The 57,671-nt window shown below is 39.1% G+C and carries 50 protein-coding genes, 1 tRNA gene and 1 pseudogene (2 of these 52 cut by a window edge); 26 read left to right on the forward strand and 26 right to left on the reverse strand.

The features are described from left to right. Together INP93_RS07910 and glnS are read right to left on the reverse strand one after the other, a co-directional pair. A protein-coding gene (locus INP93_RS07910) for a YcgN family cysteine cluster protein (RefSeq protein ID WP_065244775.1) crosses the window boundary here: on the reverse strand, positions 1-359 show its 5' portion. 82 nt of this gene lie to the left of the window's left edge; 359 of the gene's 441 nt are visible here — the first part of the coding sequence; its start codon is at positions 357-359; its stop codon lies beyond the left edge, outside the window. Between the two features lie 66 nt (positions 360-425). After that, positions 426-2,099: a glutamine--tRNA ligase gene (glnS, locus tag INP93_RS07915; RefSeq protein ID WP_049365844.1), complete on the reverse strand. Its 1,674-nt coding sequence runs from the start codon at positions 2,097-2,099 to the stop codon at positions 426-428. A 221-nt stretch (positions 2,100-2,320) separates the two neighbouring features. Between glnS and INP93_RS07920 the strand changes: the two genes are divergently transcribed. The 4 genes from INP93_RS07920 (at position 2,321) to INP93_RS07935 (ending at position 7,587) form a co-directional block, all read left to right on the forward strand. Further along, positions 2,321-3,502, forward strand: a complete 1,182-nt coding sequence (locus INP93_RS07920; protein WP_197544604.1) for an efflux RND transporter periplasmic adaptor subunit — start codon at positions 2,321-2,323, stop codon at positions 3,500-3,502. An 18-nt stretch (positions 3,503-3,520) separates the two neighbouring features. Further along, a complete protein-coding gene (locus INP93_RS07925; protein ID WP_197544605.1) occupies positions 3,521-5,452 on the forward strand; it encodes a MacB family efflux pump subunit in 1,932 nt (643 codons plus the stop codon). Positions 5,453-5,536: 84 nt separating this feature from the next. After that, on the forward strand, positions 5,537-6,904 hold the full coding sequence (gene tdeA / locus INP93_RS07930) for a toxin/drug exporter TdeA (protein ID WP_197544606.1): 1,368 nt from the start codon (positions 5,537-5,539) through the stop codon (positions 6,902-6,904). A 53-nt stretch (positions 6,905-6,957) separates the two neighbouring features. Beyond that, positions 6,958-7,587, forward strand: coding sequence for a histidine phosphatase family protein (locus INP93_RS07935; RefSeq protein WP_197544607.1), 630 nt, complete (start codon positions 6,958-6,960; stop codon positions 7,585-7,587). 73 nt (positions 7,588-7,660) lie between these two features. Here the strand turns inward: INP93_RS07935 and apbC are convergent, their stop codons facing one another. Next, positions 7,661-8,773 (reverse strand): iron-sulfur cluster carrier protein ApbC, encoded by a 1,113-nt coding sequence (apbC, locus tag INP93_RS07940; protein ID WP_197544608.1) that lies wholly within the window; start codon positions 8,771-8,773, stop codon positions 7,661-7,663. A 161-nt stretch (positions 8,774-8,934) separates the two neighbouring features. Between apbC and metG the strand changes: the two genes are divergently transcribed. Next, entirely contained in the window at positions 8,935-10,983 is a 2,049-nt protein-coding gene (metG, locus tag INP93_RS07945) for a methionine--tRNA ligase (RefSeq protein ID WP_197544609.1), read from the forward strand. Between the two features lie 104 nt (positions 10,984-11,087). Beyond that, positions 11,088-11,948, forward strand: coding sequence for an SAM-dependent methyltransferase TehB (gene tehB, locus INP93_RS07950; protein ID WP_197544610.1), 861 nt, complete (start codon positions 11,088-11,090; stop codon positions 11,946-11,948). Between the two features lie 70 nt (positions 11,949-12,018). Here the strand turns inward: tehB and dapD are convergent, their stop codons facing one another. From dapD to INP93_RS07970, 4 genes are all read right to left on the reverse strand, one after another. Further along, complete coding sequence (dapD, locus tag INP93_RS07955) at positions 12,019-12,846, reverse strand: 2,3,4,5-tetrahydropyridine-2,6-dicarboxylate N-succinyltransferase (protein WP_005695977.1); 828 nt, start codon at positions 12,844-12,846, stop codon at positions 12,019-12,021. 150 nt (positions 12,847-12,996) lie between these two features. Further along, positions 12,997-13,461: an outer membrane lipoprotein gene (locus INP93_RS07960; RefSeq protein ID WP_049365852.1), complete on the reverse strand. Its 465-nt coding sequence runs from the start codon at positions 13,459-13,461 to the stop codon at positions 12,997-12,999. 23 nt (positions 13,462-13,484) lie between these two features. Continuing rightward, on the reverse strand, positions 13,485-13,784 hold the full coding sequence (locus tag INP93_RS07965) for a hypothetical protein (RefSeq protein ID WP_005695975.1): 300 nt from the start codon (positions 13,782-13,784) through the stop codon (positions 13,485-13,487). 4 nt (positions 13,785-13,788) lie between these two features. Then, on the reverse strand, positions 13,789-14,358 hold the full coding sequence (locus tag INP93_RS07970) for a VOC family protein (RefSeq protein WP_049366949.1): 570 nt from the start codon (positions 14,356-14,358) through the stop codon (positions 13,789-13,791). 88 nt (positions 14,359-14,446) lie between these two features. On the opposite strand from INP93_RS07970, the gene argS reads away from it, so the two are divergent. Then, positions 14,447-16,180 carry an arginine--tRNA ligase gene (gene argS / locus INP93_RS07975; RefSeq protein ID WP_193451038.1) on the forward strand — a complete coding sequence of 578 codons (1,734 nt, stop codon included), beginning with the start codon at positions 14,447-14,449 and terminating at the stop codon, positions 16,178-16,180. 34 nt (positions 16,181-16,214) lie between these two features. Here the strand turns inward: argS and smrB are convergent, their stop codons facing one another. Beyond that, a complete protein-coding gene (gene smrB, locus INP93_RS07980) occupies positions 16,215-16,724 on the reverse strand; it encodes an endonuclease SmrB (protein ID WP_005695969.1) in 510 nt (169 codons plus the stop codon). A gap of 84 nt (positions 16,725-16,808) precedes the next feature. On the opposite strand from smrB, the gene prmB reads away from it, so the two are divergent. Together prmB and INP93_RS07990 are read left to right on the forward strand one after the other, a co-directional pair. Further along, the gene (gene prmB / locus INP93_RS07985; protein WP_197544611.1) at positions 16,809-17,753 is read left to right on the forward strand and encodes a 50S ribosomal protein L3 N(5)-glutamine methyltransferase; all 945 of its coding nucleotides are present in this window, start codon (positions 16,809-16,811) and stop codon (positions 17,751-17,753) included. 97 nt (positions 17,754-17,850) lie between these two features. After that, positions 17,851-18,915 carry an MFS transporter gene (locus INP93_RS07990; RefSeq protein WP_197544612.1) on the forward strand — a complete coding sequence of 355 codons (1,065 nt, stop codon included), beginning with the start codon at positions 17,851-17,853 and terminating at the stop codon, positions 18,913-18,915. Positions 18,916-18,972: 57 nt separating this feature from the next. Here the strand turns inward: INP93_RS07990 and cysB are convergent, their stop codons facing one another. From cysB to sucC, 5 genes are all read right to left on the reverse strand, one after another. Then, positions 18,973-19,944: an HTH-type transcriptional regulator CysB gene (cysB, locus tag INP93_RS07995; protein ID WP_049366941.1), complete on the reverse strand. Its 972-nt coding sequence runs from the start codon at positions 19,942-19,944 to the stop codon at positions 18,973-18,975. 12 nt (positions 19,945-19,956) lie between these two features. Next, positions 19,957-20,967 carry a 23S rRNA pseudouridine(2605) synthase RluB gene (gene rluB, locus INP93_RS08000; protein ID WP_197544613.1) on the reverse strand — a complete coding sequence of 337 codons (1,011 nt, stop codon included), beginning with the start codon at positions 20,965-20,967 and terminating at the stop codon, positions 19,957-19,959. Between the two features lie 39 nt (positions 20,968-21,006). Beyond that, positions 21,007-21,630: an L-threonylcarbamoyladenylate synthase gene (locus INP93_RS08005; protein ID WP_197544614.1), complete on the reverse strand. Its 624-nt coding sequence runs from the start codon at positions 21,628-21,630 to the stop codon at positions 21,007-21,009. Between the two features lie 122 nt (positions 21,631-21,752). Beyond that, on the reverse strand, positions 21,753-22,622 hold the full coding sequence (sucD, locus tag INP93_RS08010) for a succinate--CoA ligase subunit alpha (RefSeq protein ID WP_197544615.1): 870 nt from the start codon (positions 22,620-22,622) through the stop codon (positions 21,753-21,755). A gap of 2 nt (positions 22,623-22,624) precedes the next feature. Then, the gene (gene sucC, locus INP93_RS08015; RefSeq protein ID WP_197544616.1) at positions 22,625-23,791 is read right to left on the reverse strand and encodes an ADP-forming succinate--CoA ligase subunit beta; all 1,167 of its coding nucleotides are present in this window, start codon (positions 23,789-23,791) and stop codon (positions 22,625-22,627) included. Positions 23,792-23,935: 144 nt separating this feature from the next. On the opposite strand from sucC, the gene cytX reads away from it, so the two are divergent. Then, the gene (gene cytX / locus INP93_RS08020) at positions 23,936-25,114 is read left to right on the forward strand and encodes a putative hydroxymethylpyrimidine transporter CytX (protein ID WP_197544617.1); all 1,179 of its coding nucleotides are present in this window, start codon (positions 23,936-23,938) and stop codon (positions 25,112-25,114) included. Positions 25,115-25,216: 102 nt separating this feature from the next. Here cytX and odhB read toward each other — a convergent pair whose 3' ends face one another. The 4 genes from odhB to INP93_RS08040 form a co-directional block, all read right to left on the reverse strand. Then, complete coding sequence (odhB, locus tag INP93_RS08025) at positions 25,217-26,443, reverse strand: 2-oxoglutarate dehydrogenase complex dihydrolipoyllysine-residue succinyltransferase (protein ID WP_197544618.1); 1,227 nt, start codon at positions 26,441-26,443, stop codon at positions 25,217-25,219. A 57-nt stretch (positions 26,444-26,500) separates the two neighbouring features. Then, positions 26,501-29,308, reverse strand: coding sequence for a 2-oxoglutarate dehydrogenase E1 component (sucA, locus tag INP93_RS08030; RefSeq protein WP_197544619.1), 2,808 nt, complete (start codon positions 29,306-29,308; stop codon positions 26,501-26,503). Positions 29,309-29,458: 150 nt separating this feature from the next. Beyond that, entirely contained in the window at positions 29,459-30,130 is a 672-nt protein-coding gene (locus INP93_RS08035; protein ID WP_197544620.1) for a ComEA family DNA-binding protein, read from the reverse strand. A 124-nt stretch (positions 30,131-30,254) separates the two neighbouring features. Next, a complete protein-coding gene (locus INP93_RS08040; protein WP_005699490.1) occupies positions 30,255-30,917 on the reverse strand; it encodes a Bax inhibitor-1/YccA family protein in 663 nt (220 codons plus the stop codon). A 170-nt stretch (positions 30,918-31,087) separates the two neighbouring features. On the opposite strand from INP93_RS08040, the gene INP93_RS08045 reads away from it, so the two are divergent. Beyond that, on the forward strand, positions 31,088-31,453 hold the full coding sequence (locus tag INP93_RS08045; protein ID WP_049372534.1) for a transposase: 366 nt from the start codon (positions 31,088-31,090) through the stop codon (positions 31,451-31,453). Between the two features lie 58 nt (positions 31,454-31,511). Next, positions 31,512-31,643, forward strand: coding sequence for a hypothetical protein (locus INP93_RS09740; protein ID WP_264462701.1), 132 nt, complete (start codon positions 31,512-31,514; stop codon positions 31,641-31,643). 34 nt (positions 31,644-31,677) lie between these two features. Here INP93_RS09740 and INP93_RS08050 read toward each other — a convergent pair whose 3' ends face one another. From INP93_RS08050 to msrAB, 3 genes are read right to left on the reverse strand one after another with little or no spacing between them, the layout of a single operon-like run. Then, a complete protein-coding gene (locus INP93_RS08050) occupies positions 31,678-32,148 on the reverse strand; it encodes a redoxin family protein (RefSeq protein ID WP_049372533.1) in 471 nt (156 codons plus the stop codon). Between the two features lie 41 nt (positions 32,149-32,189). Beyond that, positions 32,190-32,831 carry a cytochrome c biogenesis protein CcdA gene (locus INP93_RS08055; protein WP_049362973.1) on the reverse strand — a complete coding sequence of 214 codons (642 nt, stop codon included), beginning with the start codon at positions 32,829-32,831 and terminating at the stop codon, positions 32,190-32,192. An 11-nt stretch (positions 32,832-32,842) separates the two neighbouring features. Next, complete coding sequence (gene msrAB / locus INP93_RS08060; protein ID WP_049372532.1) at positions 32,843-33,901, reverse strand: bifunctional peptide-methionine (S)-S-oxide reductase MsrA/peptide-methionine (R)-S-oxide reductase MsrB; 1,059 nt, start codon at positions 33,899-33,901, stop codon at positions 32,843-32,845. 217 nt (positions 33,902-34,118) lie between these two features. Between msrAB and INP93_RS08065 the strand changes: the two are divergent. From INP93_RS08065 to INP93_RS08090, 6 genes and pseudogenes are all read left to right on the forward strand, one after another. Then, a pseudogene (locus tag INP93_RS08065) lies at positions 34,119-34,337 on the forward strand (IS3 family transposase); the annotation flags it as partial. Between the two features lie 90 nt (positions 34,338-34,427). Further along, a complete protein-coding gene (sfsA, locus tag INP93_RS08070; protein WP_049372531.1) occupies positions 34,428-35,144 on the forward strand; it encodes a DNA/RNA nuclease SfsA in 717 nt (238 codons plus the stop codon). Between the two features lie 208 nt (positions 35,145-35,352). After that, on the forward strand, positions 35,353-36,540 hold the full coding sequence (gene tyrS / locus INP93_RS08075; protein WP_197544621.1) for a tyrosine--tRNA ligase: 1,188 nt from the start codon (positions 35,353-35,355) through the stop codon (positions 36,538-36,540). Between the two features lie 75 nt (positions 36,541-36,615). Beyond that, the gene (cscK, locus tag INP93_RS08080; protein ID WP_197544622.1) at positions 36,616-37,542 is read left to right on the forward strand and encodes a fructokinase; all 927 of its coding nucleotides are present in this window, start codon (positions 36,616-36,618) and stop codon (positions 37,540-37,542) included. 64 nt (positions 37,543-37,606) lie between these two features. After that, positions 37,607-39,064, forward strand: a complete 1,458-nt coding sequence (locus INP93_RS08085; RefSeq protein WP_197544623.1) for a glycoside hydrolase family 32 protein — start codon at positions 37,607-37,609, stop codon at positions 39,062-39,064. A 70-nt stretch (positions 39,065-39,134) separates the two neighbouring features. After that, the gene (locus INP93_RS08090; protein WP_197544624.1) at positions 39,135-40,307 is read left to right on the forward strand and encodes an MFS transporter; all 1,173 of its coding nucleotides are present in this window, start codon (positions 39,135-39,137) and stop codon (positions 40,305-40,307) included. A gap of 48 nt (positions 40,308-40,355) precedes the next feature. On the opposite strand, the gene pgi is transcribed toward INP93_RS08090, so the two are convergent. From pgi to pyk, 4 genes are all read right to left on the reverse strand, one after another. After that, positions 40,356-42,005 (reverse strand): glucose-6-phosphate isomerase, encoded by a 1,650-nt coding sequence (gene pgi / locus INP93_RS08095; RefSeq protein WP_197544625.1) that lies wholly within the window; start codon positions 42,003-42,005, stop codon positions 40,356-40,358. Between the two features lie 56 nt (positions 42,006-42,061). Further along, the gene (alr, locus tag INP93_RS08100; RefSeq protein ID WP_197544626.1) at positions 42,062-43,144 is read right to left on the reverse strand and encodes an alanine racemase; all 1,083 of its coding nucleotides are present in this window, start codon (positions 43,142-43,144) and stop codon (positions 42,062-42,064) included. 23 nt (positions 43,145-43,167) lie between these two features. After that, complete coding sequence (locus INP93_RS08105; RefSeq protein WP_005695940.1) at positions 43,168-44,574, reverse strand: replicative DNA helicase; 1,407 nt, start codon at positions 44,572-44,574, stop codon at positions 43,168-43,170. A gap of 149 nt (positions 44,575-44,723) precedes the next feature. Continuing rightward, positions 44,724-46,160, reverse strand: coding sequence for a pyruvate kinase (gene pyk, locus INP93_RS08110; RefSeq protein WP_049362958.1), 1,437 nt, complete (start codon positions 46,158-46,160; stop codon positions 44,724-44,726). Positions 46,161-46,390: 230 nt separating this feature from the next. Between pyk and INP93_RS08115 the strand changes: the two genes are divergently transcribed. The 7 genes from INP93_RS08115 to INP93_RS08145 all read left to right on the forward strand — a co-directional run bounded on the left by INP93_RS08115 (position 46,391) and on the right by INP93_RS08145 (position 54,756). Next, positions 46,391-46,467, forward strand: a tRNA-Val gene (locus tag INP93_RS08115). Positions 46,468-46,652: 185 nt separating this feature from the next. Then, positions 46,653-48,863, forward strand: coding sequence for a TonB-dependent siderophore receptor (locus tag INP93_RS08120; protein WP_197544627.1), 2,211 nt, complete (start codon positions 46,653-46,655; stop codon positions 48,861-48,863). Positions 48,864-48,926: 63 nt separating this feature from the next. Beyond that, the gene (locus INP93_RS08125; protein ID WP_197544628.1) at positions 48,927-50,687 is read left to right on the forward strand and encodes an ABC transporter ATP-binding protein/permease; all 1,761 of its coding nucleotides are present in this window, start codon (positions 48,927-48,929) and stop codon (positions 50,685-50,687) included. 138 nt (positions 50,688-50,825) lie between these two features. Beyond that, a complete protein-coding gene (locus tag INP93_RS08130) occupies positions 50,826-52,349 on the forward strand; it encodes a lipopolysaccharide biosynthesis protein (protein ID WP_049355769.1) in 1,524 nt (507 codons plus the stop codon). Continuing rightward, entirely contained in the window at positions 52,346-53,302 is a 957-nt protein-coding gene (locus INP93_RS08135) for a polysaccharide pyruvyl transferase family protein (protein ID WP_197544629.1), read from the forward strand. Before INP93_RS08130 ends, INP93_RS08135 begins: the two co-directional genes overlap by 4 nt. Next, the gene (locus tag INP93_RS08140) at positions 53,302-54,045 is read left to right on the forward strand and encodes a YdcF family protein (protein ID WP_049365880.1); all 744 of its coding nucleotides are present in this window, start codon (positions 53,302-53,304) and stop codon (positions 54,043-54,045) included. The genes INP93_RS08135 and INP93_RS08140 overlap by 1 nt, the downstream gene beginning before the upstream one ends. A 48-nt stretch (positions 54,046-54,093) precedes the next feature. Next, positions 54,094-54,756, forward strand: a complete 663-nt coding sequence (locus tag INP93_RS08145; protein ID WP_070775440.1) for an NAD(P)H-dependent oxidoreductase — start codon at positions 54,094-54,096, stop codon at positions 54,754-54,756. Positions 54,757-54,797: 41 nt separating this feature from the next. On the opposite strand, the gene zevB is transcribed toward INP93_RS08145, so the two are convergent. Together zevB and zevA are read right to left on the reverse strand one after the other, a co-directional pair. After that, positions 54,798-55,775: a zinc transporter permease subunit ZevB gene (gene zevB, locus INP93_RS08150; protein WP_197544630.1), complete on the reverse strand. Its 978-nt coding sequence runs from the start codon at positions 55,773-55,775 to the stop codon at positions 54,798-54,800. Positions 55,776-55,777: 2 nt separating this feature from the next. Then, a complete protein-coding gene (gene zevA / locus INP93_RS08155; RefSeq protein ID WP_197544631.1) occupies positions 55,778-56,410 on the reverse strand; it encodes a zinc transporter binding subunit ZevA in 633 nt (210 codons plus the stop codon). Between the two features lie 348 nt (positions 56,411-56,758). On the opposite strand from zevA, the gene ettA reads away from it, so the two are divergent. Further along, positions 56,759-57,671: the 5' portion of an energy-dependent translational throttle protein EttA gene (gene ettA, locus INP93_RS08160; RefSeq protein WP_007242265.1), read on the forward strand. 758 nt of this gene lie beyond the right edge of the window; only the first 913 of its 1,671 coding nucleotides appear in the window; it begins with the start codon at positions 56,759-56,761; its stop codon lies off the right edge, out of view.

Here is a 57,671-nt window from a genome sequence, read left to right on the forward strand (position 1 = left end):
TTCACTGAATTAGGATCGCCGCTGATTAAAGGATGCCATTTGGGCAAAGATTTCCCCTCATACAATAAACGATATGCACAGGTATTCGGCAACCACCCAAAATCAGGCAAATTCTTTTTGGTTAATTTGGTGCAATCACTTTCAATTTTAAAACGTTCAGGATAATTACGACACTTCCCTGTTTCCACATCTAATAGATTGCAAGCAATTCGCGTATAGTAGAGTTTTTCACGCTTGCCTCGTCCTTGAATATATTTACGATAACAGCATTTCCCGCAGCCATCACATAAGGCTTCCCATTCGGATTCCGTCATTTCAAGGAGCGATTTTTTTTGCCAAAAATGAGATTCAAATTGCATAGTGAAACCAATAAAAAAGTGCGGTCAAAATTTACGTGATTTTTGACCGCACTTTGTTGTTTAGAATTAGAAGCCTTCTTTTAAGCTTACGGTTAAGTTAAACACTAAGTGTTCTGGGCGGCTATCTTTGTTATCCGCACAGAAATAACCTTCGCGCTCAAATTGATAACCTTTTTCAGGTTCTGCATTTGCAAGGCTTTGTTCTACAAAACCGTGTTTCACCACTAAAGAGGTTGGATTTAACACGCTTTCGATTTCTTCTGCTGCACCTGGGTTTGGTACGGTGAAAAGACGCTCATATAAACGGAACTCAGCCGGATGATTATGCACTGCAGATACCCAGTGAATTACCCCTTTCACTTTGCGACCATCCGCTGGATTTTTACCTAAGGTTTCAGGATCGTAAGTACAGAAAATCGTGGTAATTTCACCATTTGCATCTTTTTCTACACGTTCAGCTTTAATCACATAAGCATTACGCAAACGCACTTCTTTACCTAATACTAAGCGTTTATATTGTTTATTTGCTTCTTCACGGAAGTCTGCGCGATCAATATAAAGCTCTTTCGTAAATGGTAATTGACGCTCACCTAATTCTGGACGATTTGGGTGATTTGGTGCCGTTAAGGTTTCTTCGCCTTCAAAGTTTTCGATCACTACGCGAACAGGATCAATCACCGCCATTGCGCGTGGTGCGTTTTCGTTTAAATCTTCACGAATGCAGGCTTCAAGTGCAGAATACTCTACAACGTTATCTTGTTTAGTCACACCGATACGACGGCAGAACTCACGTAATGAAGCCGGTGTATAACCGCGACGACGTAAACCTGAAATGGTTGGCATACGCGGATCGTTCCAACCATCTACAATGCCATCATTCACTAATTTCAATAATTTACGTTTAGATGTTAATGTACCTTCTAAATTCAAACGTGAAAATTCATATTGATGCGGTAATGGACGTTCAATACTAATATTTTCTAACACCCAGTCATATAAACGACGGTTGTCTTGGAATTCTAATGTACATAGAGAGTGTGTAATACGCTCAATCGCATCAGAGATACAGTGAGTGAAATCGTACATTGGGTAAATGCACCATTTGTCACCGGTTTGGTGATGGCTCGCAAATTTAATACGATAAAGCACGGGATCACGCATGACCATAAATGGTGAGGCCATGTCGATTTTCGCACGAAGACTTAATGTCCCTTCCGCAAACTCACCGTTTTTCATTCTTTCGAATAACGCGAGGTTTTCTTCAACACTACGATCACGGTATGGACTGTTTTTACCTGGCTCAGTTAATGTACCGCGATATTCACGCATTTCATCTGGAGAAAGTTCATCCACATACGCTAGCCCCTTTTCGATTAACTCAATCGCATAGCCATAAAGTGCATCGAAGTAATCAGACGCATAACGCGGTTCGCCTTCCCATTTAAAGCCTAACCATTCCACATCGGCTTTAATGGAATCCACATATTCCACGTCTTCTTTTACTGGGTTGGTATCGTCAAAACGTAGGTTACATAAACCGTTATATTCTTTTGCCAAGCCGAAGTTTAAGCAAATCGATTTTGCGTGGCCAATATGCAAATAGCCATTTGGCTCAGGTGGGAAACGAGTATGAACACTTTTGTGTTTACCCGAAGCTAAATCTTCATCAATAATTTGAGTAATGAAATTGTGTGTGCGGGTATTTTCCGCATTTTCTAGAGTGTGTTCTGTATTGCTCATAAATTTCTCAATAAATTGAAAACAATTTCCCCATTCTATACGAAAAGTCTGGCGTTGTGAATTTGATCACAAAACTAACCGCACTTTCATTAAATTAAGACTGAATTTTTTAGGATTTTTAGGTCTAACTTGAAGATTTTTCGTGCAAACTGAAAAGTTTACCTTTAGAATACCTCTTTACTGAACAAACGTTCATTTTTATTTAGGATAACAAAGTCTTTATGAAAAAACGCTTTTTTATTTTACTTGGATTAGCCGTTGCTGCTGGCGCAGCTTATTATTTTTTCTCAAGCAATAACAAACAAGAAACCACCTATCTGACGGAATCCGTTACCCGTGGCGATGTGGAAAAAACAGTTGTCGCCTCTGGTTCAGTTGAAAGCGTGAATGAAGTCGATGTCGGTGCCCAAGCTTCGGGTAAAATTACCAAACTCTATGTCAAATTAGGGCAAGAAATCAAAAAAGGCGAAATGATCGCAGACATTGATTCCACAACCCAAATTAATACCTTAAATACCCAAAAGGCCGCATTAGTTAGCTACCAAGCTCAATTAAAAGCGAAGAAAACCGCTTATGATGTTGCCCTTTCAAGTTATAACCGCTTATCAAAACTTTATTCGCAAAAAGCGACGTCTTTAGATAGTGTAAATACCGCAAAAAGCACCCTTGATAATGCGAAAGCTGAAATGGAAGCCATTGAAGCTAATATCAAACAAGCTGAAATTGAAGTGAATACCGCAGAAACCAATGTGGGTTACACCAAAATCACCGCACCAATGGACGGTACTGTCATTTCTGTGCCCGTTTCTGAAGGTCAAACCGTTAATGCCAACCAAACGACTCCAACGATTGTAACTATTGCTGATTTAAGCAAAATGAAAATTAAGCCTGAAATTTCAGAGGGCGATATTACTAAAGTTAAGGCAGGCCAAGAAGTCAGCTTTACTATTTTATCAGATAGCCAAACCGTGTATCACTCCGTCATTGATTCTGTTGATCCAGCCAATACTACGACAAGTGATAGCTCTTCAACATCATCTTCGACAAGTTCAAGTAGCAGCTCCACAACCAGTGCGATTTACTATTATGCCAATGTACTGATTGATAATCCTGATCGAATTTTACGCATCGGAATGACGACAGAAAACAACATCAAAATTGCCAATGCAAAAGATGTGTTATTGGTTTCCAATATGGCTATTCAAAAACGTGATGGCAAAAGCTTTGTCAATGTATTGAATGACAAAAATCAGCCTGAACAGCGTGAAGTTGAAACCGGTGTACAAAATGATTTCCAAACTGAAATCAAATCTGGTTTAAACGAAGGTGAAAAAGTTATCGTGTCACAAGTGGCCAATGGTGAAAAAGTAGGCTCTATGCCTCGTGGTCCAAGAATGTTCTAAAAGTGCGGTAGAAAATTAATGAATATTATTGAAATTAAGGATCTCAACCGTTACTTCGGTGAAGGCGAAAATCGCGTTCATATTTTAAAGAATGTCTCTTTAAATATTGAAAAAGGCGATTTTGTCGCGATTATTGGGCAATCAGGTTCCGGCAAATCGACCTTGATGAACATCATCGGGTGCTTGGATACGGCAACCAGTGGTTCTTACAAAATCAATGGTAAAGAAACCATTGAATTAAGCAAAGATCAGCTTTCAGATTTACGTAGCCAAAAATTCGGTTTTATTTTCCAACGCTATAACTTATTGTCAAGTTTAACTGCCGCTGAGAACGTCGCTTTGCCTGCAATTTATGCGGGAATGTCACAAGAAAAACGTCTTTCTCGTGCAAAACAACTTTTAGAAAAATTAGGCTTAGGCGATAAATGGCAAAATAAACCAAGCCAGCTTTCCGGTGGTCAGCAACAACGTGTGAGTATTGCGCGTGCGTTGATGAACGGTGGTGAAATTATTTTAGCTGATGAACCCACTGGCGCATTGGATTCGCAAAGCGGTCAAAATGTGATGGAAATTCTGCGTCAATTACACGCAGAAGGCCACACTATTATTATGGTAACCCACGACCGAGAAATTGCCGCCAGTGCGAATCGCGTGATTGAAATTAAAGACGGTGAAATCATTGGCGATACACAAAAAGAAGCGGTAAAAAGTGCGGTCGAAAATCAAACTAAATCTAAACCGCACTTTGGGTTTAGCAAAGATCAATTTGTAGAAGCCTTTCGTATGTCTGTGAGTGCGATTATTGCCCACAAAATGCGTTCTCTTTTAACCATGCTCGGGATTATTATCGGGATTACGTCTGTGGTTTCCGTCGTGGCATTGGGAAATGGTTCACAGCAAAAAATCTTAGAGAATATCAAAGGTATTGGTACAAATACCATGACCATTTTTAATGGTACAGGCTTTGGTGATCGTCGTGCTGAACAAATGCAGAATCTCACGATTAATGATGCCACAGCCTTAAATCAGCAAAGCTACGTACAAAGCGTCACGCCAAATAGCTCATCAAGTGGCACATTGATTTACGGCAACCAAACTTTCTCCTCGACCAGTTTAAAAGGTGTAGGCGAACAATATTTTGATGTAGATGGCTTAAAACTAAAATCCGGTAATTTATTTTCTGCTCAAGATGTTGCTGATAACAACCAAGTAGCCTTAATCGATGAAAGTGCGAAAAAGTCGATTTTCCCAGATGAAAATCCCATCGGCAAAATTGTGATGTTTAATAAACGTCCATTACGTATTATTGGCGTGGTATCTGATAAACAAATGGGTGGGGCAAGTAGTTCACTTAATCTCTATGCGCCTTACACTACCGTGATGAATCGTATTTCGGGCAGTAAAAAAATTGGTTCGATTACCGTTAAAGTGGATGATTCCGTGAATACTACTGTCGCCGAAAAAGGGATTACTGAATTACTCACCATGCGTCATGGTAAAAAAGATTTCTTCATCATGAATAGTGATACCATTAAACAAACCATTGAAAGTACAACTGGCACGATGAAATTACTCATTTCCTCTATCGCCTTTATTTCATTAATCGTTGGTGGGATTGGTGTGATGAATATTATGTTGGTTTCCGTGACAGAGCGAACCAAAGAAATTGGTGTACGCATGGCTATTGGGGCAAGGCAATTCAATATTCTGCAACAATTTTTGATTGAAGCGGTGTTGATTTGTTTAATTGGCGGCGTGACGGGTATTCTGCTTTCGGGGTTAATCGGTCTACTATTTAACGTATTTATGACTGACTTTACGATGGCATTCTCTACCGGCTCAATTGTTGCGGCAGTGGTATTCTCTACCCTGATTGGTGTGATCTTCGGTTATATGCCGGCAAAACGTGCGGCACAATTAGATCCAATTACCGCCCTTGCGAGAGAATAAAGAAATTTTGTAAAACACAAAAGAGCGGTTAAAATTCTCACTAATTTTTGACCGCACTTTAATTAAAAAGAAAGGAAAAAATCCATGTTAAAAATGAAAAAATTAACCTTTGCAATCGCGATGGCAACTGCTCTAGCAGGTTGTGCTAACATCGGCGATTCTTATAAAGCGAGCCAGCAGGATTACCAAAATTATGCGGAAATCACCAAACAATTTAATGTAAAAGAAAACTGGTGGGCGCTTTACAATGATTCACAATTAAATCGTGTGGTAGAACAAGCATTAGTTAACAACAAAGATTTAGCCAAAGCGTCTGTTGCCGTAAACCGCGCTCTATATAATGCAAACCTTGCAGGCGCGAATTTAATTCCTGCATTTAGCGGTTCAACCCAATCTTCCGCAAGTAAAAATGTGAAAACCGGTGGCAGCTCAGCAGTAAGCCATCAAGGTGCATTAAATGTGAGTTATACGTTAGATTTATGGCAACGCTTAGCGGATACTGCAGATGCCGCAGAATGGTCACACAAAGCAACGGCTGAAGATTTAGAAGCAACCAAACTTTCACTCATCAACTCTGTTGTGACAACGTATTATCAAATTGCTTATTTAAATGACGCTATCAGCACAACTGAGGAAACCATTAAATACTACAACGACATTAGCAGCATTATGCAACGTCGTTTATCGCAAGGTGTCGCTGACAGTGCTAGTGTGGATCAATCACAACAAGCTGTATTAACCGCTCGTAACAACTTGATCAACTATCAAACACAACGCAAAACAGCGGAACAAACTTTACGTAACTTACTAAACTTAAAACCGGAAGAAGCATTAAATATCAACTTCCCACACATTCTTAATGTGAAAAATGTGGGTGTGAATTTAAATGTGCCTGTTTCTGTGATTGCGAATCGTCCTGATGTGAAAGGCTATCAATATCGCTTAAGCAGTGCATTCAAAAATGCAAAAGCAACTGAAAAAGGCTGGTTCCCAGAAGTCACTTTAGGTGGAAGCTTAACATCAAGTGGTACTAAAGTCGGTAACGCATTGGACAATCCTGTGGGTACAGGCTTAATCGGCATTAGCCTACCATTCCTCAACTGGAATACGGTGAAATGGAACGTGAAAATCTCTGAAGCCGATTATGAAACCGCACGTTTAAACTACGAGCAAAGTATTACTAAAGCTTTGAATGATGTAGATACCAACTACTTCGCCTATACACAAGCGCAAAGTGCCTTTGCTAACTTACAAAAAACACACAGCTATAACCAACGTATCACCAAATACTATCGTGATCGTTACAATGCTGGTGTATCTGAATTACGTGAATGGCTTGCTGCGGCAAACACAGAGAAAAGCTCTCAACTTTCTATCTTGAATGCGAAATACAACATCATTCAAGCAGAAAATGCCGTATATAGTTCAATGGCAGGTTATTACTCTCGTTAAAATTATGATTAAGGAAGTTTCGGCTTCCTTAATGTTTTTTATGGATATGTAAAATGAAAAAACAACTGACTTTTTATTTCATTCGCCACGGTAAAACTGTTTGGAATACGGAAGGTTTAATGCAAGGTCATGGTGATTCCCCTTTAACAGAAGAAGGCGTTAATGGTGCGAAAAAAACAGGTGTGGCACTTAATCATATTCCTTTTGTCGCGGCCTACTCTAGCGTATTAAAACGTACCATCGCGACAGCCTCTCATATTATTGGTGAACGAGATATTCCCCTTTTCCATCACCAAGGTTTAAACGAACAATATTTTGGTTCTTGGGAAGGTCAACTTGTTGATACCTTAAGAGAACATCCGGAATTCCAGCAACTCATTAAAGATCCTGCCAATTACAAAGCTCAAGTAAATGGTGGAGAAACATTCGAACAGCTGGGCAAGCGTGCCATGAAAGCATTGCACGACATTATTAAGATCCACAATCAAGGCAATATTCTCATTGTGTCGCATGGCCATACTCTACGTTTATTGCTTGCCTTATTAAACGGTGCTACGTGGCAAAGTCACCGCGATGAAGATAAATCAGTATCGCTCATTAACACCTCAATTAGTGTTGTGCATTATGACGATGAGAACGGTTTTTGCGTTGAGAAAATAAATGATGCGGATCATTTGAAATAAGCAAACTTAGCTAAAAAAATAACCGCACTTTGGATGACCTAAAGTGCGGTTAATTTTTATGATGTTTTTGTGATTATTTCACTTCGCGGAATAAAATCTCGCTTGGAATTACAGAGCCTTGCCAGTAAAGCTCAGTTGACACTTTCTCCGCTAAATCTAAGAAAGATTTCGCGATTTCACTGTCTGGTGCGGCAACTACGGTTGGTTTACCCGCATCCAAATCTTGACGAACTTGGATATTCAACGGTAATTGACCTAATACTTTCACATTGTATTTTTGTGCCATTTTTTCTGCACCACCGGTACCAAAAATCGCTTCGTGATGACCACAATTGCTACAAATATGCATAGACATATTTTCCACAATACCTAACACTGGCACAGATACACGTTCAAACATCGACACGCCTTTCACCGCATCTAATAATGCAATATCTTGTGGTGTTGTGACCACTACCGCACCCGTTACAGGGATTTGTTGTGAAAGGGTTAATTGGATATCACCTGTACCAGGAGGCATATCGATTACTAAGTAATCCAAGCTGTCCCATAAGGTTTCATTTAAAAGCTGGCTTAATGCACTACTTGCCATAGGACCACGCCAAATGGTTGCATTATCTTCATCCATTAAGAAACCGATCGAGTTGGCAGATAAACCATACGCTTTAATTGGGGTGATATGTTGGTTATCCGGTGAAGTTGGGCGTTGATGCGGCGCACCTAGCATATGCGGAATAGATGGGCCGTAAATATCTGCATCTAAGATCCCCACACGAGCACCTTGAGCTTGTAAAGCAAGTGCAAGATTCACCGAAACTGATGATTTCCCTACCCCACCTTTACCTGAAGTCACTGCAATGATGTTCTTCACACCTTTTACTGCCGGTTGATTATTTGCACGTTTTAACGTTGCGATTTGATAATTCACCACCCATTTGATTTCTTTGCTATCTGTTGCTTTTAATAACGCATCAGAAAGCTGCTGTTTCACTTGCTCCACGCCAGTGTTCCATGCAAAAGGCAATTGTAATTCAATACGTAATACGTCACCGCCTTTTTCAACTTTCTTCACAGTCTTTAATTCGATTAAGTCTTTTTGTAAGGTTGGGTGTTGAAATTGTTGGAAAAGTTGCAGAACCTGAGATTGTTGTTCTGCCGTTAAATTTTCAGAAAAAGCAGTTGCCATAATATTCCTTTAATAGTAGTAGGTAGTAGAGTAAATTTGTCAGGGATATTCTACCCCTTTTACACCTCAAATGTTAAGCTAAAAGTATAACTAAACTAGAAAAAATCACACTAATCGGGTAACATACTCGCAATTTTTGCAAAAAGAATAAGAGAAAAATAATGACAACTCAACCTCGTAAAATTTTAGTCACTTGTGCATTACCTTATGCAAATGGTGCCATTCATTTAGGCCATATGTTAGAACATATTCAAGCGGATATTTGGGTGCGTTTCCAACGTATGCGTGGCAATAAAATTCATTTTGTCTGTGCTGATGACGCGCACGGCACACCAATCATGCTTAATGCTGATAAATTAGGCATTACACCAGAAGAATTAATCGCAAAAGCAAAAGCTGATCACGTACGTGATTTTGCAGGCTTTAATATCAGTTTTGATAACTATCACTCTACTCACAGTGAAGAAAATAAACAAATCACTGCGGACATTTACAATAAATTAAAAGCTAAAGGCTTCATTAAAACGAAAGTGATTTCTCAGTTATTCGATCCTGAAAAGAACATGTTCTTACCGGATCGTTTCGTCAAAGGGACTTGTCCAAAATGTAAAGCTGAAGATCAATACGGTGATAACTGCGAAGTTTGTGCTTCGACTTATAGCCCGATGGATTTAATTAATCCACGTTCTGCTGTATCAGGCGCAACACCAATCATCAAAGAATCTGAACACTTCTTCTTTGACTTACCTGCTTTTGAAGGGATGTTAAAAGAATGGACTCGCTCTGGTTCACTTCAACCGGAAATTGCAAACAAAATGCAAGAATGGTTTGAAAGTGGTTTGCAACAATGGGATATCTCTCGTGATGCCCCTTATTTTGGTTTTGAAATTCCAGGTGCAAAAGATAAATTCTTCTATGTTTGGCTAGATGCTCCAATCGGCTACATGGCTTCTTTCAAAAATCTCTGCGATCGTGAAGGCATTGATTTTAATGAATTCTGGGGCGAAAACAGCGATGCAGAACTTTATCACTTTATCGGTAAAGATATCGTGTATTTCCACAGTCTATTCTGGCCGGCAATGTTAGAAGGTAGCGAATTCCGCAAACCAACCAATGTGTTTGCTCACGGTTATGTCACCGTAGATGGCGCAAAAATGTCCAAATCACGCGGTACATTTATCCAAGCCAGCACCTATTTAAATCACATTGACCCAGAATGTTTGCGTTACTACTACGCAGCGAAATTAAACGATCGCATCGAAGATCTTGATTTCAATTTGGAGGATTTCGTTCAACGAGTCAATACAGATATCGTGAATAAATTAGTCAATTTAGCTTCTCGCAATGCGGGCTTTATCACAAAACGTTTTGAAGGCAAATTAGCAGATAAATTAGAAGATGAAGCGCTTTCCAATGAATTCACTGCACAAGCTGAACAAATTGCTGCTTACTATGAAAGCCGTGAATACAACAAAGCGATTCGTGAAATCATGGCATTAACTGATAAAGCCAATAAATATATTGATGAAAAAGCCCCTTGGGTCATTGCAAAAGAAGAAGGCAAAGAGGCTGAATTACAAGCAGTTTGCTCAATGGGTATCGAGCTTTTCCGTGTATTAATGTCTTACTTAAAACCGGTTCTTCCAAAACTAGCTGAACGTGCAGAAGCGTTTTTACAAACAGAACTCACTTGGAATAATATTGCACAACCATTATTAGGTCATCAGCTTACTCCATTTAAAGCACTTTTCTCTCGTTTAGAGAAAAAACAAATTGATGCTGTTGTAGAAGAAACTAAAGCACTTTTCGCTGAAGCAAACAAAGCGACAGAAAAAACAGTGGCAAAAGCGACCGCACTTTCAAATGTCGAACCAATTGCTGATACCATTACCATTGACGATTTTGCTAAAATTGATATGCGTGTAGCAAAAGTGCTGAAATGCGAAGCTGTACCTGAATCAAACAAACTCTTACGTTTTGAATTAGATTTAGGTGACCACACTCGCCAAGTGTTCTCTGGCATTAAAGCGGCTTACAACAAACCTGAAGAATTAGAAGGTCGTTTTGTTATTGTGGTAGCAAACCTAGCTCCTCGCAAAATGAAATTCGGTGTATCAGAAGGAATGATTCTTTCTGCAGGCACAGGTGAAAGTGATTTATTCTTACTTTCAGCTGATAGCGGTGTGACTGCCGGTATGCAAGTAAAATAATTTAATATTTAGGCGACTTCGGTCGCCTTTTTTATTGCCAAATAGAATCAAATACCCTACCATATCAATCAGTTATTTATCATGCCAATTAAAAGGAATTCATTATGACAAACGAACTTATCTGCTATAAACAAATGCCGGTTTGGACAAAAGATAAACTACCTAAAATGTTCCAAGAAAAACACAATACAAAAGTGGGCACTTGGGGCAAACTTACGGTATTGAAAGGTAAGCTTAAGTTTTATGAGCTAACTGAAGATGGTGATGTTATTGCTGAGCATATTTTCACGCCTGAAAGTAACATTCCGTTTGTCGAGCCACAAGCCTGGCACCGAGTTGAAGCCCTTTCTGATGACTTAGAGTGTACGCTTGGTTTCTATTGCCAAAAAGAAGACTACTTCAGCAAAAAATACAACATGACTGCAACGCACGGTGATGTGGTTGATGCGGCTAAAATTATCAAACCTTGTAAAGTGTTAGATTTAGGCTGTGGACAAGGTCGTAACTCCCTTTATTTAAGTTTAAAAGGTTATGATGTGACTTCGTGGGATCACAACGAAAATAGCATTGCCTTCTTAAACGAAACCAAAGATAAAGAAAACTTGAATATCAAGACTGCAGTTTATGATATTAATACCGCCAATATTCAAGAAAACTACGACTTTATTGTATCAACCGTAGTATTTATGTTCTTAAATCGTGAACGAATTCCTGCCATTATTAAGAATATGCAAGAACACACCAACCCAGGCGGTTATAATCTAATTGTAGCAGCAATGTCTACGCCTGAAGTACCTTGTCCACTTCCATTCTCATTTACATTCTCTGAAGGTGAATTGAAAGAATATTATAAAGATTGGGAATTCTTAGAATATAACGAAAATATGGGCGAATTACATAAAACCGACGAAAACGGCAATCGCATCAAATTAAAATTTGCCACAATGTTAGCAAGAAAAAAATAATTCGCTAATTTAGAAAATAAAATGACCGCACTTTATCTATCAAGTGCGGTCATTTTTTATGGGATTTTAATTACTCTTCAATAGAACGTAATAACTCATTGATACCCACTTTACCTAAAGTTTTTGCATCAACTTTTTTCACGATCACTGCACAGTATAAGCTGTATTTACCACATTTTGATGGAAGGCTACCTGAAACAACCACAGAACCCGCAGGAACGCGACCGTAGAACACTTCACCCGTTTCACGATCATAGATTTTAGTTGATTGACCAATGAATACGCCCATAGAGATCACACAACCATCTTCAACAATCACGCCTTCAACCACTTCAGAACGTGCACCGATAAAACAGTTATCGCCGATAATGGTTGGGTTTGCTTGTAATGGCTCTAATACACCACCGATGCCTACACCACCAGATAAGTGTACATTTTTACCAATTTGCGCACATGAACCAACAGTTGCCCATGTATCAACCATGGTACCTTCACCCACGTATGCACCGATATTGACATAAGATGGCATTAATACACAGTTTTTAGAGATATATGCACCTTTACGTACGGTTGCAGAAGGTACGACACGGAAACCTTCTTGAGCAAAACGCTCTTCGGTATAGTCAGCAAATTTTAATGCTACTTTGTCATAGTATTTGGTTTCTGCACCATCAATGATTTGGTTATCATTGATACGGAAAGATAATAATACTGCTTTTTTCAACCATTGGTGAGTCACCCATTCACCATCAATCTTTTCTGCAACACGGTATTTACCGCTATCTAATCCTTCGATCACTTCTTCGATTGCTGCACGAGTTTGTGCATCAACTGTTTTAGGGGTAATTTCCGCACGTTTTTCAAATGCAGCTTCAATAACTTGTTGTAAATTTGACATTTTGCTTCCTATTGTTGATGTGAAATAACGGTTGATAGTTGTATCATATTTTTGACTTTCAAGCAAAAAACAACCGCACTTTCTTTTGATTTAAAACATAAAAAAAGCGAACCTTATTATGGCTCGCTTTTTTCTATTTTTTCGTTTAAGTTAGTTGATAACAGAAACATTTAATGATGAACCGCCAACGATTCTTACGCGACGACCTGCTTTAAAGCTAGGATCCGCTTTTTGAACCACCACGATCTCTTCTCTATTATCTTTTCTGATAACAAGCTCTGCACCATTAACTTGGCTCATTTTCTCTTCAGCTTTGCTACCAATAATCGCCCCACCAATTGCTCCTACTGCTGTTGCAATTGCTTGTCCAGTGCCACCGCCAATTGTACTACCAGCGATACCACCTAAAGCACCACCACCAACTGTACCGATTACACCTGGATTATCCGCTTGGATTTTAACAGGACGAACAGAAACAATAGTACCATAGCTAATTGAACGCGCTTCTTTTGCTTGTCCAGCTTCATACACATCACCGCTAAAAATATCAGTGTTTGCACAACCGGTTAAGCCGATAGACATCATAAGTGCTAATGCTACTGTTACTTTTTTCATAAAACTAACCTTCTAAAAATAAATTAGATTGGGTTTCTTGGAGACCAAGTAGAAACGTTTTTCACGCCTTGACCGTTGTCAGATACTTTCACACAAGCACCGGTTACTAAAGTTGAATCGTATTTGTGAACGATAACTTCTGTTTCACCTTCTTGTTTGTATGAGCAGTCGTTTTTACGAACGGTTAATTTTACATCATCACCTTGGAATTCGGTGAAGATAACTTGACCTTTATAAGCGCTTTCATCTTTTTGTGATTGAGATGAACAAGCTGATAAACCTAAACTTAATAAGACAGTTAATGCTAAGGTAATTTTTTTCATTACACTAAACCTCGAGTATTTTCTTTATTGTATAAGGATGAACCTTTATGCAAACGTGATTTTCTGTTTTATCAACAAAACTCACTGCAATGGATGGATTAGGCAATTGCTCCCCTTCCACCTTAGGTTCGCTCACCTTCATGGTTAATTGAGTTAGTTCCTTCCATAAAAATGTATTGCAAATTCGATTAACCCAATCCTCAACAGATTCATGAGATAAAAACGGCATTACAATTTCAATATGTTCCCAAGTTTCTTGGGGATATTGCTTATTTTTAGGAAACGGTAATTCAATAACATCGACAGGCTGACCAATGAAATCAACTGGCTCATCTAATTCAATCAAATAGATAGGACGCCCATTGACGATATTATCGCTTAAAATTCTACCGCACTTTAATAACTCTGTCAGCCAATTTTTTGCTTTTTCTTCAGTATTTGCTCTTAAAGCTAAATGATCAATTTGATAATCCGCTAAATTCACTTTCATGACAGCAGCTAATTGCTGAATTTTTTCCTGAAATAAAGGCAACTCTTGATAAAGTGCGGTCGATTTTTCCATTAAATTTGACATTTTCTCCTGCTCTTACTTTGAGAAATCTATAAACAACGGTATCATAGCCGATTATTTTCATTATTCAATTTCAAGATTAGGAAAAACCGTGAATATTCAATCTATTTTATCCGATAAAATTAAACAAGCGATGATTGCTGCTGGCGCAGATGAACAATGTGATGCGCTTATTCGCCAATCAGGTAAACCACAATTTGGCGACTACCAAGCAAACGGCATCATGGCTGCTGCTAAAAAACTAGGTTTAAATCCACGTGAATTTGCACAAAAAGTATTAGATCATGCTGATCTTTCTGATGTCGCTGAAAAAACTGAAATTGCTGGTCCAGGTTTTATTAATATTTTCTTAAATCCAACTTGGTTAGCGAATAATGTTTCTGCCGCATTAAAAGATCAAAATCTTGGTGTCAGCGCAAATGAAAAACAAACCATCGTGATTGATTATTCTTCACCAAACGTTGCGAAAGAAATGCACGTAGGCCACTTACGTTCTACCATCATCGGTGATGCTGTTGTTCGTACCCTTGAATTTTTAGGTCACAACGTTATTCGTGCGAATCACGTGGGTGACTGGGGTACGCAATTTGGTATGCTTATTGCTTATCTTGAAAAAATGGAAAATGAACATGCGAGTGAAATGGAACTTCAAGATCTTGAAGCATTCTATCGCGAAGCGAAAAAACATTATGATGAAGATGAAGCTTTCGCTGAAAAAGCCCGTAACTATGTGGTGAAATTGCAAGGTGGGGATGAATATTGCCGCACAATGTGGAAAAAATTAGTCGATATCACCATGCAACAAAACCAACGTAACTACGATCGTTTGAATGTCACCTTGACCGAAAAAGATGTGATGGGTGAAAGTCTTTATAACCCTATGTTACCAGCTATCGTTGAAGATCTGAAAAAACAAGGTTTAGCCGTTGAAGATGAAGGTGCATTGGTCGTTTATCTTGATGAATTCAAAAACAAAGAAGGCGAACCGATGGGGGTAATCGTTCAGAAGAAAGATGGTGGTTTCCTTTATACCACTACCGATATTGCGGCGGCTAAATATCGCTATGAAACCTTAAAAGCGGATCGCGCATTAGTGTTCTCTGATACACGCCAAAGCCAACACATGCAACAAGCTTGGTTAATTACGCGTAAAGCAGGTTATGTACCAGATAGCTTCTCACTTGAACATAAAAACTTCGGTATGATGTTGGGTAAAGATGGTAAACCATTCAAAACTCGTACTGGTGGTACCGTAAAATTAGCAGATTTATTAGATGAAGCGATTGAGCGTGCCACTGTATTAATCAATGAGAAAAATACCAATTTATCTGATGAAGAAAAAACTGCGGTTATTGAAGCGGTGGGTATTGGCTCGGTGAAATATGCGGATCTTTCCAAAAACCGCACAACTGACTATGTGTTCGATTGGGATAATATGCTCAGTTTTGAAGGTAATACCGCGCCTTATATGCAATATGCTTATACGCGTATTCGTTCAATCTTCAATAAAGCAGACGTGAATCCAACCGCACTTGCAGAAGCGAAAATTCAGCTTTCAGATGAAAAAGAACGTGCATTAGCGATCAAATTACTTCAATTTGAAGAAGCCGTTCAAACTGTGGGTAAAGAAGGTACACCTCATGTACTCTGTGCTTATTTATATGAGTTGGCGGGTGTATTCTCTTCATTCTATGAACACTGTCCAATCTTAAATGCAGAAGATGAAAACGTAAAATTAAGCCGTTTAAAACTCGCTTCTCTTACAGAGAAAACCTTAAAACAAGGTTTAGCGTTATTAGGCATTAAGACAATCGAAAAAATGTAAAAAAAGTGCGGTCAATTTCGACCGCACTTTTTCTTTATACATCCACTAAAATGAGTATCGCAGCTTCTCCGCCCCATTCTTTGGGAGCTTGGTGTAACGCTCGGACTTTAGGGTGCTGAACTAACCAACGTGGAATTTGTTTTTTCAACGTAAAGGTTCCATAGCCCGTCATGATGCTCGCGCAATAAACATGCTCATCTTCACAAGCTAACAACAGTGCTGCCAATTCCATTTTAGCTTGCTCACGGGTTAAACCATGTAAATCCAAAAATAATTCAGGTGAAAAATCACCACGACGAAGTTGTTTCAATAAATGGCTATCTTCCCCTTCGCGTAAATATTTGATGACACCATCATGTTCATTTAGCAAGGGTTCATATTCATCGGAAAAATAGAAAAGCGTATCTTCTTTTTCTCGAATATCACGTAAATGGGATTTTTTTTGACCGCTCTTTTGACGAGGTGCCACAAAGGTATCTTGCTTGATGGGTTTGATCCCTTTGGTTTCTGCCCGAAAAAGATCAAAATCGTCTGGTTCTGTCATTATTTTTCTCAATTTGTTATTTTGCTTAATGATAGCACATCTATTCTATGGTATAACTAGCCAAATTTTTTATTGAGGCAGAAAATGGAAACCTTACACAATCAAGAGCTTGTTACAACAATTTTAGAAGATAATGTGGCAAGTGAATTAACAACCATTCAAGATTTTTTACGCTGGACATACAGCACATTCAACCGTTCTGATATTTATTACGGGCAAGGCCATGACAATGCGTGGGATGAAAGCCTTCAATTAGTCCTTGCGGGACTTCAATTACCACTCGATTTACCGCAAGATTTATTTAACAGTAAACTGACTCATTCAGAAAAAGAAACCTTAGTACAATTGGTTTTAAGCCGTATTGAGCAACGTGTGCCAGTCGCTTATTTAACGAATAGTGCGTGGTTCTGCGGATTAGAATTCTATGTGGATGAGCGTACAATTATTCCTCGCTCGCCAATTAGTGCATTAATCCAAGATAAATTTGCTCCGCTTTTAAAATCTGAACCAAAACGCATTTTAGATCTTTGTACTGGCAGTGGTTGTATCGCAATCGCGACAGCTGAAGCCTTTCCTGAAGCGGAAGTAGATGCAGTCGATCTTTCTGTGGATGCGTTAAATGTGGCAGAGATCAATATTGCGCGTCATCAATTAGAACATCGTGTTTTCCCGATTCAATCAGATTTATTTCAAAATCTCTTCGGTCAACAATATGATTTAATCGTCACCAATCCGCCTTATGTGGATGAGGAAGACTTGGCAGATATGCCTGAAGAATTCCATTATGAGCCTGAATTAGCCTTAGGTTCCGGTGTTGATGGTTTAGAAATTACAAAACAAATTTTAAAACAAGCGCCGGATTATTTAACATCAAATGGCATGCTCGTTTGTGAAGTGGGCAATAGCATGGTGAGTCTTATCGAGCAATATCCAGATGTGCCATTTGAATGGGTTGAACTAAAAAATGGCGGCCTAGGTGTATTTGCTATTAGCCGCGAAGATTTAGTGAAATATCGCGATTCTTTTTAATCTCAAGTGCGGTTAAAAATCATCGTAAATTTTGACCGCACTTAACAAATTACTGGCGCGCGTTCTTAACGCGTGCTTTTCTTTTTTAAATAAAACAATGAATTTACAAAAACTTTTACTGACTCGTCGTTTCTTTTCTACCCTTGCATTCTTTTCCATGCAAACGGTATTTTTCATCTATTTACAAAGAAAAGGCTTAAGCAACAGTGAAATTGCCTTTTCGCTCTCGTTGCTTTTCTTCTGTAACCAAGCATTAGCGATTTTAGCTGGTATCTGGGGCGATCGCTTTGGATTGGCTAAAATGATGTTGCTCGGCTGCTTTTTAGATGTCATTGCCTATATTTTCTTTCTCTCTGCTGACAATTATATTCTGCTTTTAATAGCCACCACTTGTTTTGGCTTAGGCAGTTGTTTGTTTGGTACCAATGCGAAAGCCTGCCTATTGGTACTCGCGGGTGAAGAATACAAAGAGAAAACTCGATTACAGGGAAAATATTTAAAAGTCTCCTCTATGTCGTCTATGTTTGCGCCTTTGTTAGTGATTCCATTTATCAAATATAATCACATTGAATGGTTGATTTGGGTCTGCTTTGCGATGGAAGCGGTTCTCTTTGCCCTAATGGTTAAACCGTTTTATCAAATCCAAACTTTGCAAACCTTAGTGAAATTTCGCTTTGCCCAAATAAAAGAAATCATCACCAAAGAATTTTTATTGGTGCATTTGATGTTGTTTATTCCTCTTTCCATTTCAACGTCATTCTTTGTGATCTTCCCTTTCCTGTTTGATAACAAATTAGGCATGCCGGAACACTCCCCCATTGCACTTTTTGTGAATGGTTTACTGACCATGTCATTACAAAGTTATTTTTCTCGAAAAATTAATTTAACGATTAAACAAACCCTATGGGTGGCACCAATCTTGACCATTGGCATTATCTTACCTTGGTTCATTACGTTGAAATATATTTCTGTGGTTTCTGCTTATATTTACTTGGTCATCTTCACGGTAATTGAAGTCTATGCTTTAACCGCGATGGCGAATTTATTAGTAAAATTTGATAACGGTACCAATCGCGGCTTTATCTTTGGCTCATCACGATTATTGCTTTCCATTGCAACAGTTATCGTCATGAACTTAGTGCCACATTTATTTTTATTGTAAAAAAGAGCGGTCAGAATTCGTATTAAATTCTGACCGCCCTTTTATATTTTTCTATACTTATTTCACTTCTAATTCAACATTATCAAACAATTTCTTCACCGCGCTGTTATCACGCAATTTCTCAGCCTTTTCAACCATTGGTCGGGTTAAGTGTGGAGAGAAAAATTCAATAAAGTCATACATATAGTTGCGTAAGAAAGTGCTGTGTTTAAACGCAATTTGCGTCATACTCGCACGGAACAAATGCCCTGCATCAATCGCCACTAAATCCTTATCTGCTGGTGTATGTGCCATAGAGGCCATAATACCTACACCTAATCCTAAACGCACATAAGTTTTAATCACGTCAGCATCCGTTGCGGTAAACACAATATTCGGCAGAATCCCTGCTCGGTTAAATGCATAATCCAAATCAGATACACCGGTAAAACCGAAGGTATAAGTGACTAATGGATATTTGCCTAACTCCTCAACAGTAAGATTTTTCACTTTTGCTAAAGGATGGTCAGGTTTAACAATTACCGAACGATTCCACAAATAACAAGGCAGTTGAATTAAATCATCAAAAAGATACGGCGCTTCTGTTGTGATCGCTAAATCCACTTCGCCCGAAATCAATGCATCATGGATTTGCGTCGGTGAACCTTGATGAATATGCAAACTCACATCCGGATATTGTTTCGAGAAACGTTCCACCACAGCCGGCAACATATAACGCGCTTGCGTATTAGTTGTCGCAATGCGTAACACGCCATGATTCGGGCAAGTATATTCATTGGCCACTGATTTAATGCTTTGGGCTTTCACTAAAAGCTCACGAGCAATGGCGACAATTTTTTTACCTGCCGGTGTAATGGATTTAATGTGTTTACCATTACGCTCAAAAATCTCTAAACCTAATTCATCTTCTAACAAGCGAACCTGTTTACTGATACCAGGTTGAGAGGTATAAAGCGCATTCGCGGCTTCAGTCACATTTAAATTTTGGTTTACAATCTCAACAATGTAGCGGAGTTGCTGCATTTTCATCGCGAATACCACCTATTTTTTATAGCGTTTACTTAACTCAGTATAACGTTTTACTGCTTTACGAATTTGACCTGATTTTGGTCGACGACGAGGTTTTGTTACGTCTAATTTGGTTTCGGTTTCAGGCGGTAAACCCACTAATTCACGTAAATAGTTGACGTTTTCCAGATCCATTTCTTCCCAACCACCACGCGGTAAGCCTTTCATCAGCTTAATGTTGCCATAACGAATACGAATTAAGCGGCTTACTTGAATGCCTTGTGATTCCCACAGACGGCGCACCTCACGGTTACGACCTTCCATTAAAGTCACGTCGTACCATTGATTCATCCCCACACCGCCCGCAAATTTGATTTCTTTGAAATTGGCTGGACCATCTTCCAACTGTACGCCTTTACGTAAACGCGCTAACATGGCGTCGTCCACTTGACCAAATACACGCACAGAATACTCACGCTCAACTTCACGGCTTGGGTGCATTAAACGATTCGCTAATTCGCCATCTGTTGTGAAAAGCAATAAGCCTGAAGTATTAATATCCAAACGACCGACAGCAATCCATCTTGCGCCATTTAAGCGTGGTAAACGATCGAATACAGTTGGACGACCTTCGGGATCACTACGCGTACAAAGTTCACCTTCTGGTTTGTAATACATTAATACACGGCATACTTCTTTTTGTGCTTGTTGAAGATTAATGATACGACCATCAATACGCACTTTTACACCAGAATGTACATCGATACGATCGCCAAGGGTCGCCATTTTGCCATCGACACTCACACGATTTTCAGCAATCATTGCTTCAATTTCGCGACGAGAACCTTGTCCTGCTCGCGCAAGCACTTTCTGTAATTTTTCACCTTCTACAGTAGATTGACGAGATGGCTTAGCCACCTTAGTCTTAGGAGTTGATTTGATGTCAGAATTGACCGCACTTTTACGATCTTTACGCTCAAAGTGCGATTGTTTTCCCGCTTGTTTTTCACGTTCTTGTCTGACTGGTTTTTGAATAGGTTTCATTTGTTTTCCTTTGTCGCTTTCCCAAGCGTCTAAAATAAGTTAAATGAAAGGAGCGGTACTACCACTTCCTTCACGTAAAATGACTGGTGATTCTTCCGTTAAATCTACCACCGTTGTTGGCTCTTGACCTAAATAACCACCATGAATAATTAAATCCACTTGACGTTCTAAGCATTCGCGAATCTCTTCAGGATCGGAATAAGTCATATGTTCATTATCAGGCAACATCAGTGAGCAAGATAAAATCGGTTCACCTAATGCCTTCAATAAATCTAAAGCTATTTGATTATCCGGTACACGCAAGCCAATCGTTTTGCGTTTTGACGTCATTAATCGACGAGGAAGCTCTTTTGTTGCCGTCAAAATAAAGGTATAACGCCCCGGTGTATTGTTTTTAATTAAGCGATAAGCCACATTACTGACCGTTGCATAGGTTGAAAGCTCGGATAAATCGCTACATACCAACGTAAAATTATGCCCGTCTGGCAATTTACGAATCGCTACGATACGATCCATCGCATGTTTATCGCCGATCATACAACCCAAGGCATAGCCCGAATCTGTCGGATACACAATGACGCCACCTTGACGCAAGATTTCTACCGCTTGATTAATCAAACGCGCTTGCGGATTTTCAGGGTGGATATAGAAAAATTGGCTCATAATTTTGTCCTTAAAAAACTGATGAGATTATACACCGATTTAGAGACAGGTTATAAGAATTTGTTATAAAAAACGACCGCACTTTGAAAACTCATCCAAAGTGCGGTCAATTTTTTAAGTTTTTATTTCAACAATTCACGGAGGGCTGAACCGATTTCAGCGAGACTTCTCACTGTCTTCACACCCGCCGCTTCAAGTGCAGCAATTTTATCTGCAGCGGTTCCTTTCCCACCGCTAATAATCGCTCCTGCATGTCCCATACGCTTGCCTTTTGGCGCCGTTACACCAGCGATATAAGCCACCACAGGTTTTGTCACATGAGATTTAATGAACGCTGCCGCCTCTTCTTCTGCAGAGCCACCGATTTCACCAATCATCACGATGGCTTCAGTTTCAGGATCTTCTTGGAATCGTTTAAGAATATCAATGAAGTTAGATCCTGGAATAGGATCGCCGCCGATCCCTACGCAAGTGGATTGACCGAAACCTTCATCTGTTGTTTGTTTTACCGCTTCATAAGTCAAAGTACCTGAACGAGAAACAATGCCTACTCTGCCTTTTTTATGGATATTCCCCGGCATAATACCAATCTTACACTCATCCGGTGTAATCACACCTGGGCAATTTGGGCCGATCATCACAACACCCGTTTCATTTAATTTTTGTTTTACCAACAGCATATCTAATGTTGGAATGCCTTCTGTAATACAGACTACCAACTGAATACCTGCATCAATAGCTTCTAAAATGGCATCTTTACAAAATGGTGCGGGCACATAAATCATGGTTGCCGTAGCCCCTGTAGCTTGCACCGCTTCACGCACTGTATTAAATACCGGCAAACCTAAGTGAGTTGTTCCGCCTTTATTCGGTGAAACGCCACCCACTAACTTGGTACCATAAGCCAATGCCTGTTCGCTGTGAAATGTCCCTTGTGCACCAGTGAAACCTTGGCAAATTACTTTTGTCTCTTTATTAATTAAAATCGCCATGATTATTCTCCTTTTGCCGCTTTCACTGCCGCTTGTGCCGCTTCTTGTAAACTATGTGCTGCAATTAAATTCACACCACTTTCGGCTAAAATTGCTCTGCCTTGTGGGGCATTGGTTCCTTCTAATCGAACCACAACAGGTACTTTTACACCGACTTCTTGAATCGCCGCCACGACACCTTCAGCAATCAGATCACAGCGTACAATTCCACCAAAAATATTCACTAAGACAGATTTCACATTTTTATCTGTGAGAATAATCTTGAAGGCTTCAGCCACGCGCTCTTTAGTTGCACCGCCACCAACATCAAGGAAGTTTGCAGGGTTACCACCATATAATTTCACGATATCCATGGTACCCATAGCAAGCCCGGCGCCATTGACCATACAGCCAATATCACCTTCCAAAGCAACATAGTTAAGCTGATATTTTTCTGCTTCTGCTTCACGTGCATCACTTTGACTTAAATCACGTAAGGCTAATAAATCAGGATGTCGATAAAGTGAGTTATCATCAATGCTCACTTTCGCATCTACGCAAATTAAATTGCCTTCTTTCGTCACCACGAGCGGATTCACTTCAACTAAAGAAAAATCTTTTTCGATAAAAAGTTGAGCGAGTTTTACAAAAATCTCGGCAAATTGTTTATTTTGTTCGCCGCTTAAACCAAGTTTAAAGGCTAATTCTCGACCTTGATATGGCATTCCACCCACGAGAGGATCAATTGTCACTTTATAAATTAATTCAGGCGTTTCTCTTGCCACATCCTCAATGCTCATCCCCCCTGCTGAAGAAGCCATAAAAATCACTTTCTGCGAAGCGCGATCAATCACTGCACCTAAGTAGAGTTCTTTCTCAATCTGGCATGTTTCTTCAATATAAATGCTATTAACGGGTTGGCCTTTTTTATCAGTTTGGAAGGTGACTAAATGTTGGCCAAGCCATTTATCTGCAAAAGCACGCGCTTCTTCTGCATTATGCACGAGCTTCACACCACCGGCTTTTCCACGTCCACCCGCGTGAACTTGACATTTCGCTATCCAAACATCGCCATTTAGCTGAAAGAGCGCCATTTCAGCTTCATCTTCTGTTTGACATACGACTCCTTCACTCACAGGCAAATCATATTGCTTAAAAAGCTGCTTGGCTTGGTACTCATGTAAATTCATATTTCCTTCCTATTTTGATGTTGTTTAGCGAAATAAACAAAAATGTGACCGCACTTTGTTTTATTTTAAATTCTGGGCTTGCTCTTTACATATTGAGCTATATACTGAGCTAGAATAACCACAATCCATGTTAAGGATAACAACATGCAAACAAAAAAATCAAGCAATCTTGCGATTGCGCTCATTTGGTTTACTGCTGCTATTTCAATGGCAGAAATTCTCACTGGTACTTGGTTTGCTCCTCTAGGGTGGCAACAAGGTTTAATTGCCATCGTCGTTGGGCACTTTATTGGTGGTTCGATGTTTTTCTGTGCAGGTTACATCGGTGCAAAAACCCAAAAAAGTGCCATGCAAACGGTACAAATATCATTTGGTGAAAAAGGTTCTGCCCTTTTCTCTTTACTCAATGCCATGCAACTGATGGGGTGGACTGCTGTCATGATTTATATGGGGGCTGAAGTCATTTCTATCTTAAATCAAACAGCTGATGCTTCCATCTTTCCATTCCTTACACTTGGCTTAGGCATACTCATCATACTTTGGCTACTACTCGGCTTCACTAAATTAGGTATTTTCAAAAGCCTCTCACTTGTCACCATGTTTTTACTGATGCTGTGGCTAAGTATTCAAGTTGCGAATAAACCATTCATTGCCATGGATGTAGCACAAAATATTAAATTTGGTACAGCTGTTGAAATTGCTGCCGTCATGCCGCTTTCTTGGTTACCGGTAGTATCTGACCATACGAAGAATAGCGAAACGCCATTTAAAACGACCGCACTTTCAACGCTGACTTATACCGCGACTAGCTGCTGGATGTATGCTCTTGGCTTAGGTGCAGCATTAGTGACCGGTAAATCTGAAATCTCACAAATTCTTTCGCTTGCTGGTGTCAGTGTTATTGGCGTATTAATTGTCATCGCCTCTACCATGATTAACACGGCTCTTCCCGCCTATTCCACCGGCATGAGTTTAAACAATATTTTCCCTCAATTTAAAGTCACGCCAATCTCAGTTCTGACCGTGATTGTGGGCATCATATTAGCCTCAACCTTACCTGTAACAGAATACGAACATTTCTTGTTCTTTATTGGCTCAGTATTCGCGCCAATGATCGCCGTGCTTATCGCTGATTTCTTTGTGCTTAAACAGCATGATGTGAGAAAATCAGTTGATGGTGTTGGACTCGGCGTTTGGTTTGTCGGCTTCGTGCTCTATCGTTTTCTTATGGCAAAAGGTTGGGAAAGCGATTTAGGTCTGACTTTTCCTGTTATCATCATTACCTTTATCTTAGCAATCTTAGTACGCAAAATAACTAAATAAAGATTGGATTTTAACGATAGAAAGGCGGGCATTGTTCCCGCCCTTTTAATTACTTCGATATAAAAAAGGCTTTTTCCCTGAAAAGAGAAAAAGCCTATGTGCTTAAATTTCTAATAACAAACGAGTTGGATCTTCTAATAAGTCTCTAATTGCTACTAAGAAGCCGACGGATTCACGACCATCAATTAAACGGTGGTCATAAGATAGGGCTAAATACATCATTGGGCGAATCACCACTTGACCATCTACCGCAACCGGACGTTCTTTGATGGCATGCATGCCTAAAATTGCACTTTGTGGTGGATTGATGATTGGTGTAGACATTAAAGAACCAAACACGCCGCCATTAGTAATGGTGAAGTTACCGCCTGTTAAATCTTCAACCGTTAATTTACCATCACGGCCTTTTTCTGCGAGTGATTTAATTTGTTTCTCAATATCCGCCATGCTAAGTTTGTCGCAATTGCGTAATACTGGTGTAACTAAACCTCGCGGCGTTGAAACGGCAATGCTAATATCAAAATAGTTGTGATACACAATGTCATCACCATCAATTGAAGCATTCACTTCAGGATAACGTTTTAATGCTTCAACCACGGCTTTAATGTAGAAAGACATAAAGCCTAAACGTACACCATGTTGTTTTTCAAATTTCTCACCGTATGTTTTACGTAATTTCATAATCGGCTGCATATCCACTTCATTAAATGTGGTGAGCATTGCGGTGGTATTTTTCGCTTCCAATAAACGCTCTGCAATACGTTTACGTAAACGAGTCATTGGTACTCGTTTTTCTGAACGCGAGCTGTATGCCACAGTGCTGATTGTATTCTGCTCTGTCGCCACATCTTGTTTTGCTTTTTGAGCATCACGTTTTGCCACTTCACGTGCAATATCTTCACGGGTAATACGACCACCTACACCAGAACCTTGAATTTTCTCTGCATCTAAATCGTGTTCAGCTAATAAACGACGAATAGCTGGACCTTGATCCGCTGAATTATTGTGACTATTTTCAATCGCTGCTTTTTGACGATCTGCTGGTGTTGGCTCATTGCCTTTCACTGTCTCTGATGAAATATCGCCCGCTTGTTGAGTAGAAAGTTTACCTAAAAGCTGTTTACTTACTACGGTTGCACCTTCTTCTTGAAGAATTTCAGCCACTACGCCATCACTTAAAGCTGGCACTTCAAGTACCACTTTATCTGTTTCGATTTCCACTAAGACTTCGTCACGTTTTACCGCTTCACCAACTTTTTTATGCCATGTTGCAACAGTTGCATCCGCAACGGATTCCGGTAAATCTGGAACAAGAATTTCGATTGTCATTTTATTTTCCTTTAAATTATTCTTTCTTTAAAAATTACTCAAATTTTGACCGCACTTTTACAATGTCAGCGCATCTTCTACCAATTGTTTTTGCTGTTTGGTGTGTAAAGACATATAACCTACCGCAGGTGAAGCAGAGGCTGGACGACCTGCGTATTTTAACTTCACATGCTCAGGAATTGAGCTATCAAAGTTATGTTTACTGCAATACCAAGCCCCTTGGTTCAATGGTTCTTCTTGACACCACACAAAATCCGTCACATGAGCATAAGGCTCTAACGCGTTCTTCACATCTTCATGTGGATACGGATAAAGCTGTTCAATACGAATAATCGCTACATCTGTTTGGTTATTCGCACGGCGTTTTTCCAAGAGATCGTAATACACTTTACCTGAGCATAGAACCACGCGTTTAACTTGTTTTGGATCGATATCATCAATTTCACCAATGACAGTTTGGAATGTGCCATTTACTAATTCATCCATACTTGAGACCGCAAGTGGATGACGTAATAAGGATTTCGGTGAAATACCAATTAATGGACGACGCATTTTACGGATCGATTGACGACGTAACATGTGGTAAACCTGTGCTGGTGTAGATGGGATACACACTTGCATATTCTGTTCTGCACAAAGTTGTAAATAACGTTCTAAACGAGCGGATGAGTGCTCTGGACCTTGGCCTTCATAACCGTGTGGTAATAACATCACCAAGCCACACATTCTGCCCCATTTTTGTTCGCCAGAACTAATAAATTGGTCAATCACGATTTGTGCGCCGTTTGCGAAGTCACCAAACTGTGCTTCCCAAATGGTTAATGTTTTTGGATCTGTTGTCGCATAACCATATTCAAAAGCCAATACGGCTTCTTCGGATAATACTGAATCCCACACCTCAAAACGACCTTGGTTGGCATGTAAATGTGTTAATGGCACATAGCCTGTCCCGTCATTTTGGTTATGCACAACCGCATGGCGATGGAAGAACGTACCACGTCCCGCATCTTCACCCGATAAACGAACATTAGCACCTTCATCTAATAAGGTTGCGTATGCCATAGTTTCCGCCATACCCCAATCGAACAATTTCTCGCCTTTTGCCATTTCACGGCGATCAGCATAGATTTTTTCTACACGAGGATGTGCACGCAAGGTTTCTGGGTATTCACTGACACGCTCCGCTAAAGTTTGGAAACGTTCTTGTGGGAATTTACTTTCGTAAGGGGATGTCCAGTCATAGTTGAGATATTGCAACCAGTCCATTTGGGCAATATCCATTTCTCGCCATTCTTTCACTACACGATCGCCGTTATCTAAAGCATCACGATAGAGATTCATCATTTCAATGGCTTCTTCTTCGGTAATCACCCCTTCAGCAATTAAACGATCTGCATAGACTTTACGTGGTGTTGGATGTTTTTTAATGATGCTATACATCATTGGTTGAGTGGCTAATGGTTCATCAGCCTCATTATGACCATGACGACGATAAGAAATCAGATCAATGAAAATATCGCGTTTGAATAAATTACGATATTCCACCGCCATTCTCGCCGCAAAAGCCACTGCTTCAGGATCATCACCATTCACATGAATAATCGGTGCCTGAATCATTTTCGCGATATCAGTACAATATTCTGTTGAACGGGTGTCATTTGGGTTAGAGGTGGTAAAACCAATTTGGTTATTGATCACAATACGGATTGTGCCACCAACGGTATAACCACGTGCATTAGACATATTCAAGGTTTCTTGTACAACACCTTGTCCCGCTACCGCTGAATCCCCATGAACAGTAACCGCTAATACTTGATTATGCTCTGTATCATTCTTTTTGGTTTGACGAGAACGTACAGCACCAATCACTACTGGGCTAACAATTTCTAAATGGGATGGGTTGAATGCAAGGGTTAAATGCACGCGACGATCACCGACTGCGAAGTCAGAAGAGAAACCTTGGTGGTATTTCACGTCACCTGTACGCTCGCCTGAATGTTTACCCGCAAACTCATCAAAAAGATCTTCGGGTTTCTTACCTAGCACATTCACTAACATGTTTAAACGGCCACGGTGTGCCATACCAAACATCACATCTTGTACGCCTTGCTTACTCGCATGACGAATAATTTCTTTCATCAATGGAATAAAGGCATCACTTCCCTCTAAAGAGAAACGTTTTGCACCTGGGAATTTCGCGCCAAGATAACGTTCTAAGCCATCTGCAGCGGTCAATTCACTTAATAAGTTAATTTTTTCTTCTTTAGTAAAGAGCGGTTTATTTAATTGGCTTTCTAATTTGCTTTGTAGCCAACTTTTTTGCTCCATATCCTGAACATGCATAAACTCAAGACCAATTGAGCCACAATAGGTCTCTTTCAGCATTTTAGCTAAATCACCTAATTTGATGTTATCGCGATGATAGACGTAGTGATTAATATTGAAGGTTTCATTGAGATCTTGTTCGGTAAAACCGTGATAACGGTAATCCAACTCAGGTACACTGGAGACTTTCCAACGATAATAATTGATTGGGTCTAGTTTCGCTTCTAAATGGCCACAGAAGCGATAAGCATTGATAAATTGGAGAACTTTGACTAATTTTGCGCTGGCTTCTGGATCAATAACCGTCACGGCTTCTGTTGTATTTTCTCTTGCTAAACGACGGAAATAATCACGCACTGGTGAATGTGGTTGCTCTGCGGCGGTTGTTTTTGGCAATGCATCAAATGTGGCTCGCCAGCTTTCATCGACTGATGATGGATCTTCTAAATAACTTTCGTATAACTCTTCAATATACGATTGATTCGCCCCACCTAAAGCAGTTGAAGCCAACCATTCATCAAAGGCATTATAATGCTGCATATCTACCCCTTGTATTACATGATGTTGTCCGCACATTATACATAGGATACAAAAAGAAATAATCCTCCAAATCACACTTTGTTACAATTTTGTGATCTACTTCAATAAAAAAACCGCACATAAAGTGCGGTCTGTTTTATCTCTGTTTTCTTAGAAACTTAAGAATGGTGTGATTTTCTCAATTGTGGCTTCACCGATACCGTCAATATTTGAAAGTTCGGCAGCGTTTTTGATTTTGCCCACTTTGTTACGGTAATCAATAATCGCTTGTGCTTTTTTCTCACCAATACCTGAAAGTTTTTGTAGAGTTTCTGCATCTGCTTTATTGATGTTTACTTTTGCAGAAGAAGCCACTTTCTCTTTTGCTGATTCTTTTGTTGAAGTCGCTTTTTCTTTCACTTCTTTTACTTTATCTGCTGATTTTGTTTTTGCCTCAGACGCTTTTTCTTTCGCACTCTCTTTCACTGAATTTAATTTTTCAGTGGCTTTGTCTTTCATGGATGCTTGATTATTCTCAGTTGCTTTTTCTTTTAGCTCTGATGCTTTCTCTTTTACCGCATCTTTTGCAGAAGTCGCTTTTTCTTTAACCTCTTTTACTTTATCTAATGCAATTGATTTTGTTGAACTTGCACTATCTGTCATTGATTTAAGCTTATCATTTGCTGCATTTTTCATATCAGCTTTTGTGCTTTCAACCATGGATTTTGAATTTGTTACAACATCTTCTTTTGTTGGCAATACGGCAGTATTCGTTGCCAATGCAGAACCAGATACGGCTAATGCAAGTGATGTTAATGTTAAAAGTGATTTTAAAGATTTCATAAAAACTCCTGTTTTATTATCAATAGGTTCAACTAGCGAACCTGTATGCTAAGACTTCTCTTCATAAAATTAGTTCAAAACAAAAAACGCCCCTAATAAGGAGCGTCTTTAAATTTAATACTGACTAGTCATCGCTTGAGAAGATAGAAAGTAATCTCAATAAGCTAATAAATAAGTTGTAAATTGATACATAAATACTCACCGTTGCACGAATATAGTTTGTTTCGCCACCGTGAATAATATTGCTGGTTTCATAAAGGATTGTCATTGTTGAGAACACCACAAACAATGCACTGATCCCTACCGCTAATGCTGGAATTTGGAAGAAGAAACTTGCCACAATTCCTAACAATAACACGATAAATAATGAGAAAATTGCGGTAGAAAGGAAAGACATATCTTTCTTCGTAGTGAGCACATAAGCTGAACACGCAAAGAAGACGATTGCTGTACCTGCGAATGCAAGCATAATTAAATCTTCCATTCCTCTCGCCACATACATGTTTAAAATTGGCCCGATGGTATAACCCATAAACCCAGTAAACGCGAATGCAGCTAAGATTCCCCATGCACTATTTGCTAAGCGGTTTGTCACGAAAAGTAAACCGTAGAAACCCACAAGTAACACGATAAGGTTAGGATAAGGCAAATTTAAGCTCATAGAGATATAAGCAACAACTGCCGAAAATGCCATCGTTAATCCCAATAAGAAATAGGTATTACGTAGCACTTTATGTGTGCTCAGTAGTGATTCTTCCTGTGAATTAACAACAATGCGAGATTGCATAAAAGCTCCTTATTTTACAAAGAATAAAGTTGATGAAACATCAATACGTAAAGTAAGGACTATAGGTCAAAAAGTCAATGGTAAATCAAGAATTTGTTTTAATTTTTAAATTTAAGAAGGTAAAAGTGATCTACCCCCAAAACCTGGACATCTAATTTGAGATGCAGATTATGTCCTACTCTTATCAATTTCGTTTGAAAATTATCAAACTCGTCACCGAACAGGATTATGGTATCCGTGAGGTGGCTAAACTTCATCAAATTTCCCATGCGCTCGTCATTTATTGGCTAAAAGCATTTCGGGAAAGAGGGCTTGATGGCGTAAAATCGCCTTATACAAACCTTCAAACACCGAAAGTAGTGAAGCCAAAGATGAAAAAGAAAGGCATTGAAATTCCAAAAACCACAGACTTTTCACCTAAAGCGTTTAAAAAGTTACAACGAGAGCTCGCCTTGGCTCGTGCGGAGATTGCTTACCTAAATTTTTTTGTCGCGGTTATGTTGCACGGGGTTAACTGGCAATGTTCAGGGCGATAGTTCAAGTGAGAGACCTTGAGCGTCCATTGCAGCTTGTAGAACGTCAGCAAAGTTGTTGATGCGTAATGATGGAGTTTGGCACAATCGTTTGATTGGCGTGGGTAGTGAGTTTTCCCAGATTTCTCAAGCTATTGGTGCAGCGGAAGCAGCAGAATTAGGCGCGTTGGGATGGCTAAAATCACAAAAATAGTAAAAGCGGCTTAAAAATAAGCCGCTTGTCATCGTTATTTTTCAACAAACACTCGGATTTGTTCAGCTCCTAAATGCCCTGGCACCGTCTTCTTCACATTTAAATCAGCATCTAAAAATAGATTAAACGGATAACCTCGAACATGAACACGATCAATAATTTCACCATTTTCATCTAGCAAGACTTTAATATTTTTATATTCTAGCCCTTTGTACCACTCAATAAAATCAGCAGTGCCTTTTTCGCCTTTGTGATCCGGCGAAACAATGGTAATCACTTCAAAATTGCGATCTTTTTCCGCACTTAAATCATCAATTTCAGCTAATCCTGCCAAACAGATCGGACACCAAGATGCCCACATTTTTACATACACAGGTTTGCCTTTATACTGGCTTAAAGTAACTGGCTGATTGTTTAAATCTTTGAGTTGCACATCCGACAAATTGGTTTGTGCAAAAGTGTTTAGGCTGAATGCCATTAAAAATATTGATAGTAGTTTTTTCATTGCTTTTTCCTTTTATAGATTTCTTTTGTTGAGATTATGCTTTACGAAAAATTATTCGTAATCAATAAAATGCCCATCACGATAATTAAAACACCGCCAACGATTTTAAATTTATCTAAGTGTTTATTTAACCCTTTAGCACGTTTGAGCAAGCTGTCAGAGAAGAACGAAAACAATACAAACGGAGTTGCAAGCCCCAAGACATAAATGAACATCATTGATGCACCATAAAGTGCAGAACCTTCATCGCCTGATAACGCTAACACAGAAGCCAGAATCGGGCCAATACAAGGTGTCCAACCAAGACTAAAGGTTAAACCAAGCACAAATGCCTCAAGTGCGGTCGATTTTCCTGATGTTTTGATTTCAACCAATTTCGTGCGTTCCAACAAACCAATTTTGAAAATGCCAAGTTGATGAATGCCCAAAATAATCACGATAACGCCAGCGATAATGCGGGTGGTGTTACTAAATAAAATATTCCCTAAAAAGCCAAAACTAAAGCCTAAACTGACAAATGTAAGGGAAAGCCCTAAAATAAATAAAAAAGTATTTAGGACTTTTTTACCACCTTTACTCAAAATACCAAAATAAATTGGAATAATCGGGAAAATACAAGGCGACAGAAAAGAAGCAAGCCCCGCTAAAAATACAGTTCCAATAAGGAGTTGTTGATCTAACATCGTGCCTCTCCTTAGTTTTTAATCGATTGAATCAAATATCCGTACCCTGCCTTTTCCATTTCGGCTAACGGAATAAATTTAATTGATGCACTGTTAATGCAATAACGCAAACCACCTTTATCTTTCGGACCATCGTCAAAAACGTGTCCTAGATGGGCGTTGCCCGCACGACTTAACACTTCGGTACGTTGCATATTAAAACTATTATCCGTTTGATAATGCACCACCTCTTTCGCTATTGGTTTCGTAAAACTCGGCCAGCCACAACCCGATTCAAATTTATCATTTGAAGAAAAAACAGGCTCGCCTGTGGTGACATCAACATAAATACCTGGTTGGAAATTATCCCAATATTCATTACTAAAAGAGCGTTCAGTATGTTTATTTTGAGTGACGGAATATTGCAACGGTGTCAATTTCGCTTTGAGTTCTGCATCACTCGGTTTCGGATAATCTTTCTCGTCAATCACGGGTTCATCAGCTTTGGTAATATCAATATGGCAATAACCATTTGGGTTTTTCTTCAAATAATCTTGATGATATTCTTCTGCTACGATGTAATTTTTAAGTGGTTGCACCTCAATTTGCACTGGTTTTTTATATTTGGTTTGAAGCTGGGCGAGTGCTTGTTCGATCACCGCTTTATCTGCCCCATCTTGATAATAAATCCCTGTGCGATATTGTCTACCACGATCGTTACCTTGTTTATTTACGCTGGTTGGATCAATCACTTTAAAATAATATTTAAGCAATTTATCTAACGAAATTTGGTTTGCATCGTAAGTGACTTTTACCGTTTCTGCATGATCGGTTACCCCAATCATCTGATAACTAGTTTTCTCCGTATTACCATTGGCATAGCCAGAAATCGCATCTTTCACGCCGTGAATACGCTCCATATATGCTTCCATACCCCAAAAACAGCCACCAGCAAGATAAATTTCACGAATATTTTGCGTATTTTCCATTGCCATTTTTTGTTCTCCAGATGATGTTGAATTTTGTATTGCTAAAGTTGGTGTAGCACAACAAAGTGCGGTAATAAATAGAAATGTTTTTGATAGTTTCATTGTTTTTCCTTATGATGTGAAAATTAACGTTACATAAGGTTAGACGGCGGATAATCCGATTTCTTACAGATTTTTGTAAAATTTTTAAAGAAATTGACTGAAATTCATTGTTATAACCAATAATAAAGAGCTAAAACACACTATTTCTCCCTCTTTTCTAAGGTAAAAAATCTATATGCAATCATATTCCACTCCTTCGCTTTATCACAAAGCGGTGCAAAGTATGAGCCGCCGAGGAAATTGCTATGATAATGCGGTGATTGAAAGTTTTTTTGCGATACTAAAATCAGAGTGTTTTTACTCTCGGACTTATCATTCAATTGCTGAATTACAGGCTGAAATTGAAGAATATTTAGTGTATTACAACCAAAAACGCATTAAACTTGCTTTCAAAGGATTGAGCCCTGTGCAATACCGAGCTCAATATTTAAGTTAACTAACCTGTCCAACTTTTTGGGGGCAGATCAAAGAGCGGTTAATTTCATCATTAAATTCGACCGTACTTTCTTTTGAAAAGGAATAAGATATGCAACTCCCTACCCTACAATCTGCAAAATTAATTCGCCGCTATAAGCGTTTTTTGACTGATATTGAATTACCAAATGGTGAAGTGGTCACGATTCATTGTGCAAATACTGGTGCAATGACTGGCTGTGGTGAAAAAGGCGATACCGTTTGGTACTCTCATTCTGATAGCCAAACTCGCAAATATCCACACAGTTGGGAATTGACTCAATTAGTAAATGGCCAACTTGTTTGCATTAACACACACAGATCCAACCAGCTAGTCTTTGAAGCCTTGCAAAATAAACAAATCAAAGAACTCGCTATGTATGATGAAATTTATCCTGAAGTGAAATATGGTGAAGAAAATAGCCGTATCGACTTCTTACTTAAAGGTGAGGGTTTGCCAGATTGTTATGTTGAAGTGAAATCAATCACCTTTGTAAAAGGCACATTAGGGATGTTTCCCGATGCGGTGACTACTCGTGGACAAAAACATGTTCGTGAGCTTTTAGCCATGAAAAAACAAGGACATCGCGCCGTTGTTCTCTTTGCTGGATTACATGATGGCTTCGATCGTTTTAAAATCGCTGAGTTTGTGGATCCTGAATATGATCGCCTTTTAAAAGACGCAAAATCTCAGGGCGTTGAAGCTTATGCTTATGCGGGAAAATTTGACATTTCAGATGGCATTCCGACCGCACTTTCTCTCACAGAAAGTGTACCTTACATCGATTAAAAAAATAATTGAGAATTATTTGCATTTTGTTATTGACAAGACATTTGATAATAGTTATCATCTAACCATTCCAAAAACAAACAGATAATCACTCCAACTTCACGCCTATTTCCCCACAAATAGGCGTTTTTTTTCATCTCAATCTTTTCATTTCAGCCATATTCTCTATAATGTAGCCTTTAATATTGAAATAACATTAGGAAATAGAATGACTGATATTAATACCGTTCTCGCAGAACTAAAACGCGGTACTGATGAGATTCTTTCTGAAGCGGATTTAATCGAAAAACTAAAAGAAAATCGCCCACTTAAAATTAAACTTGGTGCAGACCCTACTGCTCCAGATATTCACTTAGGGCATACCGTGGTATTAAACAAACTTCGTCAATTCCAACAATTGGGCCACGAAGTCTATTTCTTAATCGGTGATTTCACTGGTATGGTCGGTGACCCATCGGGTAAAAATACCACTCGCCCACCGCTTAGCCGCGAAGATGTGCTTCGCAATGCAGAAACCTATAAAGAACAGATATACAAAATTCTAGACCCACAAAAAACGAAAATCGTATTCAACTCTGAATGGTTGGGTAAATTGGGTACTGAAGGGATGATCCGTTTAGCAAGTAACTACACCGTAGCGCGTATGCTAGAACGTGATGACTTCAAAAAACGTTTTGGTAACAACCAACCTATCGCAATTCACGAATTTATTTATCCTTTATTACAAGGTCATGACTCTGTTGCTTTAGAAGCAGACGTTGAACTTGGTGGTACTGACCAAAAATTTAACTTACTTGTTGGTCGTGAATTACAAAAATCAGCTGGTCAGAAACCACAAGTAGCGATTACGCTTCCATTACTTGTTGGTTTAGACGGTGAGAAGAAAATGTCTAAATCATTAGGTAACTACATCGGCGTGACAGATGCACCAAGCGATATGTTCGGTAAAATTATGTCGATCTCGGATGAATTAATGTGGGATTGGTACAACTTACTTTCTTTCCGTCCACTCACTGAAATTGCTGAATTAAAAGCAGAAGTGGAAAATGGTAAAAACCCACGTGATGTGAAGATTTTATTAGCCAAAGAAATCATTGCACGTTTCCATGATGAAGCAGCGGCAGGGGCGGCTGAACAAGAATTTATTAACCGTTTCCAAAAAGGTGCAATGCCGGATGAAATGCCTGAATTCACCTTTGAAGGCGAAATTGGTTTAGCAACCTTATTAAAAGAAGCAGGACTAGTTCCCTCTACTTCTGAAGCGATTCGCTCAGCGAAGCAAGGTGGTGTAAAAATCAATGGCGAAAAAGTCGAAGACATGAAAGCCAATGCACCAAAAGGCACGAATGTTTACCAAGTCGGTAAACGTAAGTTTGCACGCGTAACCATCGCATAAAACACCTATGAAAATGACCGCTCTTTTTAAGTGCGGTTATTTTTTAACTGATATCCACAATAGAAGGAAAATAATATGAGCCAAAAAATCTGGGTAACAGGCGATGCGGTTGTCGATCTTATTCCTGACGGTGAAAATCATTATTTACGTTGTGCCGGTGGCGCCCCTGCAAATGTGGCTGTTGGCGTGGCACGATTAGGCAGCCCGAGTGCCTTTATTGGTCGCGTAGGTAACGATCCCCTTGGCCAATTTATGCAAGACACCTTAAATGCGGAAAATGTGAATACACAACATATGATTTTAGATCCGCAACATCGTACCTCTACGGTTGTGGTTGGTTTAGATAATGGCGAACGCAGCTTTACCTTTATGGTAAACCCAAGTGCGGATCAGTTCCTACAAGCTAGCGATTTACCGCCTTTCCAACAAGGTGAATGGCTACATTGCTGCTCTATTGCGCTGATTAATAATCCATCTCGCGAAGCCACCTTTGAAGCAATTCGTCGTATTAAAGCTGCTGGTGGTTTCTTCTCTTTTGATCCAAATCTACGTGAATCACTTTGGTCAAGCTTAGAAGAAATGAAAACCGTGGTAATGGAAGCCGTTGCATTGGCTGACGTATTGAAATTCTCTGAAGAAGAATTAACGCTTTTAACCAATACTGATAGCCTTGAAAAAGCCTTTGAAAAAGTGACTGCACTTTATCCTAAAAAATTGATTATTGTGACCTTAGGTAAAGATGGGGCACTCTATCACTTAGAAGGTAAGAAAGATGTGATTGCTGGAAAAGCCTTACAACCGATTGATACAACAGGTGCAGGCGATGCCTTCGTCGGCGGCCTGCTTGCGGGTCTTTCACAGCATCCAAACTGGAAAGAAAATGATGTGCTTGTACAAATTATCCGTCAAGCTAATGCCTGCGGAGCCCTTGCTACGACAGCGAAAGGGGCGATGTCTGCGCTACCAAATAAAGCACAATTAGCAGCGTTCCTAGCCAACTAAGGTTTAAAGGTGCAAATTATTGCACCTTTTACTTACCCGATCACATTAACGAGGCACGATCACGATGATTATTTTCAATAATGGCAAATACAAAAGCATTCTAGCCGCAAAAAAAGGCGAGCTCGCAGAAATTGCTGAAACCGTACAAAAAGACAAAGATTTTCGACCAAACTATCATATTGCCCCACCAACTGGCTTAATGAATGATCCTAATGGTCTGATTTTTGATGGTGAAAAGTATCATCTGTTCTACCAATGGTTTCCATTCGATGCAATTCACGGGATGAAACATTGGAAGCATTTAATCACGAAAGATTTCCAACATTATCAATTGGCAGATGATCTCATTCCTTGCGAACTTTTTGAATCTCATGGATGCTATTCTGGTGGTGCTTTGAAAGTTGGTGATAAATTGGCCATGTTCTATACGGGCAATACCCGTCGCCCAAGTGATAATCAACGCGTGCCTTATCAAAATTTAGCGATTTTTGATCTTAATGGAAAATTGCTTAGCAAACGTCCATTAATTGAAAATGCACCAGAAGGTTATACAGAGCATGTTCGTGATCCTAAACCGTATTTTACTGAAGACGGAAAAATCCGTTTTATCTGTGGTGCACAGCGAGAAAACATCACGGGAACAGCCATTATTTTTGAAATGGACAATCTTGAAGATACGCCTCGTTTATTAGGTGAGCTTTCCTTGCCTGCTTTTGATAATAAAAACGTGTTTATGTGGGAATGCCCTGATCTATTGAAGCTCCGTGATAAAGATGTGTTTATTTGGTCACCACAGGGGAAAGAGCGTGAAGCACATGAATTCCAAAATAATTATCATGCGACTTATGCTGTGGGGAAATTAACGGATTTAACCTTTGAAGCAGAATATATTAGCGAATTAGATCAGGGCTTTGATTTCTACGCACCACAAACATTTGCTGGCTTAGATAACCAAACTCATGCCGTGCTTTTCGGTTGGATTGGTTTGCCAGATTTAACTTACCCAACAGATAAATTTAAATGGCATTCTGCTTTAACCTTACCAAGAGAATTGCGCTTAGAAGGGACAAAAATTTATCAACATCCGATTGCTAAAATAGACGAAAATCTAACCGCACTTTCAGCGCTTCATCTCGATGAAAAAGCGGATATTGCTAATTTAGATCGTGCGTATCTTAAATTTGAGGCAAATAACCAAGCCTTTGACTTAACCTTCTTCCAAAATGAAAAAGGACAATCATTACGACTTTCTTATGAAAATAGCTTGGTTTGCTTAGATCGCAGTCAAAGCGAACAAACCGAATTAATGAAAAAATTCGATACCAAACGCTTCTGCGAAGTTGAAAATCTACAAACTGTCGAAATTTTCTTTGATCGTTCAATTATTGAAATTTTCTTTAATCAGGGTGAAAAAGCAATGACATCAAGATTTTTCATTGAGAACAGAGAAAATACAATAAGCTGTAGCCATCCATTAGATTTAATGATTGGTTATTTACCTGCAATTCAATATGACAAATAATCAACTCAAGTGCGGTTAAAATTAACCGCACTTTTATTTCCAACCATGTTCTCTTAATTAAGTAATGACTATGTTTGTTCAACAACAAAACGCAACACCATCTAATCTTGTGGCGTTCAATTTTCTATTGATTGCCTTTTTAACGGGGATTGCCTCTGCCTTTCAAACGCCGACCTTGAGTTTATATCTCTCTCAAGAGATTCAAGTTTCACCTTTTTTTGTGGGCTTGTTCTATTCAGTTAATGCCATTATTGGCATTATCTTGAGCCAAATTCTCGCGAAATATTCTGATAAGCAAGATGACCGTCGCAAAGTGATGATTGTTTGCTGTTTAATTGCTGTGCTTGGCTGTCTAATTTTTGCTTATAGCCGAAATTATTATGTGTTAATTATTATCGGCACAACGCTATTAGGGCTAGGTTCATCCGCTAATCCGCAATCTTTTGCTTTAGCGCGAGAATATGCTGAAAGTAGTCATCGTGAAGCGGTGATGTTCACCACAATTATGCGAACTCAAATCTCATTGGCTTGGATTGTTGGGCCACCGCTTTCTTTTTTTATTGCGTTAAACTGGGGCTTTGATTACATGTATTTGGTGGCAGGTTCTGCCTTTTTACTGTGTGCAGGCGTCAGCAAATTATTGCCGAAAATTCCTCGTCAAAGTGCGGTTAAAAATCAAGAGATTTTAGACAATACGCCACCAAGAAAAAGTGTGATTTACTTGTTCATCGCTAATCTATTGCTTTGGACCTGTAACAGCATGTATCTCATTAATATGCCATTATTTGTGATTAATGAATTACATTTAAACAAAGAACTGGCGGGAACATTAATGGGGACGGCTGCGGGATTGGAAATTCCTGTAATGATATTTGCGGGCTATCTCACCCAATACTTCAGTAAAAAACGCTTAATGATGATTGCTTTAGTTTCAGGGCTCGCCTTCTATTCAAGTTTATTATTCGCTGAGCAAACTTGGCAGCTCATCGGATTGCAAATGCTTAATGCGATTTTTATCGGTATTACCGCTACCATTGGTATGGTGTATTTCCAAGACTTAATGCCCACTAAAATGGGCACTGCCACCACCTTATTTAGTAATGCAGCAAAAAGTAGCTGGATTATTGGAGGGCCTATTGCGGGTATTATTGCGGAAATTTGGCATTACAACTCTGTTTTTTATGTCGCTGTGGCACTAATTTTTATCAGCGTAGGCTGTATGTGGAAAGTCAAATCAGTTTAATGAAAATAAAAAAGTGCGGTCAATTTTGACCGCTCTTTTTACTTTATATTATCGCCATGCTTTGAATTGATTAATCAATCCATTGGTTGAGCTATCATGGCTTGAAACATTCTCTTTGTCTGCCAATTCAGGAAGAATTCGGTTCGCTAGTTGTTTACCTAATTCCACGCCCCATTGGTCGAAACTAAAGATATTGAAAACCACACCTTGTGTAAAAATTTTGTGTTCGTACATCGCAATTAATGCGCCAAGAACAAATGGTGTCATTTTTTGCACTAAAATAGAATTGGTCGGTTTGTTACCAGTAAAGACTTTAAATGGCACAATGTCTTTTACCTCATCCAACGATTTACCGGCTTTCACAAACTCTGCTTCGACTTCTTCTTTGGTTTTGCCAAAAGCAAGTGCTTCAGTTTGTGCAAAGAAGTTTGATAACAATTTGCTATGGTGATCACCTAATGGATTATGGCTTTGTGCTGGCGCGATAAAGTCACAAGGAATTAACATCGTACCTTGGTGAATCAATTGATAGAACGCATGCTGACCATTTGTACCAGGTTCCCCCCAAATAATTGGGCCGGTTTGATAATCACGGATAACATTGCCATTACGATCGACATATTTACCGTTTGATTCCATATTGCCTTGTTGGAAATAAGCCGCAAAACGGTGTAAATATTGGTCATAAGGTAAAATTGCCTCAGTTTGTGCACCAAGGAAGTTGGTATTCCATAAGCCTACTAACGCTAATGTCGCTGGGATATTTTTTTCCAATGGTGCAGTACGGAAATGTTTATCCATTTCATGCGCACCACTTAATAGTGCTTCAAAATTATCAAAGCCAATTGAAAGTGCGATTGAAAGACCGATTGCAGACCATAAAGAATAACGGCCACCAACCCAATCCCAGAATTCAAACATATTGTTTGTATCAATACCAAATTCTGCTACCGCTTTACCGTTGGTCGAAAGTGCAGCAAAGTGTTTTGCCACCGCGCTGTTATCTTTCGCTGCCGCCAATAACCAATCACGTGCAGAATTCGCATTGGTCATGGTTTCTTGTGTGGTAAAGGTTTTAGATGCGACTAAGAAAAGTGTCGTTTCAGGATTTACTTTTTTCAACGTTTCAGCGATATGTGTACCATCTACGTTTGAAACAAAGTGCATATTCAAGTGATTTTTATAAGGACGAAGCGCTTCGGTCACCATATAAGGGCCTAAGTCCGAACCACCAATACCGATATTCACCACATCAGTAATTGCTTTTCCGGTATAACCTTTCCACTCACCTGAAATCACACGATCACAGAAAGCGCTCATTTTCGCTAATACAGCATTCACTTCCGGCATCACATCCTTGCCATCTACATATACAGGTGTATTTGAACGGTTACGAAGTGCGGTATGTAATACAGCTCGATTTTCTGTGCGATTAATTTTCTCGCCTGTAAACATAGCATTAATCGCTTCATCTAATGCAGACTCTTTGGCTAATTGACGAAGTAATTTGAGGGTTTCTTGATTAATTTTATTTTTTGAAAAATCTACTAAGATTTGATTTTCAAAAGTTAAAGAATAATCGTTAAAACGATTTTGTTCTTGCTTAAACAAATCAGCAATCGTGGTATTAGCCAGTTGAGATTGGTGAGCTTCAAGCGCTTTCCACGCTTGAGTATTGGTTGGATTGATGTTTTTCATGAATATTTCCTTTTAAAAATTGAATTCTTTACATTTTTGCTTTCTTGCAAAAACAATTAATCGACATATTCTGTTATAACACGAGGGGTTAATTTTGTAATCAATTCATAGCTTAAAATACCACTGTATTTAGCTACCGTTTCAATTGGTAATTCCTTACCCCATAAAATCACTTCATCACCGACTTTATCTTGGCTATCTGCGCCTAAATCGACCGTTAGCATATCCATCGAGACACGACCGACAATAGGAACAATACGACCATTTAGATAAACTGGCGTACCTTCTGGCACATCACGCGGATATCCATCACCGTATCCAATAGCGACAACACCAATTTTGGTATTTTTCGGACTGGTCCAAATGCCACCATAGCCAACAGGTTCACCTTTTTTATGTTCTCGCACCGCAAGCAATGAAGAAGTTAAGTTCATCACGGGGATTAAACCAAATTCAGCGCCGACAGTATCCGTTGGTGAAATGCCGTACATAATAATCCCTGGTCGAATACAATCTAAATGTGCTTCAGGCCAGAATAAAATCCCGCCGGATGCCGCAATGGTTCTTTCTCCAACTTTATCTTTTGTCGCTTGAAGAAAACGATCAAGCTGAACTTGAGTATAATCAGAATCTAGTTCATCAGCACGGCTAAAATGGCTGACAAAACCTAAGTGCGGTTGAATTTGAGGGAGTTTTTTCAGCTCTTGATAAAAATAGTCCACTTCATCAAGCGACACACCTAAACGGTGCATCCCCGTATCAATCTTCAACCAGACTTTGATTGGACTTGGTACCACAGATCGTTTTAATGCTTCAAGTTGTTCACGGTTATGAACCACGGTTTCAATGTTATTTACCGCAATAATCGGTAAATCTTTTTCATCAAAAAAGCCTTCTAGCAATAAGATCGGTTTAATAATACCGTTAGAGCGTAACGATAACGCCTCTTCTAAACGGGCCACTGCAAAGCAATCTACCATGCTTTCTAAAGCAGATGAAACAAATACCACACCATGACCATATGCGTTTGCTTTTACTACCGCAATAATTTTGCTGTGCGGTGCTTTTTCTTTAATAACTTGTAAATTATGTTTTAAGGCAAGCGAACTGATTTTCGCTGTTGCCGGTTTTACGTTCATTTTTCTAATCCGTTCTATCTTGCCTAATAATCATCTCTGTATTCACGCTGTTCGGCAAGGTTATCAAAGCGTGAGAATTGACCGTTAAATGCTAAACGTACACGACCAATCGGACCGTTACGTTGTTTACCAATAATAATTTCAGCAACACCTTTATCTTCAGAATTATCGTTATACACTTCGTCACGATAAATAAACATAATCAAGTCAGCATCCTGCTCAATAGAACCTGATTCACGCAAATCTGAGTTTACCGGACGTTTATCTGCACGTTGTTCCAACGTACGGTTAAGCTGGGAAAGTGCAATAACCGGGACTTCTAATTCTTTCGCTAATGCTTTTAAAGAACGGGAAATCTCGGCGATCTCTAAGGTACGGTTATCTGAAAATGCGGGTGCGCGCATTAATTGAAGGTAATCAACCATAATCATGCTCAATCCACCATTTTCGCGATACACACGACGTGCGCGAGAACGCAATTCTGTTGGAGTTAAACCTGATGAATCATCAATATAAAGATTATTTTTTTGCTTAAACATCCCAAACACGCTGGCAATTTTGCTCCATTCTGCCTCTTCCAAGTTTTGGCCTGTACGAATTTTGGTTTGGTCCACGCGAGCTAGAGAGGCAATCATACGCATCATAATTTGTTCAGCAGGCATCTCTAAACTAAATACCAAGACAGGCTTATCACTTGCCATGGCCGCATTTTCACAAAGGTTCATTGCAAATGTGGTTTTACCCATGGAAGGACGTGCTGCCACAATGATGAGATCGGAAGGCTGTAAACCTGCTGTTTTCTTATCTAACTCAACAAAACCCGTTGTGACCCCTGTCACACCATTATGATTTTCAAGCTTACCTAAGGTTTCAATTCTAGCAATGGTGCTTTCCAATACGCTGAGCACATTTTGAGGCCCCTCTGTTGAAGAACTCCGTTTTTCAGCGATCGCAAATACTTCCCTTTCAGCTTCATCCAACACCATTTTGATGTCTTTGCCTTTAGGCGAATAACTGTTTTCTGCAATACGATTCCCCACTGCAATAAGCTCACGCAAAATCGCTTTTTCACGTACGATTTCAGCATAAGCCAAAATATTAATAGCATTTGGGGTGTTATTAGAAAGATCAGCGAGATAAGCAAAACCGCCTACGGAATCACTAATGCCTTTGGCTTTAAGGGCTTGATCAAGGGTGATTAAATCAATCGGCGTTTGGTTACGCATTAATTCTTCCATAGTTTGGAAGATTGCTTTATGTGCAAAAGTGTAAAAATCCTCAGCAATGACTCTTTCAGCGATCCCATCCCAATGCTGATTGCTCAGCATAATACCGCCAAGAACGGCTTGTTCAGCTTCAGTAGAATGAGGCGGGATGCTAACTTGTTCAGTTTTCTGATCGGAAGATTGGATTTGTCGTTGTGATGCCATAAGGATTTCAATTTAAACTAAAAAACTGTGCTTATGATACCGCAAATATGAGGTGGTTTTAAGAAAAAAGTGCGGTCAATATTTTCAATATTTTAGACATAAAAAAACGGTGGAAAAATCCACCGCTTTTTTTCATTCAGGAATGTTGATTATTCAACCGTTAAAGTACGACAAACGTTAGTTGTACCTTCTGATTCATCACCTTGTGTTAATAAAACAAGATCACCTGAAACTAAATAACCTTTTTCTTTTAATAGGTTAATCGCTGCTTTAGCACCTGCAGAGCTACGAGATTCACCATCAAAATGAACTGGTGTGACACCGCGGTACAATGCGCAACGGTTTAATGTTTCTTGAACACGAGAAAGTGCAAATATTGGTAAACCTGAGCTAATACGTGACATCAATAATGGTGTACGACCAGAGTGGCTTAATGTAATGATTGCTGCAATACCGCTTAAGTGGTTCGCTGCATACATCGCAGACATTGCTACAGATTCTTCAATATCTCTGAACTCACGATCTAAACGGTGATGAGAAACATTGATGCTAGGCATTTTTTCTGCACCTAAACATACGCGAGCCATTGTCGCTACAGTTTCAGCTGGATATTGACCTGCTGCAGTTTCTGCTGAAAGCATTACCGCATCAGTACCATCTAATACCGCATTTGCCACGTCCATTACTTCTGCACGAGTTGGCATTGGGTTGCTGATCATTGACTCCATCATTTGAGTCGCAGTGATTACCGCACGGTTTAATTGACGTGAACGACGAATTAATTTTTTCTGTACGCCAACTAATTCAGGGTCACCGATTTCAACACCTAAGTCACCACGCGCAACCATGATTACATCAGAAGCAAGGATGATATCGTCCATTGATGCATCATCAACGACAGTTTCAGCACGTTCAACTTTAGCAACGATTTTCGCTTCTAAACCTGCTTGTTTTGCTAACTCACGTGCATAGTTTAAGTCTGCACTTGAACGTGGGAAAGATACCGCTAAGTAATCTACACCGATACGAGCTGCAGTGATGATATCTGCTTTATCTTTTTCAGTTAATGCATCTGCAGATAAACCACCACCTAATTTGTTGATCCCTTTATTGTTTGATAATGGACCACCAACAGTCACTTCAGTAAATACTTTTGCACCTTCAGTAGAAAGCACTTTTAATTGAACACGGCCGTCATCTAATAAAAGAATATCGCCTGGCACAACATCTTGTGGAAGTGTTTTATAGTCTAAACCAACAGCTTCTTGATTACCTTCACCTTTTGGTAATTCCGCATCAAGAATAAATTTATCACCAACATTTAAGAAAATTTTGCCGTCTTTAAAAGTAGAAACACGAATTTTAGGACCTTGTAAGTCACCTAAAATTGCCACGGTTTTACCTAATTTTTTCGCGATCGCACGAACACGCTCAGCACGCTCAATATGATCATCTGGTGTACCGTGAGAAAAGTTCATACGCACAACATTAGCGCCTGCTGCGATAATTTTTTCAAGATTGTTATCGCGGTCTGTAGCTGGACCCATTGTACATACAATCTTCGTTCTTCTTAATTTTCTAGACATTATCTAAACTCCACAAATGGTTACAATTTTACTTAAAGCTTTTTTTAAATTTCGGCTCATCCGAGATAAAAAACGCTGCGCATTATACGCTTAAACCTGTACAAAATCAAAATAACTACTGAGACTTTTTAAATCAGATTTTGGTTATTTTTTTAGCAGCTAAATTTAACTTAAAACAAATCCCCTTGTTTTCATCCTTAAAACTGTTTATCATCTGCCACATCTTTTACGCGACTATAGCTCAGTTGGTTAGAGCACCACCTTGACATGGTGGGGGTCACTGGTTCGAGTCCAGCTAGTCGCACCATATTACAATCCCAAGCTTTTTAGCTTGGGATTTTTTCTTTTTATCTTATCCCCTGCTTAATTTAAATGATATTTTCTGAATAAATCGCATAAGTAAATGAAAATAATTTGTATTGATTGACGTAAACGTTTTCGCTATACTGCAGCTCTTTTATTATCTATCGGGTTATATATCGGAAAACAATTATGAAATTTAAATTAAGTCTTATTTCAACCGCACTTTTGGCGAGTTTTTCTTTATCAGTACATGCTGAAACACAAGAAGCGAACAACAATGATGAATACAAACTAGAAGAAATCAATGTTGCAACTGAATTGGAAAAAGCAAAAGCTGCTGGAGACAAGCAAAGAGATATCGTGAATTTAAGTTTACTTGGTCGTCAAACAGCATTCACCTCTCCTATTGCTGTTGTTAATTATGACGAAAAAGCATTTGAAAACTCTCAACAGCGTAATCTGCTTGATGGTATTTCAAAAATTGATTCTTCCGTCATGAATTTTGGCGGTGAAACTAATACCTTATCAGGTATCTACGTTCGAGGATTACAATTAGACGCTCGTCAAATCACCGTAAATGGGTTACCCGGTCTTTACTCTACTTATAACTCCCCTACTGCTGCAGTAAGCTCTGCTCAATTAATTAAAGGTGCTTCAACAGCTGTCGCGGGTATGGACCCTGAAGGAGCGGCTGGTTCATCTTTAAATGTTGAAACCAAACGAGCAACAGACGAAGCTATTAATAAAATCGGTTTGGGTTGGTATAGCAATACTCGCTTACAAGAATCCTTTGATTTTGGTCGCCGTTTTGGTGAGAACAAAGAATGGGGCGTTCGTCTAAATGGGAAATATCGTGATGGTGATACAGCTCGTAATAATTATGATGAACGTAACAAAGAATTTTCTGTGGGATTAGACTATCGTGGAAATAAATTCCGCGCAGGTATTGACTATATGTACACTAAACGTGCTACCCATGGTGGACGTGCACGTGTTCAAGACATCCAGAATCTAACCTTCCGCTTACCCGATGCACCAAATGGTAAAACAAATCTAGTTCCTCACTGGAATGGTCAAGCAACACAAGATCAGACTATTATGGGGACATTTGAGTATGATCTTCCTTATAACATGATGTTATCTGGGGGACTTGGCTACATGGAATCAACTTACAGAGGAACATTTGGTCAAGCTCGCTTGGATACAGTAACTAAGACAAATAAAACGGGTAAAATAACTTCGACTACATATGGCAATGCTAATGGGGATTATAGTTTAATCCAACTACGTGCAATTGATTACAGAACAAGAACAACCAGTGCAAATCTAAAATTACAAGGTGAGTTTGAAACAGGTTCTATTTACCATAGCTGGAATCTCGCCTTTGATGCTGTCAAAAGACAGAGAGCGTTCCACCAAGGCGACGTTCTTACTGGAAAGGATTATTTAAATTTAAACATATATAACCCTCAGTTTAGAACCAATCCTCAACCTTCTAGAGAAACAGCTCAAGGTGCGACAAACGAAAAATTGACGAGTTATAGTGTCGCATTGGCTGACACGGCTTCATTTGTAGATAATACCATTCGTTTAACACTTGGTGGACGTCTCCAATGGATTAAGCAGCATGCGCTTCCTTATCCATCAAAACCAAATCGCGATGTGCGTTATCATGAAAGCCGCTTCAGCCCAATGATTATGGCTGCTTATGTGCCAAACCCTGATTTAACTTTATACGCAAATTACTTAGAAGATTTAGAGCCTGGAGCAACAGATGAAGATACCGGTACAATGGCAAAACCAATTGTAAGCCGACAAATTGAATTTGGTGTTCGTAAAAACTGGAAAGATGTAGCCACCACCACATTAAGTGTTTATCAATTGTCTCGACCTGGCGTAGTTGCTTCAACAGGTGAAGAACAAGGTAAAGAGCGTAATCGCGGTATTGAATTCAATATCTATGGAAGCTTGTTAAATAACACCTTACGTCCAAATCTAGGCATTACCTATAACCAAGGTAAATTGATTGATTATCCTAGCTTTGCAGGTCCAATCATTACGGGGTCTCAAGTAGCAAGTCCTCGCTGGATTGCTAAAGCCGGCATTGAATGGGATACACCATTTATTCAAAATTTAACATTAAATGCTGCAATTCAATACTACGGAAAATCATACCAAGATTATTCTGAAAAATATGAATTCCCATCCTATACAACTGTTGATGCGGGTGCTAAATATGTTGCAAAATTAGGCGAGAAACAAACTCTAACCTTCCGTATCGGTGTAGAAAACTTATTCAATAAAGCATACTGGCAAGTACAACGTGGTCGTTATGACCGTAGTTTTGCTGTGGTAGGTATGCCTCGTACCTATTGGGCAAATATTGAATATTCATTCTAATTAATTAGAGCTTTTTAGGGCGAAAACTGTACGCTTTCGCCCTTTTTTAATTTATGGAAATCTATGAATTGGCAAACTGAACTTAACTCAAGTTTAAGCTGGATTTTGACCGCACTTTTCTGGGTAGTTTTATGCTTTAGCGTGGTAATGATAGTGCTAAAGCAAACCTCATTTGGTCAAAAGTTTTGGCATATTGCATCCCCTTCGATTAATCGCCGTAACAGCATCAAAATCATCCTTATGCTACTGGTGTTGTTTACCATGATTTTATTAGAAGTGCGCTTCAGCGTACTCAACTCTTTTTTCTATAATGGGCTTTATAGCTCAATGCAGGAATTAGATGCGGATAAGTTTTGGTTCTTTGCAAAACTGAATGCACTCTTAGTATTGGTACAAGTTATCCACTCCATCGCCGATTATTTCTTGCAACAAGTATTTGAAATCCGTTGGTTGGAAAGCTTGAATAAAGTCCTTGTTAAACGATGGTTAGAAAATAAAAAATACTATCGTCTTAAATACGAAAAAGAGCTACCCGATAATATTGACCAACGTATTGAACAAGATGCTCGTGAATTCATCAGTAGCACTGTCACTATTGTACGTGGCATGATTAATTCTGTTCTGACCACCATTGAATTTACCATCATCCTTTGGTCTCTATCTGGCGTGTTAAGTCTTTTCGGATTAAATATCGAAAAAGGCGTCGTTTTCTTTATTTATGCCTTTATTATCCTTGCAACATTGATGTCTGTTTGGATTGGTCACCCATTAATCAAGCTGAACTTTAACAAAGAAAAACTTAATGGTGACTACCGTTATTCTTTGATTCGAGTACGAGATAATGCGGAAAGTATCGCTTTCTATCAAGGTGAATTGCAAGAACAACATTTATTGAAAAACAAATTTGCTCAAATCATTCATAACCGTTGGGCAATTGTATTGAGAATGTTGGGATTAGACGGCTTTAATGGAAGTGTCACGCGTGTTGCTAAACTCTTACCGTTAATGCTGCAAGCACCTCGTTTTTTTACCGGACAAATTAAACTGGGCGATATGCACCAAACTGTGCAAGCATTTAACCGATTAATGACCGCACTTTCTTTCTTCCGTTTGTTCTATGAAGAATTTACGCTCTACCAAGCGCGCTTAAATCGTCTTTATGGTTTTATGACTAAATTGGATGAATTAGATCATTTAGAGGTTCATCAACCCATGAAATGTTCTAACCGTGTAGCGTTATCAAATTTTGGTATTAAAGATGACCAAGGCAGATTGTTGATTAATAACTTAAATATTGAGTTAAAAAATGGTGATGCTTTATTAATTCAAGGTCCATCTGGCACAGGGAAAACATCGCTATTAAAAGCGATGGCGGGGATTTATCCTTTTGAGACTGTTGGTCTAGTGGAACATCCTTGTGTGACCAGTTTATTCTTACCGCAGCGTCCTTATATGCCACAAGGTACGCTACGTGAAGCGATTTGCTATCCGGATATCGATCCTTATCATCCTGAATTGGAAAAAACACTGACTGATTGCTGTTTAGATAAATATCTTCATAGCCTTGATGTAGAGAACGATTGGCAAGCAATTTTGTCGCCAGGTGAATTACAGCGCGTGGCATTTATTCGGATTTTACTGACGAAACCTGAAGTGGTCTTTTTAGATGAAACCACATCAGCACTTGATGAGCCAACCGAGTACCTCCTTTATAAAACAATTAAAGAGCGATTACCCAATATGATCATTCTGAGCGTGGGTCATCGTGGCACATTGCATCAATTCCATAATAAGCAACTAGATTTGGCAGTCTGCATCGTCTAAATAATAAAAGGCTAAATTTATATTTAGCCTTTTCTTTTTTTACTAAATACAATTGAACTTATAAGAAGTCTCTCAAGGCTTGCTACACACCCCAATCCCCCCTATAATTCCCCCAACTTTTTTAATTTCATTTTCACAATGTCAAATAAAACCATTGCTAAAAATACGCTATTTCTTTATATCCGAATGCTCTTCAATATGGGGGCGATGCTATATATCTCTCGTGTAGTATTACAGGTATTGGGTGTGGAAGATTTTGGTATCTACAACATTGTGATGGGGGTTGTGGTCTTATTTTCCTTTTTTAATGGCACAATGACCGCCACTACACAGCGTTTTATTAACGTAGAAAAAGCCTCGAATGACATTCAACGCGTTAATAAAGTCTTTAATATTAGCATCTTAAATCACCTACTCATTATTTTTATCGTATTCGTTTTAGCTGAAACCGTCGGTTTATGGTTTTTAAATCACAAATTGGTGATCCCCGCTGAACGCTTGCAAGCCGCAAATATCGTTTACCAATTAGCATTAATTATTGCCCTTGTTGAAATCATCAAGGTGCCATTCAATGCCATGATTGTTGCACACGAGAAAATGGGATTCTATGCTTGGTTGGGATTAGGTGAAACCATCTTAAAACTGACTTCTGTCTTTATCTTAAGCCACATCACACATTACGATAAGTTGATTACTTATGGCTGCTTATTGCTTTCAGTCAGCTTAATTGTGCTCTCCCTTTATGTGTTATTCACTAAATATTATTTCAAAGAAGCCGCACGTTTCCGCTTATATAAAGATTTAAGCAAAACCAAAGAAATGGTAAGTTTTTCCGGTTGGATGCTCATGGGACAAGTTGCCTATGTGGGTTCAACACAAGGCTTGAATATGGTATCAAACTTATTCTTTGGTGTGGCAGTCAACGCCGCTGTTGCCATTGCGACACAGGTAGAAGGTGCCGTTTATAGCTTTGTGAATAATTTCCAAATGGCGGCTAATCCGCAGTTAGTGCAGTCTTATGCAGCAAAAGATTACGATCGCAATCGCCAATTAATTCTTGGTATTTCAAAATATTCACTTTATTTAATGGCGATTCTCTCTGCACCTGTATTGTATTTCACCCATACCTTACTGACATTTTGGTTAGGTGATCATCTTCCGCAATATACTGAACAGCTTGTACAAGCTATTATTGCTTGCTTATTAATCAGTGCGATGGCTGGGGCATTTTGGATGAGTGCATTAGCCATTGGCACATCCACCGTAAAACAATACAATATCATCGTAGCATTAATCGATCTTTGTACGGTGCCTTTGGCTTATTATTTGTTCACACTAGGTTATAATCCAGTATTTGCCTTTGTGGGTAAATTTAGTACGATGGTCATCTCACAAATCTATCGATTATATTTTATTAATAAAAAAATTAAATTTAACCACAAAGAATTTGTCTCATATTTAGTGAATGTGGGCGTGGTGTTTGGCCTGCTATTAGGTATCATCTATATATCAGATACCACCCGCAGTTATTCTTTATTGGAATTTATTGGACAATCCATCATTTTAGAAATGGTATTAATCTGTGTCATTTTAATCTTCGGATTAAACACAGCAGAAAAAAATTTCTTGTTTAGCTATTTAAAGAAAAGAGTAAAAAAATGAATCAACTCCTTATTGATTTAAAAAACAAACTGAATCCTATTGTTGAACTGATCAAAGATAAAAACGACGTATTTTATTTCGACTACCCGCTTCATTTGAACGTGGGCGATTTATTGATTTATCACGGAACTGAGCAATTTTTTAAAGATCACCACATTAATGTGGCCTTAAAACGCTGTGAATACGATTTAGATCTTGAAGAAGTTAAAGCGAAAATTACACCAAACACCACCATCCTTTTACATGGTGGCGGTAACTTTGGCGATCTTTATCCGCAGCACCAAAAGATCCGTGAAGAAATGGTGACGCATTTCCCGAATAATCGAATTATTGTGCTGCCACAAACTGCTTATTTTAAACACGAAGAAAATCTGCAAAAATCAGCCGCACTTTTCCGTAGCCACAGTGATTGCCATCTACTGGCTCGTGACGAAAGAACAGCGAATCTATTTGCACAATTTTCAAATCATGTTTATTTGTCACCGGACATGGCTCATCAGCTTTATGGAACCATGGAAACGAAACAAGGCAAAACTGGTGAGCAACTTTACTTCCTACGTAAAGATATTGAAGCGAGTGATATCGAGAAAAATATCCTTGCTCAACTGCCTGCTAACAGCGATGTAAAAGACTGGGAAGATATTCTTTCAACAGAAGACGATGTTGTTTTAGCAGTAAGCTGGCGAATGAGTAAAATAGCCAATAAATTTGGTCTGGGTTGGCTGAAAGATCTTTGCCATCAGTTTTGGTATGCCTATACTCAACGCATTGTAAAACGTGTTGCACAAGTATTCTTAGCGAATGATAAAGTCACCACAACTCGCTTACATGGTCATATTTTCTCTTGCTTGTTAGAAATTCCAAATCGTGTTTGCGATAACTCTTATGGTAAAAATAGTAGCTATGCCAAATTATGGACCAAAGAGCTAGATTTTGTTGAATTGGATAAATAATGTTTGAATTGAAAAAACTGATTACAGCCATGATTCTTCCCCCATTTAATATTTTAATTTTATGGGGACTTTCACTTATTCTAGCTAAATTCAATTTCAAAAAATTAAGCCGAATTTCGACCGCACTTGGTTTCTCTCTACTCTATCTTTTAAGCATTCCTTACACGGCACAAGTACTTAAAGACAGTCTCATTACTGAAGATCATTTAACACTGCAAGATTATCAACAAGCTCAAGCGATCGTTTTACTTGGCGGTGGTTTACGTGATAGCAAAGAGCTTTATGCACCATTAGCTTCAACAGGTATTCAACTTGAACGCTTACGCTATGCCGCATTCTTGCAAAAAGAAACGCACTTGCCATTATTAATTACAGGGGCGAGTCCAACTGGCGCCATTGAAGCAAAAATCGCTGCGGAAGAACTCAAAAACTTCTTTAATGTGCCAACTAAATGGATTGAACCTAAAGCTCTTACTACCAAAGAAAATGCCCTTTTCACCAAACAAATGTTGGAAAAAGAAGGTATTCACAAAATTATTTTAGTCACCAATGAATGGCATATGCAACGTGCAAAATTATTGTTCCAACAACAAGGTTTTGATGTGTTACCTGCAAGTGTAGGTGAAGGCATTACGCCTGACAGTTATGGACTCAATATGATGCATTTTATTCCACAAGGTGGTGCGATTACGAAAAATATGCAATTACTCAAAGAGTGGATTGGATATTGGAAAGAGCGCTAAAGTGCAGTCGAAAGATCACAAATTAGATAATGTTAAGAGGAAGAAAACATGAGTCAAATTACACGCGAACAAATGCTTCAGGTATTCGAAAATCGCTGCTCCACACGTTATTACGATCCGAATAAAAAAATTAGCCAAGAAGATTTCGCGGCAATTTTAGAATTTGCTCGTTTATCACCAAGCTCTGTCGGCTCTGAGCCATGGAAGTTCTTAGTGATTCAAAATAAAGCATTACGCGATAAACTCAAACCTTTTAGCTGGGGTATGCAATATCAATTAGATGATTGTAGCCATTTAGTGATCATTCTTGCGAAGAAAAATGCACGCTATGACACGCCTTTCTTCCGTGATGTAGCGGTGCGTAGAGGTTTACAAGGTGAGCAGTTAGAAAAAGCCTTGGCAAAATATAAAGGCTTACAAGAAGTTGAAATGAAAACCGCAGAAAGCGAGCGTGCATTATTTGACTGGACAAGCAAACAAACCTACATTGCATTAGCCAATATGCTCACTGGTGCCGCCGCTATCGGTGTAGATTCTTGCCCTATTGAAGGCTTTAACTACGATAAAATGAATGAAACTTTAACCGCTGAAGGTCTCTTTGATCCAAATGAATGGGGCGTATCTGTGGCAGCAACATTTGGTTATCGTGCGAGAGACATTACTAAAAAATCACGTAGACCAATTGAAGAAATCGTTACTTGGGTTGAATAATCTATTTTCAAATAAATGGGCAGCAAACGCTGCCCTTTTCTTTACCCTCCAAACAAGGCTGCGCCACCTGTTACAGCCTCCATCGTGCCATATAACAAGCTTAGTGCAAAAAAGATCATAATTGCGCCCGCAATGCATTTGATCATTGCCTCACCTTTTTGATTAGAACCAGTTAAACCATACCAATGGCCTAATCGCGTTGCAACATTTCTCGCATAGCGTACTAACGCAGCAAAAAGTGAAAGCATTAATCCTGTGCCCAGAGACATGGCAAACGTAGCTACAATTCCCCACCAATAAAGATCCAGCATATAAGCGAGAAAGAGCACAAAAATAGCGCCACTACACGGTCGCATACCAATAGTCAAAATCACTAAGAGCTGAGATTTTAAATCACCTGATTGCTTAAGCTGTTGATTATTCGGTAGATGTTGATGCCCACAGCTACACTGTGTTTGGCTTACTTTTCCTTGCTCATATCGAAAAGGCGAAGCTGTTCCAATCTGTTTTGGTAATGATTGGATCGATGTAATACGAAAAGATTGTTTTTTCTTTAAGCCTTTCAGACCTTGAGCAATCCAATAAATCCCTAATAACACTAATAAAATTAGAGCGCTACGCTCCAGCCATAACTGGCTAAGTTTAAAATATTTAGAGGAAAGATTAAGTATCACCACCACAATGGAGGTTGCAGCAACGGCGACAAAACCTTGCATAAGAGAGGAAAGCAAGCTTAAGCGTACGCTGGTCTTAAGTTGGCTTTCGTGCGTAGAAAGATAACTAGCGATAATAAATTTGCCATGCCCCGGCCCTAATGCATGTAATACACCATAAGAAAAGGCGGCAAAAATCAACCACAATCCTGCCGTTGATGAATGTGCTTGAATCTGATGGAGATTTTCAGAAATCAACTGATTAAAGGCTTTTTGCCAATCAGCAACTTGCACAAACAGCCAAGGTAATAATGCGAAGATAATCGCTAATAAACCAATAAAAAGTGCGGTCAGTTTTAACTTCATTTTTATTCACACTTAATTTTTACTTTCTGCGCAAACAATACACCAAGAGAATCATCTTCATTTTTTTGAGATTTATCCAATGATGAAGCGTAGGATTTAATTTTTTCATCGACATTAGGTTCTAGCACTTCTCCTTTGCAGTTTGCAGGAAGTGCTGAAAAATCAACCGCTCTTTTACCTATTTCAGCATAACGCATTGCCACATAATAGGTACTGTCATAAGTCATCAGCGTAAATTCGTTATTTTGCAAAGCCTGTGGCTGTGCCAAAAGAAAATCAAAATAATATTCCACCTCATTCCCTTTCACACGCATACCATAATTTTCAGGCTGTTTTTTATATTTAATTTTATGATTTTCTTTATCAAAGACATAGCTAAAGTAATGTTCATTCACAACGTTCGCCATGACTTCATCAACTAATTTCTGTTGGGCAGCCTTATCCCCTTTTGCCTGCTTCACATCATACAGGACAGCTGAAGAACTGGCTTCATCCAGTAACCACTGCGTCGAGAAACCAATTAATTGATTATCTTTCACTAAGGGTTTCGTTTGCATATCAATGAATGCGTGGGGATGCGCTAGTGCTGAAAAAGGCGAAATCAGCAATAATCCAAGAGGTAATTTTTTAAACATAAATAAGAAAAAAGAGTGGCTAAATGATTGAATAGACAGATTTTATCACAAGCAGTTCCCAATCAAAATCGAATAAAAATCAGTCTAAAAGTAAAAAATCCCATGATTTTATTGATTTTTATCAAAAAATGATTCATTCGCATTTCCCTTATAACTGAAATTTATGTACTATCTGTTTCGTCAAGTGATTGCTTGATATTCATAAAGTTCCTAAATAAAATAATCATAAATATAGCTAAACTACTTTCCTACCACCCTGTATGGGTGGTTTTTTTTGCCTTTCAAATAGCTTATTCCCTAAACATCAAGTAAAATAACCGCACTTTTATTCATAACATCGAGAAAATTATGTCAACGCAATTTGTATATACGATGCACCGTGTCGGCAAAGTGGTGCCACCGAAGCGTCATATTTTGAAAGATATTTCTTTAAGCTTCTTCCCTGGTGCCAAAATCGGGGTGCTCGGCTTAAATGGTGCGGGTAAATCAACTCTTTTACGCATTATGGCTGGCGTGGATAAAGAGTTCGAAGGTGAAGCGCGTCCACAACCAGGTATTAAAATTGGTTATCTTCCACAGGAACCAAAACTTGATCCGCAACAAACTGTCCGTGAAGCGGTAGAAGAAGCTGTTTCTGAAGTAAAAAATGCACTGACTCGTTTAGATGAAGTTTATGCACTTTATGCGGATCCTGATGCGGATTTCGATAAACTAGCCGCAGAACAAGCAAACCTTGAAGCGATTATTCAAGCACACGATGGACATAATTTAGATAACCAATTAGAGCGTGCTGCAGATGCATTACGTTTACCGGATTGGGATGCCAAAATCGAACATTTATCTGGTGGTGAACGTCGTCGTGTGGCGCTTTGTCGTTTATTGCTCGAAAAACCAGACATGCTCTTATTAGACGAACCAACCAACCACTTAGATGCGGAATCTGTGGCATGGTTAGAACGCTTCTTACATGACTACGAAGGTACTGTTGTGGCAATTACCCACGACCGTTACTTCTTAGATAACGTAGCAGGTTGGATCTTAGAGCTTGACCGTGGTGAAGGTATTCCTTGGGAAGGTAACTACTCTTCTTGGTTAGAGCAAAAAGAGAAACGCTTAGAGCAAGAACAAGCTGCTGAAAATGCGCGTCAAAAATCGATTGCGAAAGAATTAGAATGGGTACGCCAAAACCCTAAAGGTCGTCAAGCGAAAAGTAAAGCTCGTATGGCACGCTTTGATGAGTTGAACTCTGGCGAATACCAAA

The sequence above is a fragment of the Haemophilus parainfluenzae genome, from assembly GCF_014931415.1.
GTDB classification, from domain to species: domain Bacteria; phylum Pseudomonadota; class Gammaproteobacteria; order Enterobacterales; family Pasteurellaceae; genus Haemophilus_D; species Haemophilus_D parainfluenzae_AF.

Excerpts from the sequence above, each read along its gene's own strand:
- glnS (WP_049365844.1), bottom strand. The coding sequence starts at position 2,099 with ATGAGCAATACAGAACACACTCTAGAAAATGCGGAAAATACCCGCACA.
- INP93_RS07920 (WP_197544604.1), top strand. The coding sequence starts at position 2,321 with ATGAAAAAACGCTTTTTTATTTTACTTGGATTAGCCGTTGCTGCTGGC.
- INP93_RS07925 (WP_197544605.1), top strand. The coding sequence starts at position 3,521 with ATGAATATTATTGAAATTAAGGATCTCAACCGTTACTTCGGTGAAGGC.
- tdeA (WP_197544606.1), top strand. The coding sequence starts at position 5,537 with ATGTTAAAAATGAAAAAATTAACCTTTGCAATCGCGATGGCAACTGCT.
- INP93_RS07935 (WP_197544607.1), top strand. The coding sequence starts at position 6,958 with ATGAAAAAACAACTGACTTTTTATTTCATTCGCCACGGTAAAACTGTT.
- apbC (WP_197544608.1), bottom strand. The coding sequence starts at position 8,773 with ATGGCAACTGCTTTTTCTGAAAATTTAACGGCAGAACAACAATCTCAG.
- metG (WP_197544609.1), top strand. The coding sequence starts at position 8,935 with ATGACAACTCAACCTCGTAAAATTTTAGTCACTTGTGCATTACCTTAT.
- tehB (WP_197544610.1), top strand. The coding sequence starts at position 11,088 with ATGACAAACGAACTTATCTGCTATAAACAAATGCCGGTTTGGACAAAA.
- dapD (WP_005695977.1), bottom strand. The coding sequence starts at position 12,846 with ATGTCAAATTTACAACAAGTTATTGAAGCTGCATTTGAAAAACGTGCG.
- INP93_RS07960 (WP_049365852.1), bottom strand. The coding sequence starts at position 13,461 with ATGAAAAAAGTAACAGTAGCATTAGCACTTATGATGTCTATCGGCTTA.
- INP93_RS07965 (WP_005695975.1), bottom strand. The coding sequence starts at position 13,784 with ATGAAAAAAATTACCTTAGCATTAACTGTCTTATTAAGTTTAGGTTTA.
- INP93_RS07970 (WP_049366949.1), bottom strand. The coding sequence starts at position 14,358 with ATGTCAAATTTAATGGAAAAATCGACCGCACTTTATCAAGAGTTGCCT.
- smrB (WP_005695969.1), bottom strand. The coding sequence starts at position 16,724 with ATGACAGAACCAGACGATTTTGATCTTTTTCGGGCAGAAACCAAAGGG.
- prmB (WP_197544611.1), top strand. The coding sequence starts at position 16,809 with ATGGAAACCTTACACAATCAAGAGCTTGTTACAACAATTTTAGAAGAT.
- INP93_RS07990 (WP_197544612.1), top strand. The coding sequence starts at position 17,851 with ATGAATTTACAAAAACTTTTACTGACTCGTCGTTTCTTTTCTACCCTT.
- cysB (WP_049366941.1), bottom strand. The coding sequence starts at position 19,944 with ATGAAAATGCAGCAACTCCGCTACATTGTTGAGATTGTAAACCAAAAT.
- rluB (WP_197544613.1), bottom strand. The coding sequence starts at position 20,967 with ATGAAACCTATTCAAAAACCAGTCAGACAAGAACGTGAAAAACAAGCG.
- INP93_RS08005 (WP_197544614.1), bottom strand. The coding sequence starts at position 21,630 with ATGAGCCAATTTTTCTATATCCACCCTGAAAATCCGCAAGCGCGTTTG.
- sucD (WP_197544615.1), bottom strand. The coding sequence starts at position 22,622 with ATGGCGATTTTAATTAATAAAGAGACAAAAGTAATTTGCCAAGGTTTC.
- sucC (WP_197544616.1), bottom strand. The coding sequence starts at position 23,791 with ATGAATTTACATGAGTACCAAGCCAAGCAGCTTTTTAAGCAATATGAT.
- cytX (WP_197544617.1), top strand. The coding sequence starts at position 23,936 with ATGCAAACAAAAAAATCAAGCAATCTTGCGATTGCGCTCATTTGGTTT.
- odhB (WP_197544618.1), bottom strand. The coding sequence starts at position 26,443 with ATGACAATCGAAATTCTTGTTCCAGATTTACCGGAATCCGTTGCGGAT.
- sucA (WP_197544619.1), bottom strand. The coding sequence starts at position 29,308 with ATGCAGCATTATAATGCCTTTGATGAATGGTTGGCTTCAACTGCTTTA.
- INP93_RS08035 (WP_197544620.1), bottom strand. The coding sequence starts at position 30,130 with ATGAAATCTTTAAAATCACTTTTAACATTAACATCACTTGCATTAGCC.
- INP93_RS08040 (WP_005699490.1), bottom strand. The coding sequence starts at position 30,917 with ATGCAATCTCGCATTGTTGTTAATTCACAGGAAGAATCACTACTGAGC.
- INP93_RS08045 (WP_049372534.1), top strand. The coding sequence starts at position 31,088 with ATGTCCTACTCTTATCAATTTCGTTTGAAAATTATCAAACTCGTCACC.
- INP93_RS09740 (WP_264462701.1), top strand. The coding sequence starts at position 31,512 with ATGCGTAATGATGGAGTTTGGCACAATCGTTTGATTGGCGTGGGTAGT.
- INP93_RS08050 (WP_049372533.1), bottom strand. The coding sequence starts at position 32,148 with ATGAAAAAACTACTATCAATATTTTTAATGGCATTCAGCCTAAACACT.
- INP93_RS08055 (WP_049362973.1), bottom strand. The coding sequence starts at position 32,831 with ATGTTAGATCAACAACTCCTTATTGGAACTGTATTTTTAGCGGGGCTT.
- msrAB (WP_049372532.1), bottom strand. The coding sequence starts at position 33,901 with ATGAAACTATCAAAAACATTTCTATTTATTACCGCACTTTGTTGTGCT.
- sfsA (WP_049372531.1), top strand. The coding sequence starts at position 34,428 with ATGCAACTCCCTACCCTACAATCTGCAAAATTAATTCGCCGCTATAAG.
- tyrS (WP_197544621.1), top strand. The coding sequence starts at position 35,353 with ATGACTGATATTAATACCGTTCTCGCAGAACTAAAACGCGGTACTGAT.
- cscK (WP_197544622.1), top strand. The coding sequence starts at position 36,616 with ATGAGCCAAAAAATCTGGGTAACAGGCGATGCGGTTGTCGATCTTATT.
- INP93_RS08085 (WP_197544623.1), top strand. The coding sequence starts at position 37,607 with ATGATTATTTTCAATAATGGCAAATACAAAAGCATTCTAGCCGCAAAA.
- INP93_RS08090 (WP_197544624.1), top strand. The coding sequence starts at position 39,135 with ATGTTTGTTCAACAACAAAACGCAACACCATCTAATCTTGTGGCGTTC.
- pgi (WP_197544625.1), bottom strand. The coding sequence starts at position 42,005 with ATGAAAAACATCAATCCAACCAATACTCAAGCGTGGAAAGCGCTTGAA.
- alr (WP_197544626.1), bottom strand. The coding sequence starts at position 43,144 with ATGAACGTAAAACCGGCAACAGCGAAAATCAGTTCGCTTGCCTTAAAA.
- INP93_RS08105 (WP_005695940.1), bottom strand. The coding sequence starts at position 44,574 with ATGGCATCACAACGACAAATCCAATCTTCCGATCAGAAAACTGAACAA.
- pyk (WP_049362958.1), bottom strand. The coding sequence starts at position 46,160 with ATGTCTAGAAAATTAAGAAGAACGAAGATTGTATGTACAATGGGTCCA.
- INP93_RS08120 (WP_197544627.1), top strand. The coding sequence starts at position 46,653 with ATGAAATTTAAATTAAGTCTTATTTCAACCGCACTTTTGGCGAGTTTT.
- INP93_RS08125 (WP_197544628.1), top strand. The coding sequence starts at position 48,927 with ATGAATTGGCAAACTGAACTTAACTCAAGTTTAAGCTGGATTTTGACC.
- INP93_RS08130 (WP_049355769.1), top strand. The coding sequence starts at position 50,826 with ATGTCAAATAAAACCATTGCTAAAAATACGCTATTTCTTTATATCCGA.
- INP93_RS08135 (WP_197544629.1), top strand. The coding sequence starts at position 52,346 with ATGAATCAACTCCTTATTGATTTAAAAAACAAACTGAATCCTATTGTT.
- INP93_RS08140 (WP_049365880.1), top strand. The coding sequence starts at position 53,302 with ATGTTTGAATTGAAAAAACTGATTACAGCCATGATTCTTCCCCCATTT.
- INP93_RS08145 (WP_070775440.1), top strand. The coding sequence starts at position 54,094 with ATGAGTCAAATTACACGCGAACAAATGCTTCAGGTATTCGAAAATCGC.
- zevB (WP_197544630.1), bottom strand. The coding sequence starts at position 55,775 with ATGAAGTTAAAACTGACCGCACTTTTTATTGGTTTATTAGCGATTATC.
- zevA (WP_197544631.1), bottom strand. The coding sequence starts at position 56,410 with ATGTTTAAAAAATTACCTCTTGGATTATTGCTGATTTCGCCTTTTTCA.